Origin of the sequence: Vibrio algicola (assembly GCF_009601765.2) — a bacterium.
In the GTDB taxonomy this organism is placed as follows: domain Bacteria; phylum Pseudomonadota; class Gammaproteobacteria; order Enterobacterales; family Vibrionaceae; genus Vibrio; species Vibrio algicola.
In genome coordinates this window covers 2133844-2190882 of sequence record NZ_CP045699.1, presented here as the reverse complement: position 1 = coordinate 2190882, position 57039 = coordinate 2133844, and the positions used below count along the sequence as shown (strand labels likewise).

Here is a 57039-nt window from a genome sequence, read left to right as displayed (position 1 = left end):
GAGTGGGAGCCACAAGCATGGATATAAATGGGTTTAGACATGTAAAATCATTACCTTTAAAAATCGGGTTGGTGTAACAAACAAAGCTATTTGTATTGTAAGGTTTTTATTTTAATGGTGAAGCCTAATGACGGATTTATAAAAGTGATATCACCTTTCAAGGCATTTTGGTTTTGATAATGGATATCTGCCACCACCTGACCTTTATCATCAATTAATTGGCGCTGCTTACCTTGGCTAGAAGGATCATCAGTTTGAGTTAATCGCCAACCCACTTGCGACAGCGGTTGTTGCCACACCTCAATTGGCCACAAGGTGATCATTAAATTAAACAGCACTTGTTGCGGTTTTGGCAGCGTATTTCCAAGGCCGGTCATCACATGTGAATCAATCTGATTGTCGGCATACTGCAAACTGAGAATACGCGTGCCCCAAGAGGAGAATCCGGCTAATACCAACGTGTTATCCGACACTTGCAGTTGAGTTGGCAACTGATTATTGGAATCTTGATAGGTGACAGAAATTAATTGGCTCGCGGTTAAGTCATAGCCTAATTGGTTTGGGGTTGGTAGCGTCACCCAGACATCTTTTGCGATCTCTACTTTGGCTTGATCTTTGTCGGAAGAGGTAACGCTATTAGCAGTACAAGCGCTTAATAGCAGCAATATAGCCGTTACCAACAAGCCCTTAATATGATATGAATCTATTCGCTTTAGCATGCAGTATTCTTCCTTATGAGCTTATTTTGCTCGCTGATACCTTCATGGCGAGTGGTGCCAATAACCAACAAACAATAATGCCAAACAGTACGGTAATACCAAAACTGTGGATTGCTTGGGTGTCACTCAAGGCTAATAAACCAAATGATAATAATGTGGTTAAGCCAGACAAACTGATCGCCAGTAAGGTGCTATGCAGTGGCTGCGAGTGGCTTATCGTGGTTGAAGCGATCTTAGCTCGACTGTACTCGGCAAAAAATAAGGTGTAGTCGATCCCGATACCTAAAATTAAAATCAACGCCAGCAGGTTAAATAAATTCAATGGCGTGCCAGTTAAAACGGTCACCGCAATTCCAGCACCGCCAGCAATTAAAGGCGGGATCATAATTTTAATACCTTGTTTGACACCATAACGCAGCGCCACCACCATGAAAATAATCGCACTGGCGAGCGCCAATAATTCTGCCACTCGTTCCCGATACAAGCCAAACAAGTGCGAGATATCATCGGTTTTATCCAGATAAGTTAAATTCGATTGGCTATTGGCATAGCGTTGAATAAAGGCGGCATCTTTTAATCCGGTTAAGCGCACCACGGCCGATTGTTGACCTTCAATTTTACCTAACCACATAAAACGCACCGGATCGGAGATCGGTGAGGCCAGAAAATCGTTGACGGTTACGGGCTTAAATTGAGCATCAAACTCAATCTTTTGGCGTAGCTTTAAGCTTTGTTTTAATTTCGCGCCTTGTTGAGCGTAAAGTTGTTGGCTCAATTGATAGTTTTGATGTTGGGTCAGCGCCGAAGGAATATACTGAGTGAGACTTTGATAACCCTGCAGTTTGTCTTGAGTCACAAAACCATCGAGTTGTTTGGAAACTTGTTCAAGTCGTTGCAGTAGGGCTTGTTCATTTTTAGCCTTAACCAATAGCATTTGCTGGCCATTTTCGATACCAGAGATCGCTTTAATGCTATTTTCTTGTTGTTTGAGTTGCACCGGCAAGGCTTGCAGTTGGCGAATATCATCATTGTAAGTCGCTTGTGATAAACCGAGGGCTATCATAATAAACAAAGTTAAAGGCAAGCCAATCCGAACGCTGCGCTTGTGCCATAACTCTAACCACCACGACATGGCTTGAGTGAGCGGAAGTTTGGACACTTTAGAAGGTGTCGAGGCTAAGATCGGATACCAACACACCACCGAGGCATACGCGGCGCATAAACCAACTGCCGAGAACAACGCCAATTGTTGCAACCCTGGGAAGGGCGCGACTAACATACCTAAATAGCCAATCAAACTGGTGATCAAGCCAAAACTGATCGAGATAAAAATATGGCGTAAACCTTGTTGGCTATCCCAATTTTTACCCGCCGCTAATCGGTCGGTTAAATAGTGGAAGGCATAATCAATGGAGACTCCAATTAAGCTCGCGCCAAATACCAAACTAAATAGATGCACTTTGCCAAATACGCTGACCGTCACCACAAAGGCACTGAGCAAACCACAAGCGATCGACAATAAAGCTAAATTGAGCGGAGTTATGCTACGGTAAATAAATAAGATCAACAAGATGATCCCAATTAGCGAGCCAACCCCGATGGTGCTGATTTCGCTTTTGGCACTTTCGGTTCCATGAGCGGCATAAAAGATCACCCCTGTGTGCAGGATCTCAACTTTGCTTGATGCATTTTTCTCGCTCGAAGCAGGAGTGAAGCTTTGCTCTATTTGATGCTGTAGCGCATTAAGGGCTGGCAGTTTTGATTGCAAATCTAACGCGTAAGGTGAGCCTTTTAATTCCGCATTGATCAGGGCGTAGGTTTTACCTTGATATTGGGCGGTTAAAAAGCCATTAGAAAGAACAAAATTGCCAGAGTTTGCTGATAATTGAGTTAAAAAGTCGCGAAATAACAAAAATGGGTCGTTTTGTAATTCTGCGCCGGTAACCCCAGAAAATGGATTGTAGACACTTTGGATCACATGCTGAGTCTGCTTGGCGCTTGAGGTTTGTAATTGTTTTCGTTGGGTCGATGTCAGCATTTGAAAGCGATTTGGATAATAGAACTTGCCCCAAGCTTGTTGAGAGTCTTGACCCATTTTCCCTTGGATATGGCTAAATAACGATAAATCATCCAGCTTTTTAGTCAGTTCTGATGCCGCCGCAATCGCATTGCTTTTATTTTGACTGCCAACTAAAAAGATCACCTTATTGCTCATGCTGGTGGCGATATTATCAAATGCAAACTGAGAGCTTGGGTCTTGCTTATCTTTTGGCAGCAACGCCATGATATTGGTTTCAATTGGGCTACTGGTCCTTGAAAGTTGCCACGTCAGTGCCACACAAAGCAGCAATACCATGACCAGCCAAGAGAGTGCTAATGTTTTGCTTTTATTGCTCCAATGCGCCATTACTGATTTACTCTCTAAGTATAAAGTGTTTAAAAATAAAGGTGATTAAAAACGAAATGCGTCTTGCTCTGTGGGGTTAAGGGCATTGGGTTGATTGGTTTGTTGGCTAAATTGCATATCGGATTTATCACCTCGAACTTCTTGTAATAACACCGAATCAATATAATCGCCGCCTTGAATCGTAATGCTGGCGAACACCTTATTTAATGGCGCCGCTTTAGGGGTGAGCACTAACGTCCAATGCTTATCGTTAGAGCTGAGATCTAACTTGAATTGCTCGGTTAGAGTTTTGGTGTCGCCTTGGAATAAAGATAAAAAGATATGGCTAAAGTAAAACACCATTGGGTTATCTTTTTTGGCTAACACTTGAGCTGGTTGATCGGCCATTTTTTGGCTAAGCTTATCTTGTGTCAGCACTAAAGAGACCGGAAAAGGTTGGCTTTGTTGCCACCATAAACCTTGTTTCTCCGACAGTAAAAATTGACCACTTGACTCTAAAGGCGCATCAAACATCTTCATGCTGCGAGTTTGAGTAAAATCGCCTCGCACAATTGGATGTTGCGCCAGTTTGGTTTGTAATTGATCAAGCGTGATCGCCTGAGCGGGGATCGTCATTAAACTGATCATTAAGATCAGTACAGATTGCAGTAATAAACCGATCTTATTGCGCATGCCAGATCTCCAGTTTGTCGGTAAAGGCTTTGGGAGAGGCGAAACACATTTCTTCGCTCTGCATATCGACTGCTACTTGCATAGTGTAGCCTTTGGTGAGACGAACACCGCTTTCGGCATTATAAATCACATAATCCACTTTTAAACGGTTCTCCCACTCGGTCAGTTTCGCTTCAACTCGTACGCTGAGATCAAATGGGATCGGCTTAATGTATTTCACTCTAACATCAATAATCGGCCACATATAACCAGAGGCTTCCATGGCGCGATAGTTATAACCAATCTTATCGAGCATCACTCGGCGCGCCTCTTCAAAAAAGCGAAAGTAATTACCGTGATACACCACGCCCATAGGATCGGCATCTTGAAAAGAAGGCGTCATGATCACGCTGGCAGAGAGAGTTTTTTCAGTCATAACGTACTCATTATTAGTGATGGGTTCGATTGATGGTTTAATCATTAGTGATGCCAATCTTGGTTAAGCGTCTAACCAAGATTATCCATTCCGAAAAGACGTTTAAACTATCCATGGGCACTTGGAAAAGAGCGTCCATGCACTTTTAACACTTTTCTCTATAGATAACATAGATAGAGCTTTTAATCGGTTCAACTTAATTCCGATGCTATTAATATAACGGCCATTGTTGCTGTTGGATCTTAGCGACAAATTTGCGTAAATCCGCTTCTAAAGGTCGATCTTCTTCGACAAATTCAAACTCAGCTTGTACCGCTTCCATCATCGCTTTAAGCGCAGGGCTAAAATGCTGGTGGTCGAGTTCATTATTGCGTTTGCGCAGTTCAATCGCTTGAGTCGCAGCCAGTAAAGACGCTGAAGTCACTTGTTCGGTTAATTGCAACACGCGTAAACAATCACGAGAAGAAATCGTGCCCATGCTGACTTTATCTTGATTGTGACACTCGGTTGAGCGCGAGAACACACTGGCCGGCATGGTATTTTTTAACGCTTCTGCGGTCCACGCTGAAATGCCAATTTGTACCGCTTTAAAGCCATGATTAATCGGTTTACGCTCACCAGTTGCACCAGTTAAGTTAAAAGGTAAACCGTTATTGAATTTGTAATCCATCAATTGCGCCATTTGACGATCAAGTAAATCAGCAATATTGGCGACCGCAGTTTTTAAGGTATCCATCGCCATGGCAATATGACCACCATAGAAATGGCCACCGTGCAGCACCCGTTCGTTATCACCATCAATAATAGGATTATCGTTAGCGCTGTTAAGTTCGTTTTCGATCATCTGACGCAACCACGGTAGGGTATCTTGTAATACGCCAATCACATGCGGCGCGCAACGTAGAGAATAACGATCTTGCAGACGATCACTGTTGCTTGGTGGGCGCTCTGCTTGTAGATCTGAGCGCAACCATGCCGCAATTTGTTGTTGTCCTTGGTGGGGCTTGACCGCAAATAAGGCTTCATCAAAATGGAAGTCATTACCTTGCATACCGAGCGAAACCATTGCGGTAATTTTAGTTGCCATTTGAGCTAAATATTCCGCGCGTTTAAAAGCTATACACGCCAATGCGGTCATCACCGAAGTGCCGTTCATTAAAGCTAACCCTTCTTTGGGCTTGAGCTTGATCGGTTGAATATTTAACTCGGCAAACACCTCAGCGGTTGGACGTACTTTGCCTTGGTATAACACTTCACGCTCGCCGATCAGTACCGCGGCTAAATAAGAAAGCGGGGTGAGATCGCCACTGGCGCCGACGGATCCTTCTTGTGGGATCATTGGGGTGATCCCTTGATTGATCAAAGTAACGATTTGGTTAAGAAGATCATGGGTCACGCCAGACATGCCTTGAGATAACGAGCACAAACGAGTAGCCAGTACTGCGCGTGCTTGTTGCTGATCTAAATGCTCACCTAAGCCACAGCCGTGAAAACGAGTTAAGTGCAGCGGCAGTTCATCCACCAAGTTCATTGGGATCGCCACGGTGCACGAATCACCATAGCCTGTGGTCACGCCATAGATCACGCCTTCTTCTTTTAATAAACGCTCAAGAAACGCTACGCTGCGGTCTATCTTACAGGTGAAAGCATCGGTCTGGTTCATTTGCGCTTGGCTGCCTTGAGCAATGTTCATCACATCTTCAATGGTCAGACGCTGCGCGCCAAAGGTAATCGTTTGATTATTTAGATTCTGAGTTGTCATGCTGCTCACTCGAGTTAGATTGATTAGGTGAATTAAATGATGAGCGGGTTTTATTTTCCGCTTCGCCACTTAATTGCCAAAAATTAAAAAAGTTATACCACTGCAAAGGCGCTTGTAGCGTGAAGTGCTGTAAGCGATTGGCATACTGTTGTACTAAAGCTTGCATCGCTTGAGTACGTTGTTTGCGGGGTAATTTGATTTGCTGATTAAAAGGTTCGAAATAGACATCAAAATGCGGTCTTTTGCCGGTATGAGTTTCATCTCGTAGGCCAAATAATAAATACACTGGCGCGGCAAGTATGGTGGCCAACAAAAACGGACCTTGGGGAAAGGGGGCTGGTTTGCCTAAGAAATCGGCCCAGACTACCCGTTGTTCTTTGGTGGTCGAAGTACGGTCGCCAACAATCACAATCCATTCGCCTTGTTCGAGTTTTTGCTGTAATAAAATGGCGGTATCCGGCCCCATGCTATTGACTTGAATAAGATGAATTGAAGAGTCAGGATTGACCGCCTTCATCACATTGTTAAAACGCTCTGCATGCTCGGTAAAGACTAAAGCATTTATGGTGACTTTATTGCGCGATTGACCTAATGCGCGGCACAGTTCTAAATTTCCTAAATGCGAGCCTAGAATGACGATGCCTTGTTTGGCGTTGATCACCTGATCAAAATGTTGCTGCCCATGTACGGTGAGATCGCCAGTATTAATATCGCCGCGCCAACCGGCTAATTTATCTAGCATCGTTTGGCCAAAAGAAAGCAAATGTTGATAGCTAGAAACGGGCGTATTTACGGCGAGATCATGTTGCTGTGCATAGGCTTGTACTTGTTGTAAATACTGCTCGGATGCTTGGCGAGCTTGCTTACCAGTACGGTGGTAGTAACGCATCACTAACTTGAGAATAGCGGTAAAAAATCGTCGCCCAAATAGCGAATACACTGCCATCAATAACTTAATCCCAATCACAGTGCCGCGTTCTTTCCTTTTGGCCCAATGTGGCTGAGAAGCGATTGGTTGCGCCTCAGGATTTGTGGCTTGAGAGGGGAAATGACGTTTAATTAATTTCGGTATGCGTGGCAACATGCCAAAGAATAAACGAGTGTGCATTTTGCTGATACGAATATTGTCATGCAAGGCATCAAAGTGAGAAATGCCACCTTCAGGGTAAAACACGCGGGTATCAATAAAGTGAAAATGCATCCCTTCCCAATACAATTTGACTAATATTTCACTGTCAAAATCCATGCGCGAGCCAATCGAATAATGATCAATAACTTTAATCGTGACCGCCAGTGGGTAGGAGCGAAAACCACACATGCTGTCTTTTATTTCCAGCGATAGTGTTTCAATCCATACCCAGATATGAGTGGCATAACGGCCATATAAACGCGATTTTGGCACCGAATCATCATAGACAGGTTTGCCTGAAATCAAATGCAGCGGTTGCTGTTTCGACGCGGCAATTAATCTTGGTATCGCTTCAATATCATGCTGACCATCGGCGTCGATTTGCAGAGCATGACTAAAGCCTTGCTGATGGGCCAGGCGCATACCCGCCATCACCGCGCCACCTTTGCCTTGATTTTTTGCTAGCGTGATCAGTTGAACGTCAGGTTGAGTTTGTAATGCCTCGAGCACCTGTTTGGTGTTGTTATCACTGCCATCATCGACGATAAGAATTGGGAAATTAAACACCTGCAATGATGCCACTACCGCTGCCATCGTTTGGCCGTGGTTATAACAGGGGATCAAAAAGCAGGGTGAAAATGTGCTCATACTGATAATCGTTTCCTTAATCCTTTAAAGTGACACAAGCAATAACCTAAGCATAAATGAAACGTAAAATTAACCTAACAAAATACGACCCGATGAATGGGTAACGAGGCTGCTTTCACTTGTTGATGTATCCGAGTGAACGGTATCAGGCGAAGTATATGAGAAATACAATTTTTGTTTATCACTATGCCAATCTAGCGTAAGCGTCACTTGGCTATCTTTTAAGATTGGCTGTTGGAACTTAATTACTTCCATGCCTTTAAAGTCACTTGGCGTGGCGAGTAATTGTTGAGCAAAATAGATCGCCCAATCGACTTGAGTGACGCCGGGTAATAACGAATAAACCGGAAAATGACCTTTAAAATCTTCAATCTCAGCCTCGACATGTAAATCTAATATGGCGGTAATTTGCGCCGGATGAGTTTGGCTAATTTGCTGGCTGAGGATGCTAGGTTTACGCTTCATTTTGTTTGTCCTTGCTCGGCGCTGAGGTTAAGGTTGGCACGCTAAATAGAGTCTCAATATTACTGATTAAGCGTTTACCTTGGGTATTGAGCGGGATCTCATCGACCACTTTAAAGCGGCGTGGAATGCCCACCGGTTCAATCCATTGATGTAACTCACTGCGCAAATATAGCCAAAACTTCCCTTTGCCTAATTGCGTTAATTTGGCGAGGCCATCAGTGGTTAACGTAATAGCGGCAGCGGTGATCAAGCGTTGCTCGGTTTGCAAGGCAATCACTGCGCTTTCAGCTACCTCGTCAAGTTGATTTAGGCGGCGTTCGATCTCGGTTAATGAGATACGTTTTTCTTCAATCTTAACCACACGATCAGCGCGACCTTTTAAGACAAACTGTTGCGAGTTTAATAATTCACATTGATCGGCGGTTTGATACCAAGATTGACTGTCTACCAGTGGCGATAAAATCCGTAAACATCCTTCCGCGTTAAGCTCTATTTTTATCGCATCAAAAGCTTGCCAAGGTGTGGTATTACTCACTTGTTGGCGATGCGAAATGCCGCCGGTTTCAGTACTGCCAAGTACTTCTCTTGGCCATTGATTATATTGCTCAAAGCAAGTGCGAGCAGCGTCAAAAGCCAATGGACCGCCGGATGAAAAGATAGCGCGATAATTGGATTTCACTTCGCCTTTAGTCACTCGCTTTAATAGCGCTGGGCTGCTGGCTAATACCGTATTGGGTGAGGCGTGCTGTTGCATTTGTTCTGGGTATTGCCAATCGTATGGATAAAAGGCACGACCGGCCGCCAGTGGCCATAACACCCGAAATAATAAACCGTAAATATGCTGGTGGGAGACGGTGCTAGCAATAATAGCGCCGCTGAGTTCTTGCCCCCAAGTTTGCTCCAATTGCGCCAGTTCGGTATCAAGCAGTACTAATGTTTTTTCGATGGCTTTAGGCGCGCCACTAGAGCCTGAAGTGAACAAGGTGATTGGAGTGTCGCCGAGTAATTCAAAGGGGTAAGCTGTTTTTTGTTTGGCGTCACTAAAGGGCAAACTAATGCTGGATTGAAGCAATGGTTCGGCGAACGCATTAATATCAATCACTTCATCATGCAGTAAAGCCTCAAAATGATCGGATAATTCCAACAACGCACCCGATTGTAAATTGCCCGGTAAGATGATGTGCTTTTGAGCATGGCATGCCGCCATAAATGCCACCGCAAACCAGTAACTGTCTTGAGTGCAAATCGCCCATTTTTGTTGTGGGACGCCACGTAAGCGAGAGGTTAATTGCTCCACATGAGATTGAAAATCAGCCCAAACATAATAAGCATCGTTATCGTTTAAGCCTACTGTTACGGCCAATGAAGGCTCACGCGACGCTTGCATTAAACGATAAATAGGCTGAAATAGGCTAGGCGATTGAGTCATGCGGCTTCCGTGTTAAGTCTTTCCATGCACTGTCATTTACAGTGGGGTAAATCAATTAGAGTTTAATTTTAAGCTATGTTTATATCGTTACTGTTGCTGATGTTTTTTTTGAACAAACTGCCGGACTACCCATTCACAAGCAAATAAACTGCCACCACAAATGTAGCTAAGCAGGCCATTGTAAAGCATCCAAATTTCAATCGGTTGAAAGCAAGTGTAAAGTGCGATCGAGCCATTTAAAACAAAGTAACCACACCACACCTTAGTGACAGTGCGGGTATATTGCACCCCACTAGGAGGAAGATCAGGGTCTTGCAGACGAGCAAGACGCTCCACTAAGGTTTGCTTTTGCCATAAGCTACTGCCAAATAATATAAACATTAGGGCACTAACAATGATGGGATAAAAGGTAAACCAGCCCTGTTGTTTAAAAATAGTAGCGAAAATGGTTAAGATGATCCCCGCACCACCGCTTAACCAAGCAATGTATTTTAATTCGGTTAAACGAGTACGATTACCGGCAATAATGCGAATTAAAAACAACACCCCAAGCAAGCCGGCAATAACGCCAATTCCCCAACGATTTAGCCCATAATAAACGGCCAATGGATAAGCCAATAAGACCAATCCAGACAAGGCGGTGAGAAATTTCATCATCTTGTTATCACTCAGCTTTCCTTGAGTAATTCAACCACAGCATCGACCACATCATTGACGCTGCGTACGGCTTTAAACTCGTCAGGCTGAATCTTCTTACCGGTTAATTTTTGTAGATGCACCACTAAATCAACCGCATCAATGCTATCAAGGTCGAGCTCTTGATACAGTTGCGATTCAGGTTTGATGTCATCAGCATCAATTTCAAACAGCTCAACAAAAGCATCCCTTACTTTGTTGAAGACTTCTTCACGATTCATTTCGGTCATAATATTAGTACGCTTATTGTTAGACGATTAGTTAGAAGATGAATGAGTTACACGCTTACTCTTGGCTCGCTGCGACATATTTAGCCAGATTGGCAACCGAAGAAAAATGCTCACGCGTATTGGCATCATCGGCATCAATTACCACGTTATAGCGTTTTTTGATCGCCAGACCAAGCTCAAGTGCATCAATAGAGTCCAAGCCTAAACCTTCACCAAATAAAGGGGCGTCACTGTCGATGTCGCTCACTTGAATATCTTCAAGATTCAATGATTCGATAATTAAGGTTTTTAATTCGTTGTGTAGTTGTTCCACAGTAACCTACCTAAAAGTATTGTTATGAATAGTATTTAATTTTTATTATCAGTATTTTCTGGAAAAAGTGCAGTCGATAAATAGCGATTCAATTGGCGTGCCGCCGTGGTCGGTGAGTCGCTGTTATCAAGAAAAGTATCAATGGCTATCTTACCTTTCACTTGTATATGAAAAAAGGGTTTTACGTCAGGAACTTGATACCACTTCATTTGTTTGGTCAAAAAAGCGGGTGAGACGGTAATATGGATCAAGCGTAAATCGGATTGAGTGCGCACTGCAATTTGCGCCGCGCCGCGTTGTAATGTCGAGGCTTGTCCTGGCGTGGTGCGAGTGCCTTCAGGAAAAACCAATAATACATTACCGTCATTTAAACGCTGATTACATTGCTCTAATAATGTTTCAGGTTCACGATTGGGAATATAGCCGGCGGCTTTGACGATGCCTTGCATAAATGGATTTTGCCAAATACTGGCTTTCACCAAGCAATCACATTGCGGTAAACGTGAGGCAATCAGCACGTAATCAATTAAACTGGGATGATTGGCAATGATTAAACAGTTTTTATCTTGTAAAAGGATGTCGGTACCGTCAAAGCGATAATCAATAGCTCCCGTAAACTTCATGGTTTGACAAAAGAGGGTGAAAGCGTGCTTGATGATCCCTTGCACCCGTATTTCACGTTGCTTAGGGTGGCGAGAGGTTGCGGTCATCACCGGAAACACGATAAACGTCAAAGCCAGAGCGCCAATCCCAAAGATCGTAAAACAACTGCCGGTCGCAATTACTCGCCAGTATTTATTTAATCGTTGAAACAATGTCAATTTAGCATGCGGCATCTTGTTTGGTCGCGTCCTTAGAGATAAAAGATCGTAATGGTTAGAGTTCAGTTAATCGCTAATCTGTGTTGAATCGCAGTGCCATTGCCAACAAATGCGACTGTCATCAATCTGCCATTGTGATTGTGGCAGCGCAAGATTCGCCAGTATTTGTAAGCTTTGAGTCTCAAATATTGGCGGTGATATTGAAGATTTGGTGCGGTTTGGAGTCGAATTTTTGCGCCAACTCAGTTCAACTTGATTGCCGTGGGTTAACACTAAGCCGAAAGCGTAACCGGGGTGAGGTTGTGATTCAAAATGTTGATAAGGCTGTGACAGTGACTCATCAAAATCGATCACCAACACCCGATGAGTTGGGTGCTGGCTTAAATAACTGCTGGCCTCAATTAAAGCATGATGCAAGGTACTTTCACCCGCTGCTAAAGAGGTGGCGGGAATTGGGCTGTGAGTCGCAATAGTAAACAGACCTGCACTGGTATTATGCACCGATTGAGAAAACGCAGTCGGAGAGGCATCTTCACCACTGAGTACTTGTTGTAATAAGGTGGTGGTACGAGCCAATTCGCCATGACGACAAGAAAATATTAAGTAATCGATTGCTTGTTGTTGCGTATCTAAACGCTGTTTTAATGAGATCGCGACCTGCAAAGCCAGCTTGCTTAACGGACTCATACGACGACGCATCATAGCCGGAATGAGATCCGATTTTGGCGTTGGAGTGTCTTGTGGCCAAGCTTGGCTGGTTTGAGATGGTTTTTTAACCGTCATTTTTAACTGCGCCCAGGCTTGCCAAGACTGAGATGAATCGAGCCCACAAGATAACGCTTGCCAATGCTGAATATTGAACGCAATAGTACTCATAAACGGCTGTAATCCATTATTTCGTCGTATGAAGCGTAAAATAACACTTTTTATGATGAAAACGCTATCTTGTGATAGAAATTATTCGCTAGTATTGAGTCACATACGTCATTTTCTTTCATTTTTCAGGACGAACCTTTGAATACTTACCAAACTGATCCTTATACCGCTTTAGAGGCGAAGACCGAAGCGCAAAAACTCGCCTTTGCTCCGATTGTTTTTCATACCGCCCGCACCTTGCGTGATTTAGGTATTTTAACCGCGCTTGATCAAGCTAAAGATGATGGCCTAGCAGCAGCTCAAATTGCCCAACAAACCCAAGTTTCAGAGTATGGCGTAAAAGTATTACTCGATATGGCATTAAGTGCGCGCATTGTCACTTGGCAAGCACCGAATTATGTTATTGCTAAGCTCGGTTACTCCTTATTGCATGACGGAATGACCCGCGCCAATATGGATTTTACCGCCGATGTTTGTTATGCCGGCATGATGCACCTCACTGAAGCGATTAAAGAAGGCACACCTGCTGGGCTGAAAGAGCTGGGTGACTGGACCACCATCTACGAAGGGCTTTCAAGCTTGCCAGAAAAAGCCAAACAGAGCTGGTTTACCTTTGATCATTTTTATTCTGATAACTCATTTCCAGTGCTGCTAAAGAAAATATTTTCGAGTCAGCCAAAGCAAATTTTTGATATCGGTGGCAATACTGGTAAGTGGACATTACAGTGCTGTAAACACTCGCAAGATGTGGCGCTGACCTTGATTGATCTGCCGCAACAGATCGCGCTGGCGAAAGAAAATGTGGCGCAACATGGTTTTTCAGATCGAGTGACGTTTTATCCTGCCAACATGTTAGATAAAAGCCAAGATCTGCCACAAGGTGCTGATGTGTGGTGGATGAGCCAATTTCTTGATTGTTTCTCGCCAATGGAAATTTTAAGCATTTTACGCCGAGTGCGCGCCGCCATGAAGCCAGAAGCCAAAGTGTATATTCTGGAATTATTTTGGGATGCCCAGCGTTACGAAGCCGCATCTTATAGCTTAAATGCCACCTCGCTTTATTTTACTTGTCTGGCTAATGGTAATAGTCGTTTTTACCGTAGCGAAGATTTTTTAGAAATCGTCGCGGAAGCTGGTTTCAATGTTAGCGAGCGTACCGATGATATTGGTTTAGGCCATACCTTATTAGAGCTAGTGGCGAGCTAATACCTAGAGGTGTCACTAGCGGGGCATCGAATTACTTTGACCGGTATTTCGCTTCGATTTATCAAGGCGCGATTAACATAATTCTTCGATAAAAATGTAAAGTGCATGGAAGTATTTTTCTTCGGCAGCTTGCCACATAACAATGGAACAAGAATGACAGCAGGAACAGAAGATGATTAAGCAATGCACTCAAGTCGCTATTATTGGCGCAGGCCCATCCGGTTCAGTTGCCGCTGCACTGTTAAAGCAGCGTGGTGTCGACTGTATCGTTTGGAACGAAGCGTTTTTCCACGTTTTTCGATTGGAGAAAGCTTGCTCCCTGCTTGTATGGAAACCCTCAAAAAAGCCAATATGCTTGATGCGGTTAATGATGCTGGATTCCAATTTAAAAATGGCGCGGCATTTCGTCGCAACGATGCGTTTACCTATTTTGACTTCACCGATAAACATAGCCTTGGCGAAGGTACGACTTTCCAAGTTCAGCGTGGACCGTTTGATCAGTTATTAGCTGATGAAGCAATAAAGCAAGGAGTCGAGATCCGTTTTCAAAATACGGTGACCGCCGTTGATATTGAGGCAGATAAACTGTTGTTATCTGTAACCGATGAAAGTGGTGAAGGCTATCAAATTGAAGCGGAATTTATCTTTGATGCCAGTGGCTATGGTCGAGTGCTACCGCGCTTATTGGATTTAGAATTGCCATCGGATTTTCCTGCACGCAAAGCGGTATTTACGCATGTGGTGGATAATATCGACGACAGCACCGCACAAGCGATAAGCTATGATCGCAATAAAATCACCATCTATGTCCATCCAGATAATAGCGATACTTGGTATTGGTTGATCCCATTTTCAAACGGTGTCTGCTCATTTTGTGTGGTGGCAGCCCCTGAATTTTTTGAGGCTTATCCGCAAGATTCGATTGCCGCATTAGAGCAATTAATTAGCGAAGAACCTCATTTACGCCAGTTATTTGTTAATGCGACGCTGCCTAACTCTGGTGGCGTGATTGACGGTTACTCGGTAGATGTGAAGCATTTAGCTACCTCTAAATATGCGTTATTAGGTAATGCGGGTGAGTTTTTAGATCCGGTATTTTCATCCGGTGTTACGATTGCGATGAAATCGGCAGAGTTAGCCGTGGACGCATTATTGCCACAACTAATAAACGGTGAAACCGTCGATTGGGATAAAGCCTGCTCGGAGCCATTAATGATCGGAGTCGATACTTTCCGCGCTTATGTTGAAGGTTGGTATGACGGCCGCCTGCAAAGCGTGATTTTCACCGAGCACCCAAATCAAGCAGTGAAGCAAAAAATCAGTGCCATTCTGGCCGGTTATGCTTGGGATACCAGCAATCCATTTGTTGAAAAACCGCAAGCTAGACTGACCACACTCGCGGAGTTGTGTTCATAATTAGAGCGTAGCAGATATAAAAACACCCCATTAGTGCAAAACTAATGGGGTGTTTTTTTAGGTTAACGCTTTGCTCGGTACTCAATGTTGATAGGCTATTAAAGTTGATAGGCCATTAAATTTATGCCATCGACATCAGTTAGCATTAGTGATCGAGGTAAATATAGTTCTGCCAACTCTTCATGCGGATCAACACTTTACGCATCACCGCTACATGATGGAAATGCTCAGTATATACCGCGATCTCGGCGTTAACCCCAAGTGGTAAGTTATAACTTGAGAGATCATCGGTAACCTTAAACAGCACCATAGTACGACCTTGGGTGTTTAGCGTGCTGGTGCCAAGTAACGAACCGCTGGCTTGAATTTGACCCTCAGCAATTGCCGGGATCACTTGTACCAGTTTGGCTTTAAAGACTCTTCCAGGAATCGAGCGGAACAACAATTCTGCATCATCACCCACACTTAAGCGTTGTAACGAATTTTGACGAAATGCACCGACAAAATAACGGTCTTGTTTGTTTACAAATGTCAGCATAGGTTTTAGTGGTAATGGCACCGCCATCATACCTGGGTGCAACGCCAATTGAGTAACATAACCTGTGGTGGGCGCGCGAACCGTGGTTTGATCTAAATCGAACTCGGCTTTATCGAGCCTTGCTTGCGCCTCGGCGACATCGGTATTGATGCCATCCACTTGGGATTCAAATGCCAATTTAGCTTCATTGGCACTGGCGATCGCAGCGTTGTAAGCGGCCTGAGCTGCTTTAGAGGCTTGTTGGCGGTCATCAACTTGTTGCACGGTAAAGGCACCACGTTTGTAACCTTTAAGGTAACGTGCAGCTTCACGCTTGGCTTTGTCTCGCTCTGCTTCTGCTTGAGCGGCGATCGACTGGGCTTGCTTGTAAGACGACTCTAACCTAAGAACATTTTGCTGCGCGGCGGCTACCATAGCTTTACGTTGCGTGACCACAGACTTAAACGGGGTGTCATCAATTTTAAATAATACGTCACCTTGTTGTAATAAGGTATTCGGCTTAACCGGAACTTCAGTTACGCGTCCTCTGACATTCGGCACTATAGGGGTTGTCGCATAAATTTGTCCACCGACTTGGGTGAAAGGATGATTGTAATTCATTAATAAAATCAAGGTGCCGATCAACGCAATACCACCGAGTACTGCCGTAGGAACGGTCCATTTATTTAATGGAATACGAAATATTTTAAAGATCGCCACACAAAAAGCGGCGTAAGTCAGAATCAGTAATAAATCCATTATTTAGCCTCTCCATCAGTACTTTTAGGATCGGACTTCTCTACATTTGAGAGTGGGAAGCTCGAGGAGTCGGATTGCGCTGGATCATGATTTAATGGTGCTTGTGATGAAGCATCCTGCGGCGTAACGGATGCGTGTTGCTGAGAAAGGAGTAACGACAGTTGAGTGATTTGTTGTTGTAGCCCCGTGACTTGCTCGGTAAGAACATCGACTCTATGGTGAGCATCTTGTTGCTCTTGCTCTATTTGTTTAAAACCCCAACCGCGATCTTCGCGCCATAATGTTGCCCAAATCCACAGAAACGGCCACAGTACATGTAAAGTAAATAAACTGACCCAACCCGCAACATGAATCGCATCTTGGTGGGGGTGATTACGAGATTTTGAAATTTCGTATGGAATGTCATGCAGTGCAATTAATCCATAGAAAAGGAACAACACTACAAAAATAAGTAGGCCGAGAGCAAAATAGTCTAAAAACATAGGGACTCCTTAAAGTTTTTTGATGATAATCTGACTAGAGAAAATAACATTTTATCTATCGGACTGACTGAAATGAGTATATGTCAATTTAAGGTTAATGTAATGAGTTAATATCGTTACTGTTATAGATCTAGCAATTGAAATGTAAGTATTTTTATTATTACGAGCATGGTGTAATAATAAAAGGATTGTGATAATAAATGGCGATAAACATGATAAAGGCAATTAAGAAAGAATGGTTTTTAGTCGCAATGGTGGTGGCAATGGCGCTGGCGACTGTTATCCCTAATGTCGGTCGTTCTGGCGGATTGTTGCATTTAGACCAAGTGACAGGGATAGGCATTGCAATTGTGTTCTTTTTGCACGGCATTGGTTTATCGCCGCAAGCATTAAAAGATGGCGTCAATAATTGGCAGCTGCACCTGTTTATTCAGTGTACCACCTTTGTCGTTTACCCTTTGTTATGGGTGATCTTTGGTCATGGCATGCAATCGATCATGCCTGCGGCTTTAGCGTTTGGTTTTTGTTTTTTATTTGTACTGCCGAGTACCATTTCATCTTCTGTTGCCATGACCGCGATTGGCAAAGGTAATATGCCGGGCGCCATTTTTAATGCGTCACTATCGAGCATTTTAGGCGTGTTTATTACCCCATTTCTTATCCAGTATTTTATGGGGCTTGCTGGTGGGGCAATCAATATAATGGATTCGATCACGTCAATTTCGAAGTTACTGTTATTACCGATGGTGCTAGGGCAACTTTTGCGTCCGCTATTATTTAGCTTTATTGAAAAGCATAAAAATATTGTAGGAAAACAGGATAAATACGTCATATTGTTAATTGTATTTAACGTTTTTAGTGATTCAATTGCAGAAGGGATCTGGCACAGTTTTTCGGTCGATGATTTACTGCTGTCAGTGGTGATTTGTTTGGTGGTGCTGCTATTTATCGTAAACTTTATGCGTTGGAGTGCGAACAAGATCGGTTTTAACCATGCAGACGAAGTCGCGGCGGTATTTTGTGGCAGTAAAAAAACCTTGGCTGCAGGTATTCCTATGGCTAAAGTGATCTTTGGCGCCGATCCAAGGCTGGGAATGATCTTGCTACCGATTATGATTTATCATCCATTACAGATTTTTTATTGCGCAATTTTAGCCAGCCGTTACCAAAAGCACGCCTTAGCGCTTGAGCAACAAACAAGGACAGAACCATGAACCAAGAATGGATCGCGATACTGCAACAATATTATCAATGGATTATTACCGTAGTGGTATTGATCTTCTATCCGATGTTACGCCGCATTCCTGCTCGAATTTTTTTAGGCAGTATGAAAACGGGGATCAGTCCTCACCGTAAACATCGAGCCACCTTATTACTGAACACTATTACTTCAATAATTATCATTGCGCTGTTATTGATGGCGTGGGGAATAGAGTTGCGTGGTTTGCTGGTGGTCGGTTCATCGATGTTTGCACTACTCGGTGTAGCGTTATTTGCAGGTTGGTCTTTGCTAAGTAACTTAACCAGCTTTCTTATATTATTTGGACAAAATGATTGTCGAGTCGGGCGCTGGGTGCGAGTAATTGATGGTGCCAATTATATTGAAGGCGAAATCACAGAAATGGCATTTATGAGTGTCCAGTTACGAAATATCGACGGTAATGTGGTGCTTTATCCAAACAATCTATTTTTAACGCGACCTGTGATTGTATTAACAACACCGCCACAAGCAAGTTCACCAGCCGATAGCACTAAAACAGACAGCAGCAAAACAGACAGTGCAAAAATAGAACCACTACTAAAAGCAGAGACGGTTACGATTGAAGATCCGAAAGTAGAGAAAAAACGTTGGATGAAACGTTCTCGAAGCCATTCTCATAACAAACCAATGCAATGATAATTTTTTGCTGTTAATCTATTGAATATTAATCATTTTAATTTAGATTGAATTCGGTTTTTATATCGAATTCATTCTAAATAACATGATTTAAAATAGTTTTTTGTGATTTAACTCGTAAAAATAATTTACAAACCTAAAATCATCGACAATAATACGCCGCTTTTCTTTGTTCCGATCATATTTTAACCAGGTAATATTATGTCAACGCCAAATTCTGCAAAACCAGCAAATCCAGCACCATTAGGCCTAATGGCTTTCGGTATGACCACTATTTTATTAAATCTACATAACGTAGGTTTATTCCCATTAAGCTCTGTTATTTTAGCCATGGGCATCTTTTACGGCGGCATCGCGCAAGTTATCGCCGGTATCATGGAATACAAAAACGGCAACACCTTTGGTACCACTGCATTCACCTCTTACGGTATGTTCTGGTTATCATTAGTTGGCTTGATCTTAATGCCAAGCATGGGTCTAGGCGAAGCAACGTCGGAAGCATTCCTTGCCTCTTACCTTGCGATTTGGGGTATCTTCACGACTTTCATGTTTGTAGCCACTTTAGCGCGCTACCCAGTAGCCAAACAAACCGTATTTGGCAGCCTAGCAGTATTGTTCTTCTTACTAGCGGCTGGTGACTTCACCGGCAGTGTGGCGATTGGTCACCTTGCTGGCGTAGTGGGCATCTTCTGTGGCTCAAGCGCGATTTACCTTGCAATGGCCACCGTGATCAACAATGAATTTGGTCGTACGGTATTGCCAATCGGCGAGAAAAAAGTATCAGCATCGGTAGAGTCTATTAAAGCCGCTGCTTAATACTGAATAAAAGCAACACGATGAAAACCTCAGTCATATGGCTGGGGTTTTTTATTGTTTGCGATTTATGAGATAGATTTTATTTTGAGGCTGTAATACTATTGAACCACACCATTAGGTGTTAACAATTTTATTAATTATTCTCAGGGCGGGGCGCAATTCCCCACCGGCGGTATATAGCGCAATACGACGTTATCAGCCCGCGAGCGCTTGATCTCATGATCAAGGTCAGCAGATCTGGTGAGAACCCAGAGCCGACAGTGATAGTCTGGATGGGAGAGGATAAATATACGCGTTGCGTTGAAGTTAATACTTCACGATGACGGGTATGACATTTAGTATTTTACTAAGTGAGTTTGACCTTGCTTGCGCGATTTAAAATGCATGGCACTGTCTTACCCCTTCTGCAATAGCCCTGATTCTGGTACCTACAGGAGCTTTACCATGAATCAGAACCAACCTTCTCTACTTGCCGAATACGGTAACCCAATCGAACGTGTTGAAGCGGCATTAGTGGCACTACAGCAAGGTAATGGCGTATTAGTGCTTGATGATGAAGATCGCGAAAACGAAGGCGATATCATTTATTCAGCAGAAAATCTGACCGATGCACAAATGGCATTAATGATCCGAGAAGGCAGCGGTATTGTGTGTTTATGCTTGTCTGATGAGCAAGCCGAGAAACTGGCATTGCCGCCAATGGTAGTTAATAACAACAGCCAAAACCAAACGGCTTTTACCGTGTCGATTGAAGCTAAGCAAGGCGTGACAACTGGCGTTTCAGCAGCTGATCGCGTCACAACCATTAAAACTGCTATTTTTGCGGATGCCAAGCCTGATGATCTGGCGCGTCCTGGTCATGTGTTCCCATTGCGTGCGCGTAAAGGTGGGGTGCTGAGCCGTCGCGGTCATACCGAAGGCACAACCGATCTGATGCAATTAGCCGGTTTAAATCCTGCGGGCGTATTGTGTGAAGTGACCAATCCAGATGGCACTATGGCACGAGCACCCGAGATTGTCGCTTTTGGTAAATTGCATAATATGCCAGTCTTAACCATTGATGATATAGCGTTATATCGCGAAGCGTTAATGAAGAAGCAAGCGTAACGCTCACCAATAAGTCGAAGCTAGATTAGAAAACTCGAACCGAAAATAACCAGGTTCGAGGTTTTTTTATGCCGCTAGCAAAATACTCTCCATGAATGTGATGTAAGCGTGATTTTTATTTTTCAAACTGGCGTTTAATTACTGGATCGTTAGTAGCACATAAAAAGAGGCAACAAAATGTAAACATCAACACTAAATAAAATCATGATTATTGGTTCAGGTGTACTTGGCGGTCAAATCGCTTTCCAAAGTGCATTTAAAGGCAAAGATGTCATTTTTATGATATTAATGATGAAGCGTTAGATCGCTGTTGTGCTGCGCATGCGAGCTATCATGCGATATACAAAGATCAAGTTGGTGCTACTGAAGCTGAAATTAACGCGGCGATTCAGCGCCTCACTTATACCACTGATCTAGAAGGTTCGGTGGAAGGTGTGGATTTTGTGATTGAAGCTGTGCCAGAAGTACCAGAAATTAAAAATAGCTTTTATGCACAATTAGCGGCATGCCTACCTGAAAAAACCATTATCGCCAGCAATTCTTCAACGCTTTTACCAAGTGATTTTGCTGCCGTGACTGGTCGTCCAGAAAAATTCTGTGCGCTGCATTTTGCCAATTATGTATGGGAATATAACTTTGCCGAAGTGATGGCTCATGCCACTACGAGTGAAGCGACACTAGAACAAGTATTCAAATTCGCGATTGAAATTGGCATGGTGCCAGTACCAGTTGAAAAAGAAAGTAACGGTTACGTGCTAAATGATTGGTTTATGCCTTTATGCCAAGCCAGCTTAACGCTATTGGTTAACGGTGTCGGCTCGGCAGAAAATATCGACCGTTCATACATGCTATTTAATCGTGGCGGTAAAATGGGTCCACTCGCAATGCTGGATATGGTTGGTATGAACACCGCGATCAATATTCTTAATTACTGGGGTAATGTCGGTAACGATCAGCAAATGCTCACCAATGCTGAATACCTAAAAACCCATTACGCCGATAAAGGTCACCTTGGCGTATTAAGCGGCCAAGGCTTCTACACCTATCCAAACCCAGCGTTTGAATCAGACGATTTCTTATCTGTGCCGAACTACGACGTAGTGGCTGAAATGGTGGCAAAAACCAAGCATTAATACTGTTGTCGCTTGCTAAAACCTCAAGCAATACAAACAAAAAAGGCGTAGTAGGAATTAACCTGCTACGCCTTTCTTTAATATGGTGGCCCCTCCCAGACTCGAACTGGGGACCTAACGATTATGAGTCGTGCGCTCTAACCAACTGAGCTAAGGGGCCAAATTTGTGCTGTGATTATAGGGGAATGAGTGAAAGCTGTCTAGACTCTAGGTTGCCCAATTGTGTACGCTTTATAACCACTTAAACCAATATTCTATTCTAGACGCAAAAAAGGTGAGCTAAGCCCACCTTTTTAATTATTCATTACAGCAAATGTGCGTATTCAATAAAGAATATTACTCGTCTAGGAAGCTGCGCAATGTTTCTGAGCGGCTTGGATGACGAAGTTTACGCAGTGCTTTCGCTTCAATCTGACGGATACGTTCGCGTGTTACGTCGAATTGCTTGCCCACTTCTTCTAACGTGTGGTCGGTGTTCATATCGATACCAAAACGCATACGCAGCACTTTCGCTTCACGTGGCGTTAGACCTGCTAGAACATCTTTAGTGGCAAACTTCAAGCTGGTTGAGGTTGCAGAGTCTAAAGGTAGCTCTAGGGTAGTATCTTCAATAAAGTCACCTAAGTGCGAATCTTCGTCATCACCGATAGGTGTTTCCATTGAGATTGGCTCTTTAGCAATTTTCAGTACTTTACGGATCTTGTCTTCCGGCATTTGCATGCGTTCAGCCAATTCTTCTGGTAACGGTTCACGACCCATTTCTTGTAGCATCTGACGAGAGATACGGTTCAATTTGTTAATGGTTTCGATCATGTGTACCGGAATACGAATAGTACGTGCTTGGTCGGCAATTGAACGAGTGATTGCTTGACGGATCCACCAAGTCGCATAAGTTGAGAACTTATAACCACGACGGTATTCAAACTTATCAACTGCTTTCATCAAACCAATGTTACCTTCTTGGATCAGATCCAAGAATTGTAAGCCACGGTTGGTGTATTTCTTCGCGATAGAAATAACCAGACGCAAGTTCGCTTCAACCATTTCTTTCTTGGCGCGACGAGCTTTTGCTTCACCGATAGACATACGACGGCTAATGTCTTTAATGTTTTGTACGCTTAACGACGTTTCATCTTCAATGGTTTTTAGCTTGTAGATGCAGCGACGAAGATCTTCCTCACTTTGACGAATTTTCTCAGAGTAAGGTTTGCCTGACGCTAATACGTCATCTAACCATGCATCGGAAGATTCATTACCAGTAAAGGCTTGGACAAATGCTTTTTTCGGCATTTTTCCGTATTCAACCACGGTACGAATGATCAAGCGTTCTTGAGTTCGTGCACGATCCATTGAGTTTTTCAAACCATTAACAAGGTAATCAAACTGTTTTGGGATCAAACGGAATTGACGGAAAACATCCAAGAATTCTTGTTTGCTGGCGTTAATCGCTTTGCTTTGACGACCGTGTTCATTGATCGACAATTGGAGATTCTGATAAGTATTACGAAGCTCAGTGAAGCGTTCAAGAGCAAGCTCAGGATCGATACCTGTGTCTTCTTCTTCCTCGTCCTCATCTGAATCGCTGTCTTCATCATCTTCGTCATCACTGTCATCATCACTAACAGCAAGCTCAGAACCAACGTGTGTTGCGGTTGGCGCAGCATTGCCATCATCATCAGGATCAACAAAGCCTGAAATGATGTCAGTAAGGCGAAGCTCTTCAGCTTGAACTTTATCGAACTGTTCAAGGATGTAAGAAATAGTGCCAGGGAATTCTGCAACCGAACACTGTACTTGGTTGATGCCATCTTCAATGCGTTTTGCAATGTCGATTTCACCTTCACGAGTCAGTAGTTCCACTGTTCCCATTTCACGCATGTACATACGGACTGGGTCGGTGGTGCGGCCAATTTCACTTTCTACGCTTGAAAGTGCGGCAGCAGCGGCTTCGGCTGCATCTTCATCGGCTACGGCTTCATTCAACATTAGATCGTCCGCATCTGGTGCGGTTTCAACGACTTGGATGCCCATGTCGTTAATCATTTGAATGATGTCTTCTACCTGTTCTGAATCTACGATTTCTTCAGGTAGGTGGTCATTTACTTCGGCGTAGGTCAGATAGCCTTGTTCCTTACCTTTTGCGACAAGTAACTTTAGCTGTGACTGCGGATTTTGATCCATCGACGATATCCAACTTGAGGTCTGAGTGAAGAATATTAGTATGCGAAATGCAAACCGCCAATAATAACAAATTTATTCATTGCTGACCACCGAGCTTTAACAACCCAAAGTTATACCAACTTTAAACGCGGTACGCTTTAAGTTTTGATTGCCTGAGTGTTAATGACTAAGTGGTTGGAGCGAGATAACTAAGGACGTTGAAGAATCAAGTCTTGCAACTCCCGTCTCTCCTCGACTGATAAGCCGGAGCTTCTTTCTCTCGCTTGCAAAGTTTCAATTTGTTTACTGATACATTGAGCTAGTATTTTATCCAATGTATCTAAAAAAACATCTTGTTCATTATCATCATTGAGGGGGATATCCCAATTCATTAATCTTGACAATAATGCTTCAATTTTGGTTTCACGCCAGTTTTCTATTAACTGACCCGACTTGATATGGGGCTTTTCTCGACAAATATCAAGTACGTTGAGCAATAAACTTAATCCGGGTATGTCTATATCTTTAATACTGGTTAGATCCGGTACTAATTCAGCATAGCTCGGTTTTTGCAAAAGCAGAGCAATAACTACCCTCATTGGGGTGCGTTTTATTTCTTTATGTGGTTGAGGCACGCTTTGCTGTTGGCTGGTTTTTGAAATCAACTGTTGCAGTTGTCTTTCGTCCAATAGTCCGAGTTTTTTACCGAGTAAATCTCGTAAGTATAGTCGTAATGTGCCACCAGGGACTTTTTCGATCAAAGGGACCGCTAATGCTGTAAGTTTAGTTTTACCTTCATTGCTACTGGTATCGACTTCCTTCATCAAGGTGCCAAATAAAAATTCAGACAATGAGGTGGCATGAAAAACTTGTTGCTCGAACGCTTCTTTACCGTGCTGGCGAATGTAAGTATCAGGATCTTCACCATCGGGTAAAAACATAAATTTTAGTTGTCGGCCATCATTAAGATAAGGCAGGGCATTTTCCATTGCGCGCCAAGCGGCTTCTCGGCCAGCGCGGTCACCATCATAACAACACACCACAGTCCCGGTTTGACGATACAAGAGTTGCATGTGATCGCCTGTGGTTGACGTGCCCAATGCCGCAACAGCGTAATCGACGCCATATTGCGCCAGTGCCACCACATCCATATAGCCTTCAACCACTAAGATCTGTTCTGGATCTTTGTGACTCTGCAATACGTCGTATAAGCCGTATAGCTCTTTGCCTTTATGGAATACGGGGGTTTCTGGTGAGTTAAGGTATTTGGGTTTTTCATCACCAAGTACACGGCCACCAAAGCCAATAACTCGGCCACGGCGATCATGAATCGGGAACATCACTCGACCACGAAAACGGTCGTAGCGGTTGCCTTTTTCGTTCTCAACCAACATGCCGCCTTCAACCAGCATGTCTTGAATATGGTTTTGTTGGCCAAAGTTTTTGCGCACGCTGTCCCATTCATCGGGCACATAACCAATACCAAACTTTTGAACGATTTCACCCGATAGACCGCGATTTTTTAAATAATCAATCGCCGCTTTATTAGCGCCCAGTTTAAGCTGAGAGCGATAATATTGGCTAATACTGCCCAATAAATCATAAAGATTGCGTTTTTGTTCAGCGTTAACTTTGGGCGTGTTTGATTGGATTTCTTGGCCAGTTGCGCTTTCGCGTGGCACTTCTAAACTCAACTTGCTGGCTAGCTCTTCTATTGCCTCTACGAACTCGAGACGTTCGTATTCCATCAAAAAACCAATCGCATTCCCGCTGACGCCACAACCAAAGCAATGGTAAAACTGCTTGTCTTGGCTGACGTTAAAAGAAGGGGATTTTTCGTTATGGAAAGGGCAGCAGGCGGTGTAGTTCTTCCCTTGCTTTTTTAACTTAACGCGCGGATCTATCACATCGATAATATCGGTGCGAGAAATAACATCGTCGATAAAGTTGCGGGGAATTCTTCCAGCCATAAAGAAGTTTGAGTCCTTAAAATACAAACAAGCCGTGCGATCCCGAAGGAGTGCACGGCTTATTAAAACTTAAGCTTGGGAAATTAAGCTACCTAAGATTAGGCCAGTTTAGAACGAACTAAACCACTTACTTTGCCCATATCTGCACGACCTTGAAGTTGAGGTTTTAATACCCCCATTACGTTACCCATGTCTTGCATGCCCGCAGCACCAGATTCAACAATAGCACTTTCAATCAGTGCAATCACTTCTTCTTCGCTTAACGGTTGAGGCATAAATTCCTCAAGTACGGTAATTTCTGCTTTTTCAGCATCAGCAAGATCTTGACGATTTGCTGCTTCAAATTGCGTAACAGAATCGCGACGTTGTTTAACCATCTTAGTCATTATCGCAATGATGTCTTCATCGGTAAGCGTAATACGCTCATCGACTTCACGTTGCTTAATGGCTGATAGAGCTAAACGAATAGTGCCAAGGCGCGGTTTGTCCTTGGCTTTCATCGCTGATTTTTGCTCTTCTTTGAGTTGTTCAATTAGAGCCATAACTCAGTCCTTAATTGGAATAAGTTATTAGTACAAGCGAACGCGACGAGCGTTTTCGCGAGACAGCTTCTTAGCATGACGCTTTTGAGCTGCTGCTTTAGCGCGTTTACGTACAGTTGTTGGTTTTTCGTAATGCTCACGACGACGCACTTCAGAAAGAACACCTGCTTTTTCGCAAGAGCGCTTGAAACGACGTAATGCTACGTCAAACGGTTCGTTATCACGTACTTTAACTACTGGCATATGCCTTTCACCTCAGGGGTTATTATTTAATGCTGATTCTTACAATCGACCCTAAAAAGTTAGAGTAGATATTAATCAGCCAGATCAAAATGGTGCGGAATTTTAATCCGATCACTACCTATTTGTAAAGCATTATCAAGGTAAGAACTGGTTAATTTTTTTCCGAGGCGGTAAGATTACCCATAATTTAAGAAAAATCAACTATTCGACACCATTGGTCGTGAGAAATTTTATGCGCATTTTAGGAATTGAAACATCGTGTGATGAAACTGGCATCGCTATTTTTGATGAACAACAGGGTTTGTTATCACATCAACTGTACAGCCAAGTAAAATTACACGCCGATTATGGTGGCGTAGTGCCTGAGCTGGCATCGCGAGATCACGTTAAAAAAACCATCCCTTTAATTAAGGCGGCCTTAGCAGAAGCTGGCTTAACCTCAAAAGATATTGATGGCGTGGCTTATACTGCAGGTCCTGGACTAGTCGGGGCGCTATTGGTTGGCGCAACTATAGGCCGCAGTTTGGCTTATGCGTGGGGCGTTCCTGCTGTACCTGTGCATCACATGGAAGGGCACTTACTTGCACCAATGTTAGAAGACAATCCGCCAGAGTTCCCATTTGTGGCATTGTTGGTATCGGGTGGTCACACCATGATGGTCGAAGTGAAAGCGATTGGTGAATACACTATTTTAGGGGAGTCGGTCGATGATGCCGCCGGTGAAGCGTTTGATAAAACCGCTAAGCTGATGGGATTGGATTACCCTGGTGGACCATTATTATCGAAGCTGGCAGAAACGGGCACCAAAGGGCGTTTTCGATTCCCACGCCCAATGACCGATCGTCCGGGCTTGGATTTTAGTTTCTCCGGTTTAAAAACTTTTGCCGCTAATACCATTCGCGCCAATGACGATGATCCGCAAACTCGCGCAGATATCGCTTATGCGTTCCAAGAAGCGGTATGTGACACCTTGGTGATTAAATGTCGCCGCGCGCTAGAACAAACTGGTTTAAAACGTATCGTGATTGCCGGTGGCGTGAGTGCCAACAAGCAATTGCGCTTGTCATTAGAAGCGCTCGCGAAGAAAGTCGGTGGTGGAGTGTATTATCCACGAACTGAATTTTGTACCGATAATGGCGCGATGATCGCGTATGCCGGAATGCAGCGTCTACGCAATGGTGAGATGACTGATTTATCGGTGCAAGCGCAACCTCGCTGGCCGATTGATCAATTAAAACCGATCACTGAGTAATACCCACTCCATTTTGATAAATTATTAAATATCTGGAATGGGTATAACCACAACTTCAGCTCTATCCATAAACTAAAAACGGCAACCTATTGAAGGTTGCCGTTTTTGTTGGGTATGCTTTTGATTCGGGGCTAGATCGTACTCTTCGATTTCACTTTTGGCTCACTGCCATCGATCAGGCGTTTGATATTTTGATAGTGCCGAAAGATAATTAAGCACGACAGCATTGCCACCGGAATAGTGTACTGCGGCTTCACCATCCAAGTGTAAAACGGGATCAACAGCGCGGTGATAATCGCCGCCAGTGATGAGTAACGAGTAAAGAAAAAGGTCATTAACCAAGTGGTGATCACCATGCCGGTTAAATCCAGTCCAATCGGGGCCAGTGTTCCTAATGCCGTCGCCACCCCTTTACCGCCTTTAAAGTGAAAAAATAACGGATAGATATGGCCGATACAAGCCGCTAAGCCAATAAAGCCTAACATTAAAGGTTGAATATTAAGAAAGTAACTGGCCCATACCGGGATCATGCCTTTTAACACATCACATAATAATACAGCAACGGCCGCCCATTTACCGCCGACTCTTAATACATTGGTGGCGCCGGGGTTGTTTGAGCCTTGGGTGCGAGGGTCGGGAAGATGGCAGACACGACAGATCAGCACCGCACTCGAAATGGATCCGAGTAAATAGGCGAGAATGATCATTATGAGTACCACTATGCTCATAGTCTTCCTTGGAGGTAGTGTATTATCTTGAAGTTACTTGGGTATATAATATTATGCTCAGCATCTTACGTGTTTTTATACCGCTTGGGTATCCGATCAGTCACACTCAAGGGGAAAAACCAATCAAAAGGAATCAACATGGCTTTGGATAAAGTATTTATCGACCAACTCGAAGTGATCACCACCATTGGCGCGTACGATTGGGAGCAAGAGATTAAGCAGAAGTTAGTACTTACTATTGAAATGGCGCATGATAATAGAAAACCCGGTTCAAGTGATGATGTAGAAGATGCTTTAGATTATGCCAAAGTGAGTCAGGCGGTGTTGGCGCATATTGAGGGTGGTCGATTCTTGTTGGTAGAGCGAGTAGCAGAAGAAGTGGCGCAATTAATTATGCAAAGCTTTAATGTGCCTTGGGTTAAAATCCACTTAACCAAACCAGGCGCAGTACCACAAGCTAAAGGTGTTGGCGTGATCATTGAACGAGGCCGTCTGTGACCCTAGCTTACATTGGGGTAGGCAGTAATCTTGAGCGGCATCAGCATATCCAAGCAAGCTATCAAGAATTATTAAAAGTAAGTAATCACTTACGCTGTTCTGCTGTGTATGAGTGTCAACCGGTTGGTTTTGATAGTCATGCTTTTTATAATTTGGTCATCGAGATAGAAACCTCTCTGTCTTTGCTTGAACTGCAACAAAGGTTAAAGCAAATCGAGCTAAAATGGGGTCGAGCCAAAGATGCCCAGAAGCTGCAAGATCGTACTCTTGATTTGGATATATTGCTGTTTGGTGAGCAGGTTTCAATCGATAACCCAGTGTTACCGCGAAGCGATATTTTCAACTATGAATTTGTGCTGAAACCATTGTATCAACTAAACCCTTATTTAGTCTTACCTGATGATTGCCGAACGGTTGCGAAGGTATGGCAGCAGTTTGAAAAAAAAGGCAGTTTAACGGTGGTTGAGTTTAAATTTACGCCTTAAGCTCTAATGACAATAAGTTCTAATGGTTCGAAAATGAACATAAAAAAAGCAGAGAATATGATCTCTGCTTTTTTGATTTAGCTGTTATGAATAGCTGGTTAGGGTTATTACAACCACGCCATGCCCAGCAATAACAAACCAAATAGAATGCGGTAAATACCGAAGCCGACAAAGGTAAATTTGGCTAAGAAATTGATAAACCATTTGATCACAAAGTAGGCCACGATAAATGCGGTGATAAAGCCAACTGCTAAGTTGATAAAGTCGCTACTAGTGAAATTTTGATAATGCTTTAATAAGTCATAACCTGATGCCGCCGCTAAAACTGGCAAGCCAAGCAAGAATGAAAATTCAGCACAAGTTTTACGATTCAAGCCAACTAACATCGCGCCAATAATGGTTGAACCCGCGCGGCTTGTGCCGGGAATTAAAGCAAAAATCTGCGCAAAACCAATCCACATAGCTTGCTTCATGGTGACGTCATTTACATCGGTAGTCGGGCATTGTTCTTCTTTATAAAAGCGCTCAACCCAAATAAAGATGATACCACCGATAATAAACATAGTGCCAACAATAGTGACACTAAACAACGCTTTCACAATATCACTCATCAAGAAACCAATAATACCAATCGGTAAAAATGCCACTGCAACTTTGACCCATAACGAGAAATATTTAGGGTGGAATTTTTCTTTATAATTGGCAATGACCGCTAAAATAGCCGCAACTTGGATGATAACTTCAAAGGCTTTATTTGAGGCAGTATCAGGAATGTTTAACCATTGGCTGGCAACAATCATATGTCCGGTCGACGAGATAGGTAAAAATTCCGTGATCCCTTCAATGATACCGAGAATAATAGCGTGAAAAATATGCATATCGAGTTGTGATCCTTATACATTCCATTACATCAATAATGGCGATTTAGCGTTAATGTTAAAAAATTATGCACACTTTGCCTTGCTAACGGTTAACAATCAACCTTGTAACGGGCTTATTTGCGTTATTGACAATAACCTTACTTATATCGTACTTATGACAGTGCTAATTTGATCTGCTCAATACTGGCAATGCGCTGCTTATCCAGCTCTCCTCGAATCGCTTTACCCTGAAAACCTTGGGCAATAATATCACTGACATCAATCGCGTTTGCAGCTTGATAATAAGCTTGTAGGCGCTTGGCTTGAGGATACGGTTGTCGCTCCAAGCCTTTGCGCCCTTGATGGTCCGCTTGGCAGCAAAGTAATACTTGCTTAAAACGTTCAGGTCGTCGCCAAGCATCGAGTTGACTCAGGAGTTTGAGGGCGGTTGAAGCTTTTAGTTCCGCCGCGCGATGAATATTGGAATGATGCTGGCAAACCAGTAGTGCTAGCTCTCGGCATTCATTTGGCACTTTCACGCGCGTGCTGAGGGCTTTGATTAAGTTAAGGCCAGTATGACAATGCATCTTATGACTTGGCCATTCGGACTCAGGAGTGACCCCTTTGCCTAAATCGTGCACTTGAGCAGCAAAACGGACACTGACTTGTGAGCTTAGTAATGCCGCTTGCTCTGCCACCATTAAAGTGTGAATGCCGGTGTCGATTTCTGGGTGCCATTTTTCAGGTTGAGGTACGCCAAATAATGCGTCGATTTCCGGTAAGATCACCTTTAAAGCGTCGCAATCTTTGAGCACTTGTAAGAACACTTGTGGGGCGGATGTTGTTAACGATTTATGCCACTCTTGCCATACACGTTCCGCAGTTAGGTGAGTCAGTTCTCCACTGTCTGCCATGCTTTTCATTAAGGTTAGAGTTTCTGGCGCTACGCGAAACCCTAACGGTGCTAACTTAGCCGCAAAACGAGCCACACGCAGCACTCGCAGAGGATCTTCACTAAAGGCGTCGGAAACGTGGCGCAAGATCTTATTCTCAAGATCGGCTTGGCCACCGTAAGGATCGTACAAGGTACCTTGTGCATCTTCAGCAATGGCATTAATGGTGAGATCGCGCCGAGCCAAATCCTGTTCGAGGGTGACATCGGGGGCGTAAAAGCACTCAAAGCCGTTATAGCCTTGGCCCGATTTACGTTCTGTGCGAGCAAGGGCATATTCTTGTTGGGTTTTGGGGTGTAAAAATACCGGAAAGTCTAACCCGACCGCGCGAAAGCCTTGGCTTAGCATTTGCTCGGGCGAACTGCCGACCACTACCCAATCTTGGTCGTGACTGGCAATGCCAAGCAATTTATCGCGCACCGCCCCGCCTACTAAGAATATCTCCATCATCAATCCTATTTCCATTCGCTAGCAATATGCTATTCATTTACACCTAATATGCCAACATTCTAACAAGAAAGCGAAGTACACCGCATGTGTGTAGCTATAAATAAAGTGGCGATTAGTGTAGTTTAGGACGCATTAGAGAGTGAATCTCCCGACGATTTGAGAGTGTGACATGTACAAGGACTTTTTTGGCCTATCAGAATTACCGTTTACCATAGTGCCGAGCTCGCGTTATATCTTTTTAAGTGCCCGTCATCGAGAGGCGATGAATCACTTGCAAGCCGGTTTAGGTGGTGGCGGCGGGTTTGCGTTATTAACGGGGGAAGTAGGAACCGGTAAAACCACGGTATCCAAAGTCATGTTGACGCAACTGGAAGATAACGTCAAAACCGGATTATTGCTCAATCCAACTTATAGCGGTTCGGATTTATTGGAAGCGATTTGTGATGAGTTCTCAATTGAATATCAAGAATCGGCATCATTAAAGCAATTGACTCAAGCGATTTACCTCTACCTACTTGAGAACCACGGCCAAGGGCTGCAAACCCTATTATTGATTGATGAAGCCCAGCATTTATCGGCAGCAGTGCTTGAGCAGTTACGCTTATTGACTAACCTAGAAAGTGAAAGCCAGAAGCTACTTAAAGTGCTATTAATTGGCCAGCCAGAATTGCAATATAAACTGCAAACGGAAGAGTTGCGCCAATTAGCTCAGCGTATCACCGGTCGTTATCATTTATTGCCTTTGAGCACCCAAGAGGTGGCGCAATATATTCAATTTCGAGTAAAAGTTGCTGGCGGCAGTTACGATATGTTTAGCGCCAAAGCAGTCAAAAAAATAGCCAAGCAAACTTATGGTGTACCTCGACTGATTAATTTAGTGTGTGATAAATGTTTGTTGTATGCCTACTATGGCGGCGAGCCGATGGTGTCGGGGGCGATCGCCGCCAAAGCGTGTGAAGATGTGATGACATTTCAGCGTCCTACGTCTACTCAACTGGCCAATGGATTGGTGCGAATGGGCTCTCAACAAACTCATGCAGGTTTACAGCATCAGGGTTTTCAATTGGCAGCTAAGTCAAAAAAACCTTGGTTGAGTTACAGCATAAGTCTGATACTTGGCGTTGCGGTCGCAGTATCAGCTTGGTTGTATGCCCCGCAATTATTAAATAAAGCCACGGGTTTAACCTCCAAAATAGCCTTATCCAATCAAAGTTCAACCCAACAAAAAAATAACCAAACCGACCCTGTTATTAGCACGAATACCGAACAGGTTGAGCAGCTTATTTCCCCTTATATTCAATTAAGCCATAATCCAATTAGTGCGATGCAGTCATTATTTTCATTATGGGGTTATCAAGTTGATAGTTCTGATGCCAATTGTGACCAAGCGGTTCGAGCCGATTTATATTGCTATCAATCGAAAGGCAGTTTAAATGATCTGGCAGTGATCAATCGCCCGGCAATGTTGACGCTACAAGCCAATTATCGCACCTATTTTGCTATTCTTTACCGAGTAAATAAAAGCCAATCGGAATTGTTGTTAGCTGATAAACGGGTGCGAGTACCCAATCAGTGGTTGGCAAAGAATTGGAACGGAGAGTATCAATTACTTTGGCATAGTAAAATGGCCGATCAAACCTTAAAAATCAATGATCGTGGTTCAAATGTGACTCAGTTAAATAATGAGTTATCTCAGGTTTTAGGTGACTCATTATCACAAACTTCAGTGTTTGATCAGAGGGTGAAAAGTAAAGTTGAAGCCTTTCAAATGTGGCAAGGGATCAATGTCGATGGTATAGCCGGTAAAAAAACTTTGATGCTTCTCGATAGCTATTCCAATACGAATGCACCTCAATTGTTGGTTTCACCGACCAAAGCGGTTTCTCCAAAAATTGGGAGTGAGAGCTAATGTCGCAAATGATGAAGGCACTACAACAATCAGAACAAGCACATCAATCTCAACTGCAACCTAAGCCTGATGTCGCCAGTTATCGTTATGTTCCAGTACAAAAAACAGCGCGCAAATGGTTGATGGTCGCTTTGTTTGTTTTACCTTGTTTGGTGGTGCTGGCTTGGTTGTTGATTAAGCCACTAATAACGCCAAAACCGATTGAAAAAGCACTACCGACAGCGATGGTGCAATCAAAGCCAACTGCCGAGTTATTACCTTTTCCATCGGTGGGGGATTTACGTCCGTTACCTGCTAAAAAAATAAAGCCAAAACCAGCAGTAAGAAAAGTCACTACAGTGGCGAGTAAACCTAAGGAATCAAAATCGCAAGGTCGCGTGATCAAAACCAATCAAGTCAATGCTTCATCAGAGCAAAACCAAGCATGGAATGTCGATGATATTGATATGTCAGGTGTGTCTTCGGATATTGCCGAACGCTTTAAGCAAGCAATGGAAGCTCAAGAAGTCTCAGACGATACGCCAACGTCAATCAGCGAAAAAAGCACCACTCAGACTTATAAAAATCCGAAGTCTTATGCTAGCAAGCCCCAACCTAATCCGACTTTTGATAAGCCGATGGTGAACTTAGTGGGTAATGAAAAACGCTATAAAGGTCGACTGCCTAAAATGAATTTCCAAACGCACATGTATTCTTCTAAATCGAGCAGTCGTTGGCTTAAAGTCAATGGCAAAGATATGCACGAAGGAGATTGGATCATCGACGATACGGTGCAGTTAGAAAAAATTCTACCGGGTAGTTTAGTGGTGCATTTTGATGGGCAGAATATTCAAATTCCCGCTTTATATGAATGGGGTGGTTAGGCAATTTTTCCTACCAAATAATCTAGAAAAAACATAAAAATCGTGGTCTAGTGCCACGATTTTTTTTGCTTGATATTTTTAAATGCGCGCCATTTTCGCAACGTAATCGATTTCTTATTGATAATGGCAGCATTTAGCGCAATGTTTGTTGTGTTTTTGATGGTAGAATTCGCGAGTTTGTTTTTCATATCAAAAGAAGGGTGATGTATGTTACAGGTTTTACAAGGTGCTCAAATGTTGTTTGTCGCATTTGGCGCGCTGGTATTAGTACCGTTATTAACTGGGCTTGATCCCAACGTTGCACTATTTGGTGCCGGTCTGGGTACTTTGATTTTTCAGGTGATCACTAAGCGTAGCGTTCCAATTTTTCTTGCCTCTTCTTTAGCTTTTATCGCTCCGATTATTTATGGTATCCAAATGTGGGGCGTACCAAGTATGCTCGGCGGCCTGATGACAGCCGGTGCGGTTTATGTGTTATTAGGTGCGGTGATCCGCATTCGTGGGGTTGGTTTTATTCATAAATTACTACCACCAGTTGTGGTTGGCCCAGTGATCATGGTGATCGGTTTAGGGCTTGCGCCAGCAGCGGTTAACATGGCAGTCGGTAAAAGTGGTGATGGCGGGGTGCAAATTGTGGCGCATGATGCCGCATTGTGGATCTCGGCAATTTCACTGTTCGTTACCATATTACTAAGCGTATTTGGCAAAGGCTTTTTTAAGTTAGTGCCTATTTTAGGTGGCATTACCTCGGGTTATATCGCCAGTTTATTTTTGGGGGTAGTTGACTTTACCCCAGTACAACAAGCGGCATGGTTGGCACTGCCTAACTTTACCTTCCCTGAGTTTAATATTAACGCCATGTTATTTATGATCCCGGTAGCCATTGCACCGGCAGTCGAGCATGTGGGCGATATTCTGGCGATTTCCAATGTGACCGGTAAAGATTACCTTAAAAAGCCGGGCCTACACCGCACTATGATGGGCGATGGTTTTGCCACTATGGCGGCATCGATGTTTGGCGCGCCACCGAATACCACTTATTCAGAAGTAACTGGCGCGGTAATGCTGACCAAAGCATTTAATCCAGTGATCATGACATGGGCTGCGGTAACGGCGTTAGTGTTGGCGTTTGTGGGTAAACTGGGCGCGATTTTACAAACTATTCCTGTCCCTGTCATGGGCGGTATTATGACCTTATTGTTCGGCTCGATTGCGGTGGTGGGCTTAAACACCTTAATTAAAAACCAAGTCGATCTGCATAAATCACGCAATCTTGTGATCGTGGCGGTGACCTTAGTGTTTGGTATCGGTGGCATGGCATTTGGTATTGGAGAGTTTAGCTTACAGGGTGTGAGCTTAAGCGGTATTGTGGCGATTTTATTGAATCTACTATTACCAAAAGATCTTGGCGAAAACCATGTAGTAGACAGTGCTCAAATGGAAGTGGATAAAGAATAATACCAATTCAAGAAACTTAATGATCTCTCTATATTGTTGGTGATGAAAAATGTCAAAGAACAGGGACGTTCTTTTTCAAGTGCCCAAGGAGGGTTTAAACGTTTTTTCTTAATCAACAATATGAGCGAGAAAGTTAATGTATAGTGTTGTTTGCTATTTAAGAACTCTCAATTTTACGCTATTCCCATCACCTCAATCCTCTCGGCGATCAACTTGCCACACTCTTGTTTTACGACTTTTCTGAGCCACTCTTGTGCGGGTGAATGATGACAGCGATCATGCCAAATCATCGAATAATCAAATGGCTCGAGACGAAACGGCAAGGTCTTAATGATTAAGTTGTAACGCTTAGCCACTAAGTAGGCCAGATCGGCCGGAACGGTGATAATCAAGGGAACGGTATTGATTATCGCAAGAGCGGCTTCTAAATGATAAGAGCGTAAAACCAGTTTGAGCTCGGGTTGTTCAGCTAATGCATCATCAATCAAGGCTTTAACACCGTCACTGATCGCGATCATGGCATGACGAGCGTTTAAGTAATCCTCTAAAGTGAGCGTTTTTTCTGCCAGCGGATGAGACTTTGAGACTAAGCAAAACACACTGACTTTACCAAGCACTTCGCTGTGCAAAGGTGCAACCGCATAAGTTGGGCGACAGATCGCCAGATCGGCCCCTTGGGTGGTCAACTGTTGAGTCAATTGACCATGTTGTAATGGCATCAATTCTAATCTAATGTCGGGCGCTTCTTGGTAGATGCGTGGCAAGGCAAACGGCAAAATAGTCTGAGTGGCATAATCGGTCGCGGCAATAGTGAATTTTTGCTGACAAGCTTGGGGTGCAAAATCTTGCGGTGATAATAAATCGCGTAAATTTTCTAATGGCGTGGCTAAAGAGCGATTAAAATCGAGTGCTTTTTGGGTAGGGATTAACGATTGCCCCTGGCGGGTAAATAACGGATCGTCGAGCAATAAACGTAAGCGAGCTAGAATTCGACTCATGGCAGACTGGCTTAGATTCAAACGCACCGCCGCTTTACTGACGCTGCCTTCTTCGATCAATATGCGTAGCGCAACTAATAGATTTAAGTCGCGGCGATAGATATCTTCAAGTTCCATCTCAATGCTTCCGTTAATGCGAATAAAATTATGACAAGTGCAAATCGAGCGGGGTTTTGCTTTTCTCTCCGCCTATTTCACGGGCAAGTTTTGGCACCAAATAGCCTGAAACTTGCGTCAGTAGTCCAGCCATGATTTCTCGTGCTCGCTTATCACTAACAAAGAAATGCGCCGCGCCTTGGACTTTATCTAACACATGTAAATAATAAGGTAACACGCCAGCTTGGAATAAAGCTCGACTGAGATTAGCTTGCGCTTGCACCTCATCGTTCACCCCTTTTAATAATACACTTTGATTGAGTAACATCACCCCAATCTGCTTGAGTTTATTTAACGAGTGAGTGAGATCGTGATTGATCTCATTCGCATGGTTGATATGAGTCACCATCACCACTTGTAGCCGAGTGTTGTGCAATAGTTGGCATAATCGCTCAGTGATCCTGGCGGGGATCACCACAGGTAAGCGGGTATGAATGCGCAGGGTTTTAATATGCTCAATGGCGCTGATCGCATCAACTAACCATTGCAACTCTTGATCTTTGGCCATCAAAGGATCTCCGCCCGACAAGATCACTTCATCTAGCTCAGGATGGGCGGCAATATAATCTAAGCTGATTTGCCACGCGCTTTTATTGCCTTTGTTATCTTGATAAGGAAAATGGCGACGGAAACAATAACGACAGTTAATCGCACACCCCCCTTTGACTATCATTAATACTCGGCTTTGGTATTTATGCAACAAGCCCGGAATATCGTTATCTTGTTCATCAAGTGGGTCGGTTGAGTAACCTTCATGCACTTCAAATTCTTCACTTAAAGGCAGCACTTGACGCAATAGGGGATCGTGTGGGTTGCCTTTTTCCATTCTATCGACAAAACTTTGTGGTACTCGTTGGGCAAAAAGTTGACGTGCTTTTATGCCTTCAAGCCATGGCGCAGCATCAATTTCAAGTTGAACGAGTAATTGTAATGGATCCGAAATGGCACCATTGAGCTGCGTTAACCATTGATTTGGGTCATTAGAATGCTCTTGTAATGGCTTTTGTGAGCAACAAGACGAGGAATTTAGGCTGTTTTGCTCAACAGACTCGACTTTTCGGGTTATGATATGCGGCATTGAAATTAACTCAAAGATCTGTAAGAGGACATCATGGCTACAGTTAGCACTAATGAATTCAAAGGCGGTTTAAAATTCATGTTGGATAATGAGCCTTGCTCAATCATCGACAACGAATACGTTAAGCCAGGTAAAGGCCAAGCGTTTAACCGCGTAAAACTGCGCAAACTTTTGTCTGGCAAAACGTTAGAGAAAACGTTCAAATCGGGTGAAAGCTTTGAACAGGCTGACGTGGTTGATGTTGAACTCGGTTACCTATACAGCGATGGTGAATTCTACCATTTCATGAACAACGAAACGTTTGAGCAAATCGCAGCTGATGTAAAAGCGGTTGGCGATATGGCGAAATGGTTAGTTGAAAATGACGTTTGTACTCTAACGTTGTGGAATGATACCCCGATCACAGTCACTCCACCAAACTTTGTTGAACTAGCGGTAACAGAAACCGATCCTGGCCTTAAAGGTGATACTCAAGGTACTGGCGGTAAACCAGCGACATTGAGCACTGGCGCCGTGGTTCGTGTACCACTCTTTATCGCCATTGGTGAAGTAGTGAAAGTGGATACTCGTACTGGTGAATATGTTGGTCGTGTTAAGTAATTTTCATCGTACTAAGTTTAATTCACACTCTATGTTTCAGACGACATCCCATACCTGATCCTAAGCGAAGAAGATACGGGATCTCGCTTTTTATCTTACTGATGAATTAAGAGCGAGATTCCGGATAACTCGTCCCTCGTTTCCGGAATGACTAATATTGTTATTAATCATTAATTTAATGATGGGGTAATGATAGCGAGGGGAGATATAAAAAAGCGAGTCACTTCCATTTTGAAGTGACTCGTTTTTTTTTGTTGCTTAGTTGATTATACCCATTCCATAAATGTAATGCTCGTTCAAAATTGAGTACAGAGAAAAGTGTCAAAGGCCATGGATGGCCTTTTCTCAAGCGACCAAGGACGGATCAGCGTCTTTTCGGCGTATTCAAATTGAGCAAATATTAAATGGAATTGATATCAGTTGCTTAGTTGAGTGATTGGTTTTAAATTTAGCGTAAAAATGGCGCTACGGCGAAGTTCTGAGTTTGCGCCATAAGCAAGCCAATAATGATCAACAATAAGCCGGCAACCGTTTTACCTATAAGTGAGACATACTGCATATTAAATCGAGAGCTGCCTTGATAGATCTGAATGATCTTCTTACCAGACAGGGTTAATAAGGCAATAGCTGAAATCGTCAACGCAGTACCTATTCCCATTAAAAAGCTGCTTAATACCCCGAGCCAGTACAATCCCATCACATGCGAAAACAGCAACACCATGATCGCACCCGTACAAGGGCGCATGCCTATCCCCAGAATGATCAATAAGTATTGTTTAAAGTTATTGGCATTATTAATGTCATCGGCTGCCACGAAATGCTGGTGGCCACAACCACAGTTTGCATCGTGCTGATGGGTTGTATCGTAACTCTGCAGATTGAGTGATGAGGTGAGCGGTTGCATCGAATGAGCAGCGTCAGTTATCGGCGTCATTTTTTGTATTGATAATCCGGCAGGCTCGCGATTCTTACGCGCTTTGACAAAGTTTTTAACCCCATTATAAATCATCAATATGCCCAGTAATGCCATGATCAACGAACTAGCATCCATAAAATAAAACGATTTATTGTTCACTTCACGCATCGAGGCATTAAATACCCATAATAATGTCGTGACTAAACAAATCGCGACTAACGCTTGAGTGATAGAGGCGGTCACCGTCAACCATAAGCTGGTTTTTACTTTGGTTGGGTGGGTCGATAAGTAGGTAGTGACGATCACTTTGCCATGGCCTGGGCCGAGCGAGTGCAAAATCCCATAAGCAAAACTTAACCCCGAGAAATATAAAATAGCGTGCAGATTATTTGATTTACTTTCAATCAATAAGTTAGCCAGTACATCATTGATTTCTTTTTGCCAATGCATACTTTGCACCAGCAAGTAAGGCCAGATTTGATAGAGAAAATACAATAAACCAGTGAATAACAATGCCAAGATAAAAAACAGGGCATTAGGATTGGTTTTTCTCGCAGTCAACTTCGCTGTTGATGTTGACGGTTTAATAGTGAGCATGAATATCAGCCTTTATTGACAGTTAAGGTGAATGGTTTGGGCAAATAACTGCCCGAGTGGTATGTCAGGCACTACATCCGGTGGGAGCGAGGCTGCATACATCATTTGTTTTGGACTTGGATTGGCCTTATCAATAGATGCTTGGCAATGTGATTTTAATTGATCCGAAAATTGGATTGATGACGTATTTTTCCATGACATATCAACATAATAGGTCGGTTCATATATTTTCAAGGTTAGGTTTTTACTGCTGATTGGTACCGGTTGAGCTAACTCTAAATCAAACGATAAGATCAACCTTTTCTTATCATAGCGATAGTTTGCTCGCTCCGCTTCTAAATAACGAATAGGTGTCTCACCTTGGTAGAAATAGGTGTAGTAATGCTCATTTAACAGGTTTTTAATCACATTATCGGCCAATGATTGTAAGGTTTTATCTATGTGTGGCGGCGACGTATCGAGTCCGTCAAGGTTATAAGCACTGATGATCGGATCGTAACGCCAACTCATGGAAATTTTATCAATGCTTTTCCCATCACCATGGAATGTGGTTTGCATATCAATCCAAGCGTGCGGGTGCGCATTGGCTGATAGCGGCAGTAAGACGAAAAAGAGAAATAACGAGATAACTTTCATTGGGTGCCTGTTTAGATTGATTGACAAAAAATGATGGGCTTAGAAAGTAGAATAGTACTTGTCACTTGTTGCCACGCCAACCTTTTCGAGAGTTTTTCTCATTCATATTTTGAAACACTTTAATTGTTATGATATAACATAATAAATATTTTTGTTGTTTCTATAAATAAACGAGGTTGAAATGCGCTGTTTTCTATCAAAGATCCAAACATGTATTGTTATATTATTGACTGTTTTTACGCATAATAGTTTCGCTAAATCGGATGTTAGCCCTAAGGTTTTAGCTTCAATCAAGCCGCTTGCTTTGATTAGTAATGAAATTACTCAAGGGGTAACCGAAGCCGATGTGTTGCTGAATAAAACCGCAAGCCCACACGATTATGTTTTAAAACCTTCCGACATGGTGAAGTTAAAGCAAGCCGATTTAGTGATTTGGGTTGGGCCCGTCCTAGAGCATTTTCTCAACAATACCTTAACGGATGCTTCAAATTCATTGGCATTGTCTGCTCAACCTAGTATTGAGTTCCAGCACTTTACCCATGAAGGGCAAATTTCTATTGGCGATTTTGAGGATGGTGATGGCGACTTAAATCCACATATTTGGTTGGGGCCAGATCAAGCGCTGCAAGCGGCAACGGTGATAGCCAACCGTCTGTCACAAATCGATCCTCAGCATAAAGAGCAATATCAAACCAACTTGGTGAAGTTTAAACTTAACTTACAACATACGGTCGACAGCATTCAACAGCAATTGGCCTCAGTGCGCGATCAAGGATATTTTGTTTTCCATGATGGGTATGATTATTTTGAAAACAAATTTGGTTTGGATAATTTAGGTTATTTTACCGTTGATCCTGAGCGCAAGCCTGGCGCTAAAACAGTGGCAAAGATTCATCAAGCGTTACTGAGCCATAAAGCCGTCTGCGTATTTTCTGAGCCGCAATTTACCCCAGCCATCGTGACCACGGTAATCCAGGGTACGCCGGCAAAACATGGCGAGGTTGATCCACTTGGCAGCGATATTAAAATTGAACCTGGTGCCTATTTTAACTTCTTAACCTCAGTCGCCACGGGTTTTAAGTCGTGTTTACAGCAAGGATAAGACGGGGTTCTGTTTTTATCGTATGATAAGCCTCTATCAATCATCATAGGTTTTACAATGAAACGATATGGGCTGTTATTACTGATGTTCTGGGTGTGCTTGCCAGTACAAGCGCACCCTCATTCATGGATTAGCATGAAAACAAAAATAGTGGGTAGTGATGGTTATATCACGAAGCTTTCTATGGCTTGGCAGATGGACCCTATGACATCGGCTTATGCACTCGATGGTGAAGATGTTTCTCCGGCTAAAATCAAAAAAACCTTAGATGCGTTAGCTTATGAAGCGGTCAGTAATATGTACCAACAGCATTATCTGACTCAAATGCTGGTGGGGAATAAATCGATTGATTTTGTCAAAACGAGCAAAGGGCATTATCGATTAGATGGCGCGAAGTTGACCTTGATGTTTGATTTAACCCTGCAACACCCAATCCCATTATCAAGCTCAGATATTCGATTACAAGTGTATGAGCCAACCTATTATGTGGATATGGAGTGGCAGAAGGCATCGGATGTGAGTTTATCGGAGCAGCTAGCAAAGCAATGCAAAACCACGCTAGTGCAACCACATCCGACCGCTAAACAGATTAGTTATGCCGCTTCAATACCAATTGATGTAACAGGCGATCCTGATTTGGGGAATCTATTTGCTCAAACGATCAAGCTTGATTGTCACTAACGAGGGCAATACCTCAAAGATAAAACAAAGCGAGCCACTTACATTGAAGTGGCTCGCTTTTTTTTACCGCTCAATATCGACGATTTAAGCAACGCCAAGTATGTTCCACCAACTTAAGCCAACCGCCATAAAGGCAATCGCACCAACAATGGAAATCACTAAGCCGATTTTCATCCATTCGCTGTCAGTGTGGTAACCGTAACCGAGCAATAATGGGTTACGTGCATGGCTATAAGTCGCCAAGTTACAACCAATATTCATAATACCGGCAATCGCTAATACCGCCATTAAAGGTGATACGTGCAATGATACTAATGCCCCTAAAATTACCGGACCTAACGCCACAACTTTCGCGGTTGCCGAAGCAAAGAAATAAGCGGTAAATAGGAAGAAAGACATCATCGCCAGCAGGAAGATAATGGCACTGGCACCGCCTAAATGGACGGTTAGGAAGTTTGAAACCATATCGCCAACCCAGTTTGTAAAGCCCAGTGTTTTTAAATTATCGGCCATACCCATTAATACCGAGAACCACACTAAGGTATCCCATGCACCTTTCTCGCCTTTAATATCATCCCAGCTTAATACGCCAAAGACCAATAAAGCGGCAAGGCCAATGAAGGCTGCAGTCGTAGCATTTAAATCAAATGCCGCACCGCCAACCCAAAGCACAATTAAACCAATAAAAACGCCAACCAGTTTCCATTCACTTAATGAGACCGAACCCATTTTGCTTAGTTCACCTTTGGCAAATTTAGGTGCTTCAGGTGTTTTCTTAGTTTCTGGGTTAATGGTTTTATAAAGTACAAATGGTAGTAACACCAACAAGAATAAAGCGGGAACCAATAAGTACAGCGCCCAATCGGTAAAGGTTAACGTAATACCTGCCACGCTTGAGGCAATACCGACTAGGGCTAAGTTACCGGCAAAACCAGTTTGAAAACCAATGGCGGAGGCATCGTTCATCGCACTTGATGATGAAATTAAGAATTGACCTAATTTACGATCTTCAGCATTGACGGTTTTAGCGAGTGAATCGGCGATTGGCGACACAATGGCAGAACGCGCAGTGTTACTTGGCGTTGCTGGTGCAATTAAGAAATCGGCGATGCCTAAGCAATAAGCGATGCGTAATGTCGATTGACCAAATTTACTCAGCAGCATCAAGGCAATACGACGGCCTAAACCGGTTTTAGTAAAGGCGCGAGCAATCATAAAGGCGATGACGATCAGCCAAATTAAGCCGTTATTAAAATCGGTCATCGCGTTTTTGATCGCAAGCGCGCCATTCACTTCGCCGCCTGCTTTTAAGGTGGCATAGCAAGCAAGGCTTAATATTGCCAGCGAACCAGTTGGCATCACATTGGCAACAATTGCCGCAATGGTAGCGATGAAAATAATCGCAGTATGATAGGCCGGTTGCGCTAAGCCAGTTGGTGCATCAAATTGCCAAACAATGGCAGAAAGGATCAAAATGACAAAAAATGGGATCGGTTTTACTGCCAACCAGTTGGTTGATTTATCAAAGGGGGTATTCATATTTTTTAATCTCAGTTACAACAAACGACTAAGAGATAATGAAGCTTGGATGATATCACCATATCCAAAATAAAATGGATTGCGTGTCTCGTTGCTTGAAAATCACCGTCAAGGAAACGGTGAAGGGGCTATCTATGATGTTTTCATTCCGTGAAACAAGTATGTCCTATCGGGATAACTTTACACCTGCGTGCGTGATAAACACGACGGCCAATGTTTAAGTCTACCCATACCACAATCTAGTACCTTTTATCTTCGAGTAACGAGGCTTGAGATCCCAAGCCTCGTAATTTTCTTTTATAGTAAGAAAATAAACACGATAGCTAATACGCTAACAATTGCCGCAATAACATAACAAGCAATTTTGCCAATTAAGCCAGTGTGGAATTTTAGGTCGTGCATGCCGTGATGAACACGGTGCATTGCATGCCACATTGGTAGCGCAATAGAGGCGATTAAAAATAATCCGCCAATAAAGCTGCTAGCAAAAGCATGAGCTCTTAAGAAGTTAAAGGTGCCCATATCGAACACACCTAACGGCATTAAGATGCCAAGTACTAAAATCGTTACAGGGGTGATCATGGCGAACCATGTACCGCCAGCGCCAAATAAAGACCACCAAATTGGCTCGTCTGAACGTCTTGGATTTGGATTAATCATGTCTATCTCCTACACCAAAGCCAATACAATCAATGAGATCACAGCAACTGCGCCCCATTGTGCGGCAATAATTACTTTCGGGCTCAGTAGTTTACCTTTTACGCGAATAGGCATTACTTGAGGCATCATGCTAAAGAAGGTGGTCGCATGGAATAAGCTGCCTGCCAGTGCCACGATGTTAATCGCGATCACCAGTGGATTTTGCATAAAGTGCTGCCACTCAACCCAAGATTGTGGGCCTTTCACTAAACTTGCAAGGCCACATAGCATAAACAATGTGAACAAGATTAATGGTAGAACGGTTGCTTCACGAACCATGTAAAAACGGTAGAACGGATGTTTGCTCCACCAAGTACGCTCCATTGCGCGAACATAAGGCTTACGTTTGCTCATCCTAGATCTCCTCAGACTTAAACATAGAGATAACGAAATCCATTGAAGATTCTACTTTGCCTTGGTTTACCGCAGCAGCAGGATCGACATGTTTTGGACAAACCACTGAACAGTAACCAACAAAGGTACAACCCCAAGCGCCATTTTCACTGTTGATCAGTTTCATGCGCTCTGCTTTACCGTTATCACGGTTATCGAGGTTGTAACGATGTGCAAGGGTTAGTGCCGCAGGACCAATGAACTCTGGGTTCAAACCAAATTGAGGACAAGCCGCGTAGCAAAGACCACAGTTGATGCAGTTAGCAAATTGCTTATACTTTTCCATCTGTGCTGGAGTTTGCTTGTTGGTGCCATCTTCAGGTTTACGGTCGTTACCAATAATGTATGGCTTGATCGCTTCCAAGCGCTCGATGAAAGGGCTCATATCAACGATAAGATCTTTCTCGATTGGGAAGTTAGCTAAAGGCTCAATCGTGACGCCATTTGGGTAGTCACGCATAAAGCTTTTACAACCAAGTTTTGGCACGTTATCCACCATGATGCCACACGAACCACAGATCGCCATACGGCAAGACCAGCGGTAAGACAGATTTTTATCAAGGTGATCTTTGATATAACCAATCGCATCTAAGATTGATGTTGTGTCATCACAAGGGACTTCAAATGTTTGTAGGTATGGCGCGTCATCCACTTCTGGATTGTAACGTGACATATGTACTTTTTGCATACGGGTCGCAGTTATTGACATTATTTGGCTTCCTTCGCTGCAGCGGCTTCTTTGGCGGCGGCTTCTTCAGCAGCAGCACCATATAAGCGAGCTTTAGGTTGAGATTTGGTGATTTTTACTGCGCTGTAATCGATCACTGGTGCTGCATCTTCTTGGTAGAAAGAAAGCGTGTGCTTCAAGAAGTTGTCATCATCACGAGTTGTACAACCTTCGTCTAAACGCTGGTGAGCACCACGAGATTCAGTACGACGAATCGCAGATTGAGCCATCGCTTCAGCAACATCTAAGCCGTAACCAATTTCAATCGCGTAAAGCAGGTCGGTGTTAAACACTTGGCCTTTATCTTTAATGCTGATTTTCTTGTAACGAGCTTTAAGTTCAGTCAGCTTGTCGATCGTCGCTTGCATTGATGCTTCTTCACGATAGATACCACAACCGGCTTCCATTGAGTGGCCCATTTCAGTACGAATATCTGACCAGCTTTCATCGCCTTCTTGATTCATCAGTGCCGCGATACGAGCTTCAACCGCTTGCATTTGAGTTTTGATGCCTTCCTCATTCCAGCCTTTGAATTCTTTAGCGCGATCAGCGGCATTTTCACCGGCAACACGACCAAAGACAACAAACTCGGCTAATGAGTTAGACCCTAAACGGTTTGCGCCGTGTAGACCAACTGATGCACATTCGCCTACCGCAAAGAGACCTTTAATTTGAGTCTCACATTGACCATTGGTTTCAATACCGCCCATGGTGTAGTGCACGGTTGGACGAATTGGAATTGGCTCTTTAGCTGGATCAACGTTGACATAAGCTTTAGCAAGTTCACAAATAAACGGTAGACGCTCATTTAAGTACTCTTCACCTAAGTGGCGCAAATCAAGCATCACCACATCACCTAGTGGGTGCTTAATGGTGTTGCCTTTTTGCATTTCGTGCCAGAACGCTTGAGAAACTTTATCACGCGGACCGAGTTCCATGTATTTGTTCTTAGGCTCGCCAATAGGGGTTTCAGGACCCATGCCGTAATCTTGTAGGTAACGGTAGCCGTCTTTATTGACGATGATACCGCCTTCACCACGACAACCTTCCGTCATCAAGATGCCAGTGCCAGGTAGGCCGGTTGGGTGATATTGAACAAATTCCATATCACGTAGTGGTACGCCGTGACGGTAAGCCATTGCCATACCATCGCCGGTTACAATACCGCCATTGGTGTTGGTATGGTAAACACGACCTGCGCCACCTGTAGCAAGAACCACAGACTTTGCTTTAATCGCCACCAATTCACCTTCAGACATGTGAATGGCAACAATACCTTGTGCTTCTTTCGCGTCATTCTCTCCATCAACCAGAAGGTCGACAACAAAGTATTCGTCGAAACGTTTGATATTTGGGTATTTGATAGAGGTTTGGAACAGAGTATGAAGCATGTGGAAGCCAGTTTTATCGGCCGCAAACCAAGTGCGTTCGATTTTCATGCCACCAAAACGGCGTACGTTTACATCGCCATTTTCTTTACGGCTCCAAGGGCAACCCCATTGCTCCATTTGGATCATTTCACGAGTAGAATTCGCAACGAAATATTCAACAACATCCTGTTCACATAGCCAATCACCACCACCAACGGTATCGTTGAAATGGTTGTCTAAGCTGTCTTCTTCCTTGATAACTGCTGCTGAACCGCCTTCGGCAGCAACCGTATGTGAACGCATAGGATACACTTTTGAAATCAGTGCAACTTCAAGTTCAGGGTTTGCTTCTGCTGCCGCAATTGCAGAACGTAAGCCAGCGCCGCCGGCTCCGATTACTGCGATATCTGTGGTTATGACTTTCACAGTTATCCTCCAGAGTTGGTGTGTTCTAATACTGAACACGATTGGAAAAATAGTTTTTGTTTTTGCTAGGAGTAATTGTAGGTAATTCAACAGCAGAATAAATTGATCTGACAAGGTATATGGTGGTAATTCATAATACTAAGTAGGTAATAAGTAGTTAAAAATGTTACATCACGCGTGTTTTCAGATTTTTAATGAGTGGCATCTATTCATTGAATGAAATTGTGTTTGTTTTTAAAGTTTATTGCTTAGTTAGGGGCTGTTGATCTTTCGTGGTTGTTTTGCCTCGATTAAAAGGCTTTTATCTCGAACAAAATTGAATCACAAAAGATCAACCGCCCCTAGTTTTACATTAATTTACAGCTTGATTTGTTGGCTCTGGCTATAAAACCCTCTATGGTGTGCGCACTCATTCCCGAATAAGAATATCTAATGAATCACCTGTCACGCTTTGTCACTTTATGCTTATGTGCCGTCGCTTTATTGTTACCGACAATATCGATGGCACAAGTGAAAGAAGAAAAAGACAAACTGCCGGAAGATCCGACTAAAGTCGTGACGCAAGTGGGGATCAGTTACAGCAGTTCAGTGCATATTATGGGTTCGGTTAATGTCGGTAATACCAAGAAAATTAATGCTAGTATTAGCCCTGATGGTGATGAGTGGCGCTTAGGCGGTTCTTGGTTCTTGGTTATTTGATATTGGCATAGTGAATTTTAATTTTGGCAAACACCAAATGGATCATGGCGCCGAGCAAACCAACTATAGTGCCGGCACTTTTGTTCCGCTAAGTTATTTTAATTTTGAACCCCTTGGCTGGCAGTTATTTGTTATGGGGGGAGCAAATTACAATGATGGTGATGCTGCCTGTGAAGTAAATAAAGATGATTGCGCTGAAACCAGTGATAACTTTGACGATGATTATGTATTAACCCCCAGTCATTCTGCTGGTGGTTATGTCGGCATGAAAGCAATGAAACCTCTAGGTAAAGACTGGACATTAATCGCAGCGACGGCTTATTCTCGCGGTTCGGATGATTACTCTGGTTATGTGTTTGGCGGCGGAGTGGGTTACCATATTACCAAGCATCAATCGCTCAGTTTACATGGTAAGGTGCAGCATAATAGTTATGGCGACGACGATAAAATTGGTATTGGGTATAAGTATCAATTTAATTAAACCTTTCTAACTGAAGAACGGTTGTGCTTTCTTTGTTATGCCACTCGATTTATTATCACGCCTCTATTTCATCAATGAGATTTTGTGATGCACACTTGGCAACCTTCCGCTTCTATTCCTCAGCTTCAACAACGAGCACAAGTCATTCAAAGGATTCGCGCCTTTTTTAGTGAGCGCAATGTGTTAGAAGTGGACACCCCCGCCATGAGTCATGCCACCGTGACTGACGTGCATCTGCATACTTTTAAAACCGAGTTTGTTGGTCCTGATTATGCGCATGGTCAAACGGTGTTTTTGATGACCAGCCCCGAGTTTCACATGAAGCGCTTATTGGCAGCGGGCAGTGGCTGTATTTATCAAATCAACAAAGCCTTTCGCAATGAAGAAAATGGCCGTTATCACAACCCAGAGTTCTCTATGTTAGAGTGGTATCGAGTTGGATTTGATCATCATGATCTGATGGCGGAAATGGACGCATTATTACAAGCGGTTTTAGCCTGTGAAAGGTGTGAGAAAATCACTTACCAACACGCTTTTTTACAAGTACTAAAGGTGTGTCCGCTTGAAGCGTCAATGACTGAATTGAAAGTGGTCGCAGCGCAATTAGGGTTGCAAGATATTGCCGAGCCAGAAGACAATCGAGATACCTTATTACAGTTATTATTCAGTGTCGGAGTTGAAGCGAAAATAGGGCAGAACGTTCCCGTCATGGTGTACGATTTTCCGGCCTCACAAGCGGCACTGGCTAAGATAAATCAACAAGATCCAAGAGTGGCCGATCGCTTTGAAGTGTATTTTAAAGGTATTGAACTGGCTAATGGCTTCCATGAACTGGACGATGCTAAGGAGCAATTAGCCCGTTTTGAACATGACAATCAGCAGCGCATTCAAATGGGGTTAAACCCACAACCGATTGATCACCATTTAATTGCCGCACTTGAAGCTGGTTTGCCGCAATGCGCCGGGGTGGCATTAGGGATTGATCGCTTAATTATGCTGGCGATCGGGGTGGATCATATCGATCAAGTAACCGCGTTTTCTTTTCCAAGGGCTTAAATTAAGATATTGATCGTTAATCGCTTAATTTTGTCAGCTCGGAAGAGGCTATTCGTGAGCTCGCTTTTATTGGTTATAGAATAATAAGCGAGCCCCCTTATCTGTTGTGACTCTCGTATCGAATGATTTGATTTATGACAGATTCACAGCCACTTAAAACCACTCGGCTGAGCAAACTGCGCGATTGCCTCTGCCGGACAATCACAAAACACCCCATCGACACCAATATCCGCTAACCATTGCCAATCTTCAGGCTGATTAACGGTATACACAAATACCGACAAACCTAATTGCTTGGCATGATGAACGTAATCCTCATCCACAATATCCAGATCGAGGTTAATACTTGTCGCCCCCAGATCTTTGGCAAATTGCGATTTATCTATACCCTTTGAGGCACTTAGTGCGCCGAGTAACCATTGTGGTTGTTGTTGTTTTATCTGCTTTAACCAATCGTGCTTAAAGGACGAAATAATTAACTGATCAGCGTCGAAATTGCATTGTTCAAGCGCGAAATCAAGATGGTGATAAAGCAATTCAAGATGTTGAACCCCTTTGAGTTCAATGTTTAATGCACATTTTCCATCAATCAGTTTCAACACTTCGATTAAGGTTGGAATGGTTTCGGTTTTGGCCACTTTCACTTTTTTGAGTTTCTCAGCACTAAGCCAATGCAATTTACAAATATGGTCAGTGGTGCGATTAAGCCATTTGTCGTGGATCACCCAAAATTGACCATCGTGCTCCTGCACATCGATTTCAATTGCTTGGCAACCAACATCTAATGCAGCTTGAATGGCAGACAGTGTGTTTTCTGGATGAGTTGAGCGTGCGCCACGGTGAGCGATGATGAGCATAATAGTTAACCACCATTGTCAGTATTCATAACGGATATCATAAGTATATAAAAAAGGGTGAACATTTATCATACTCACCCTGATTGGTTGTTCTTATATTATGTATTTATTTGGCAATATCGGTATTTTCAGCATTGTTTTCCGCTGCTTCAGACACATTGTTGTGAGCATAAGGCGTACCCAGTACGGTTTTTTCACCTTCTTGCATGCTGTTATCAAAGCGAATTGAGTCTTTAGAAAATAGGTTAATCACGGTTGAGCCTAATTTAAAGCGACCCATTTCCTCACCTTTTTTGATGGTGATAGCTTGTTCGCCTTCGTAGTTCCAACGATGCACCGACGATCCGGTTGGTGGGGTAATGGTGCCACCCCAAATGACTTCAATGCTGCCGACAATCGTTGCGCCAACCAGTACTTGCGCCATTGGGCCAAACTCGGTATCAAAGATACACACTACACGCTCATTACGGGCAAATAAGTTCGGTACATTCGCGGCAGTTAATGGATTGACCGAGAATAAATCCCCTGGGACATAAATCATCTGACGCAGCACACCATCGCATGGCATATGGACGCGATGATAATCACTTGGTGATAGGTATAAAGTGGCAAACTCACCGTCAGTAAATTCTTCTGCTAATGCGGCATCGCCACCTAATAATTCTTGCGCAGAGAAGTCATGGCCTTTAGCTTGAATTAAACGACCATTTTCAATTGGGCCAAATTGACTTGTACGAGCATCGGCAGGGTGAACAATCACATTCTCACCTTCTGCAATTGGGCGCATGCCATCTTTAAGTTCACGAACGAAAAACTCGTTAAAGCTATTAAAATAAGCTGGATCAGAGTGAACAGCTTCATCCATGTTGACTTTGTATTGTTTAATAAACCAACGGATCACTGCGGTGCTTAAACTGCCCATTTTAGCAGAGGCTAATTTGCCCATTAGGCGAGTTAAACCATGTTGCGGGATCCAATATTGCAAAGTTACTTTAATTTTATCTATCACGTTGTTATCCATTCTTATCAGGGCTTTCGGTTTGACTCTATAACAGAGTTAAATGAAAGGGACGATAGTATTATTAAAACTCGACCTCTGTCAGAGTTTTCATTTGACGTTACTTAATGTGAATTTTACAAATCTTTCTTGTTTTTAGAAAAGGTTCGATTGGCTTTATTTTCGCCCATGCTTTCGATAATACGATGGTAGTTATCAAAGCGAATACGATGAATCGTGCCTTTTTCGACTGCATCACGAATGATACAGCCAGGGTCATCATTATGCTTACAGTCGCGGAATTTACAGCCGCCTAAGTAAGGGCGAAACTCAATAAAGGCTTGTGTGACTGCATCAGCCTCTAAGTGCCATAAACCAAATTCACGCACCCCAGGTGAGTCGATTAAATCACCACCTTTAGGGAAATGATATAAACGTGCGGTAGTGGTAGTGTGTTGACCTAAACCGGAGTTCTCCGATACTTCCCCTTCGAGTATTTGCACTTCTGGGATCAGCGCATTGACTAGGCTGGATTTACCCACACCAGATTGACCAACAAAGATATTTAAGCGATCAATTAGAGCAGTTTGTAGCTGGTCTAAACCTTCTTCTGTTTCACGGCTGACGAACAATACCTCATAACCAATCGATTGATAATGACTGAGCGCTTTTTGATATTGTGCCAGCTCACCTGCTGGAATAAGGTCGGTCTTATTTAATACGATTAATGGTGCGATCTGTAAGGTTTCTGCTGCAATCAGGTAGCGATCAATAATGTTTAATGATAGTTCTGGCAAAACAGAAGCAACAATTACCATTTGATTGACATTTGAAGCAACTGGCTTAATTCCATCGTAATAATCAGGACGAACCAGAATAGAGGTTCTTGGTTCTACCGCCTCAACCACGCCTGAAATGCCCGCCATCGATTCTAAACCAGGGCGCCAAATAACGCGATCGCCCGTCACTAAGCTTTCAATGCCACGACGTAAATTACAACGATGGATCTCTCCGCTCTGTGTATCTTCGATATCGGCATGTTGACCAAAGCGAGTGATCACCAATCCTTTTTGCAATTCACCCAACATTTCATCATCCCATTGGATGGAATCTTCGCGTTTGAGGCGTTTGCTTTGATTAGTGCGTACTTGACGTACTTGACCTTTAGTCAGCTTTTTCTTCTTAGCCACAGGTAATATATATTCCGTAATAATTAAGAGGGTTTTGGATTTAACCCTAGCAGGGTATGATACACCTATTATGTCTTAAATAGACAATTCATCGAATAGGAAATGCTATGACACAGTCTCAAAATCCTAAGTTTCATCAAGATAACTTAATTTGGGTTGATCTTGAAATGACTGGATTGGATCCAGAAACGCATAAAATCATCGAAATCGCTTCGATTGTTACCGATAGCGAATTAAATATTTTAGCTGAAGGTCCAATGCTGGCTATCCATCAATCGGAACAAGAATTGGCAAAAATGGATGATTGGTGCACTAACACCCATACTAACAGTGGATTAGTGAAGCGTGTGCAAGAGACTACTGTGACAGAAGATGATGCAATTGCTCAAACTATTGCCTTTTTAGAGCAATGGGTACCAAAAGGGAAATCACCAATTTGTGGTAATAGCATTGGTCAAGACCGTCGTTTTTTATATAAACACATGCCATTGCTGGAAGAATACTTCCATTATCGCTACCTTGATGTCAGCACGATTAAAGAATTAACACGCCGCTGGCAGCCAGAAACTTTAGAGGGTTTCTCTAAAAGTGGCAGTCATTTAGCATTAGATGACATCCGTGAGTCGATTGCTGAATTGAAATATTACCGTTCAACAGTGTTTAAAATCTAACGCTTTTGCAGGCAATAAGAGCAATTTGTTTTATTTTCAATCAATCAAACAATTATTTTCATTTTTTTGCAAACTAGGGCTTGCATCAAAATCAAATGCTCTTATAATTCGCACCCCTAAACGGAGAAACTGTTTAGACCTGCGAATCTCTGAAATAGTGAGAAACGTTATGCGACACTAGCTCAGCTGGTAGAGCGCAACCTTGCCAAGGTTGAGGTCACGAGTTCGAGCCTCGTGTGTCGCTCCAAATTTTAAAACGAAATACGAGAGTGCTTGTGGCAGAGCACATCCTTGCCAAGGTTGAGGTCACGCCTAAGCCTTGAAGATCGGGAGTCTCGTGTGTCGCTTCAAATAAAAAGACTTTTAGTTTATGCGAATTTAATTTCGAAAGCTGGAAGTCTCTAGATTAGAGACTCGATTCTAATCAACTAAAAAAATCGGACGCGGGATGGAGCAGTTTGGTAGCTCGTCGGGCTCATAACCCGAAGGTCGTAGGTTCAAATCCTGCTCCCGCAACCACATTAGTTTTCATTGTTATTTTATAACGATGAGAGCACATAGTTTAACGCGACACTAGCTCAGCTGGTAGAGCGCAACCTTGCCAAGGTTGAGGTCACGAGTTCGAGCCTCGTGTGTCGCTCCAAATAGTAAACGAAACACGAAGCGCTTGTGGCAAAGCGCATCCTTGCCAAGGTTGAGGTCACGCCTAAGCCTTGAAGATCGGGAGCATCGTGTGTCGCTCCAATTTCTTTTAAGAAAGATATTGGAAGGTAAAGTTCTCATTGTACTTAACAATGACATCCGGACGCGGGATGGAGCAGTTTGGTAGCTCGTCGGGCTCATAACCCGAAGGTCGTAGGTTCAAATCCTGCTCCCGCAACCACATTAGTTTTCATTGTTATTTTATAACGATGAGAGCACATAGTTTAACGCGACACTAGCTCAGCTGGTAGAGCGCAACCTTGCCAAGGTTGAGGTCACGAGTTCGAGCCTCGTGTGTCGCTCCAATTTAAAATGAAGTTGAGTTACTCAGTTTCTTTTAAGTGGAAGGTAAAGTTCTCATTGTACTTAACAATGACATCCGGACGCGGGATGGAGCAGTTTGGTAGCTCGTCGGGCTCATAACCCGAAGGTCGTAGGTTCAAATCCTGCTCCCGCAACCACATTAGTTTTCATTGTTATTTTATAACGATGAGAGCACATAGTTTAACGCGACACTAGCTCAGCTGGTAGAGCGCAACCTTGCCAAGGTTGAGGTCACGAGTTCGAGCCTCGTGTGTCGCTCCAATTTAAAATGAAGTTGAGTTACTCAGTTTCTTTTAAGTGGAAGGTAAAGTTCTCATTGTACTTAACAATGACATCCGGACGCGGGATGGAGCAGTTTGGTAGCTCGTCGGGCTCATAACCCGAAGGTCGTAGGTTCAAATCCTGCTCCCGCAACCACATTAAAAGATTTTGTGAAAACGCTATAGCTCGTCGGGCTCAGCACTTCATAAAATCGGCGAAGGACGTAGATTTAAACCCTGCTTCTGGAACCACATTAGTTTTCATTGTTATTTTATAACGATGAGAGCACATAGTTTAACGCGACACTAGCTCAGCTGGTAGAGCGCAACCTTGCCAAGGTTGAGGTCACGAGTTCGAGCCTCGTGTGTCGCTCCAATTTGTAAACGAAACACGACGCGCTTGTGGCAAAGCGCACCCTTGTCAAGGTTGAGGTCACGCCAATACCTTGAAGATCAGGGAGCCTCGTGTGTCGCTCCAATTTGTAAACGAAACACGACATGCTTGTGGCAGAGCGCATCTTTGCCAAGGTTGAGGTCACACCTAAGCCTTGCCTCTTTGCTTAAAGAGAAGCAGGAACCTCGTGTAGCCTAATTAAAAATAAAAAACGATCTCATCTGAGATCGTTTTTTATTCCCTGCAATATAGTGATTTGCATACCGCGAATCGATTTCATCGTTAATCCATAATTAATGGATTATAGCTCTTTTTAGTTTGACTCCTTACCTTGATGTTAGTGTCACTTCTCAAGTTGTCATACTCTCAAAACGATTACCCGCTGTAAGCACCGTTTTTATTGGTGATGAAAAAGCTATCTACAAGTTTATCCACAGATTGATTTTTGTGGATAACTTGGTGTGTAAGTTGTTTTTTAGCCGTTGATATTTCGATATTCATTTGGATCTTTCTGGTTTTTAATAAATTAAAAAGCGAATTAAATCATCATAAGCTATTGTTTTTTATATTAAAAAAAAAGTAACTGTATAAAAGATCAGGTTCAATAAAAGATCTTTATTTAATTTTTACTTGATCTTTATCATGAAATTTGAATGTGTTTAACTTTTCGTTACACCTTGTCACGTTGCCTATCTTGATACTTTTTCCACATTACAATTTTTTTTGAGATCAGTATCACTATCCTCGGCTTGGGTGTTAAGCATCGCGCGGTAAACCTTTCTCAATAATTCTGACTAACCGCTCCAATTTAATGTTTCTTACCGCGACTTCTTTTTTGTTGTCTTGCTGCTCTAAAGCCCAATGGATATGAACATCTAATAGCGCATTTAACCCTAACCTTGCATTTAAGGCGTCATAAATTTTGTTCTGATAAGGGGCATTGCCTAAAGCAATCGCGATATTTCTTAGCCATTGAATATGACCAATTCGGCGAATAGCAGAGCCTTCCATATTTTTTAGGAAAGCCGCTTCGTCCCATGTAAATAATCCGATGAGATTACTGTCATTAAATATAGGGCGTCGATGGAAACTGTCTTGTTCGGTAATATCGCCTTCACGGTTCCACGGGCAAACTAACTGGCAATCATCACAACCATAAATTCGATTACCCATCTTGCTGCGTAACTCTTCTGGGATCACGCCA

At 43.2% G+C, this 57039-nt stretch carries 56 protein-coding genes, 10 tRNA genes, 1 pseudogene and 1 riboswitch (2 of these 68 cut by a window edge); of the genes and pseudogenes, 29 read left to right on the top strand and 38 right to left on the bottom strand.

Features of this window, described 5'->3' with window-relative positions; genetic code table 11:
* From GFB47_RS09990 to GFB47_RS09925, 14 genes are all read right to left on the bottom strand, one after another.
* Window positions 1-41: the beginning of a beta-ketoacyl-[acyl-carrier-protein] synthase family protein gene (locus GFB47_RS09990; RefSeq protein ID WP_153447849.1), read on the bottom strand. It extends 1171 nt beyond the left edge of the window; the window shows 41 of its 1212 coding nt (coding positions 1-41); its start codon is at window positions 39-41; its stop codon lies beyond the left edge, outside the window.
* Between the two features lie 45 nt (window positions 42-86).
* Window positions 87-719 carry a DUF3261 domain-containing protein gene (locus GFB47_RS09985; protein ID WP_153447848.1) on the bottom strand — a complete coding sequence of 211 codons (633 nt, stop codon included), beginning with the start codon at window positions 717-719 and terminating at the stop codon, window positions 87-89.
* A 13-nt stretch (window positions 720-732) separates the two neighbouring features.
* Window positions 733-3126: an MMPL family transporter gene (locus GFB47_RS09980; RefSeq protein ID WP_153447847.1), complete on the bottom strand. Its 2394-nt coding sequence runs from the start codon at window positions 3124-3126 to the stop codon at window positions 733-735.
* 45 nt (window positions 3127-3171) lie between these two features.
* Window positions 3172-3798 (bottom strand): LolA family protein, encoded by a 627-nt coding sequence (locus GFB47_RS09975; RefSeq protein ID WP_153447846.1) that lies wholly within the window; start codon window positions 3796-3798, stop codon window positions 3172-3174.
* On the bottom strand, window positions 3788-4213 hold the full coding sequence (locus tag GFB47_RS09970) for an acyl-CoA thioesterase (RefSeq protein ID WP_153447845.1): 426 nt from the start codon (window positions 4211-4213) through the stop codon (window positions 3788-3790). Before GFB47_RS09970 ends, GFB47_RS09975 begins: the two co-directional genes overlap by 11 nt.
* A 211-nt stretch (window positions 4214-4424) precedes the next feature.
* The gene (locus GFB47_RS09965; protein WP_153447844.1) at window positions 4425-5975 is read right to left on the bottom strand and encodes an HAL/PAL/TAL family ammonia-lyase; all 1551 of its coding nucleotides are present in this window, start codon (window positions 5973-5975) and stop codon (window positions 4425-4427) included.
* The gene (locus GFB47_RS09960; RefSeq protein ID WP_153447843.1) at window positions 5953-7752 is read right to left on the bottom strand and encodes a glycosyltransferase family 2 protein; all 1800 of its coding nucleotides are present in this window, start codon (window positions 7750-7752) and stop codon (window positions 5953-5955) included. The genes GFB47_RS09965 and GFB47_RS09960 overlap by 23 nt, the downstream gene beginning before the upstream one ends.
* 69 nt (window positions 7753-7821) lie before the next feature.
* Window positions 7822-8217, bottom strand: coding sequence for an ApeI family dehydratase (locus tag GFB47_RS09955; RefSeq protein ID WP_153447842.1), 396 nt, complete (start codon window positions 8215-8217; stop codon window positions 7822-7824).
* The gene (locus GFB47_RS09950; protein ID WP_153447841.1) at window positions 8207-9646 is read right to left on the bottom strand and encodes an AMP-binding protein; all 1440 of its coding nucleotides are present in this window, start codon (window positions 9644-9646) and stop codon (window positions 8207-8209) included. Before GFB47_RS09950 ends, GFB47_RS09955 begins: the two co-directional genes overlap by 11 nt.
* Window positions 9647-9733: 87 nt before the next feature.
* The gene (locus GFB47_RS09945; RefSeq protein WP_178306473.1) at window positions 9734-10303 is read right to left on the bottom strand and encodes a COG4648 family protein; all 570 of its coding nucleotides are present in this window, start codon (window positions 10301-10303) and stop codon (window positions 9734-9736) included.
* An 11-nt stretch (window positions 10304-10314) separates the two neighbouring features.
* Window positions 10315-10572 carry an acyl carrier protein gene (locus GFB47_RS09940; protein WP_153447840.1) on the bottom strand — a complete coding sequence of 86 codons (258 nt, stop codon included), beginning with the start codon at window positions 10570-10572 and terminating at the stop codon, window positions 10315-10317.
* Between the two features lie 55 nt (window positions 10573-10627).
* Complete coding sequence (locus GFB47_RS09935; protein WP_153447839.1) at window positions 10628-10885, bottom strand: phosphopantetheine-binding protein; 258 nt, start codon at window positions 10883-10885, stop codon at window positions 10628-10630.
* A gap of 35 nt (window positions 10886-10920) precedes the next feature.
* Entirely contained in the window at window positions 10921-11721 is an 801-nt protein-coding gene (locus GFB47_RS09930) for a lysophospholipid acyltransferase family protein (RefSeq protein ID WP_153447838.1), read from the bottom strand.
* Between the two features lie 51 nt (window positions 11722-11772).
* On the bottom strand, window positions 11773-12582 hold the full coding sequence (locus GFB47_RS09925) for a beta-ketoacyl synthase chain length factor (RefSeq protein WP_153447837.1): 810 nt from the start codon (window positions 12580-12582) through the stop codon (window positions 11773-11775).
* Between the two features lie 138 nt (window positions 12583-12720).
* On the opposite strand from GFB47_RS09925, the gene GFB47_RS09920 reads away from it, so the two are divergent.
* A complete protein-coding gene (locus GFB47_RS09920; protein WP_153447836.1) occupies window positions 12721-13788 on the top strand; it encodes a class I SAM-dependent methyltransferase in 1068 nt (355 codons plus the stop codon).
* Window positions 13789-13960: 172 nt separating this feature from the next.
* Window positions 13961-15204 (top strand): annotated as a pseudogene (locus GFB47_RS09915) (NAD(P)/FAD-dependent oxidoreductase).
* Between the two features lie 145 nt (window positions 15205-15349).
* On the opposite strand, the gene GFB47_RS09910 reads toward GFB47_RS09915, so the two are convergent.
* Entirely contained in the window at window positions 15350-16480 is a 1131-nt protein-coding gene (locus GFB47_RS09910; RefSeq protein WP_153447835.1) for an HlyD family secretion protein, read from the bottom strand.
* A complete protein-coding gene (locus GFB47_RS09905) occupies window positions 16480-16962 on the bottom strand; it encodes a DUF3302 domain-containing protein (RefSeq protein WP_153447834.1) in 483 nt (160 codons plus the stop codon). Before GFB47_RS09905 ends, GFB47_RS09910 begins: the two co-directional genes overlap by 1 nt.
* Before the next feature lie 212 nt (window positions 16963-17174).
* Between GFB47_RS09905 and GFB47_RS09900 the strand changes: the two genes are divergently transcribed.
* The 5 genes from GFB47_RS09900 (at window position 17175) to GFB47_RS09880 (ending at window position 21915) form a co-directional block, all read left to right on the top strand.
* Complete coding sequence (locus tag GFB47_RS09900) at window positions 17175-18176, top strand: bile acid:sodium symporter family protein (RefSeq protein WP_225874266.1); 1002 nt, start codon at window positions 17175-17177, stop codon at window positions 18174-18176.
* Window positions 18173-18859, top strand: coding sequence for a mechanosensitive ion channel domain-containing protein (locus GFB47_RS16775; RefSeq protein WP_153447833.1), 687 nt, complete (start codon window positions 18173-18175; stop codon window positions 18857-18859). The genes GFB47_RS09900 and GFB47_RS16775 overlap by 4 nt, the downstream gene beginning before the upstream one ends.
* 201 nt (window positions 18860-19060) lie before the next feature.
* The gene (locus GFB47_RS09890; RefSeq protein WP_153447832.1) at window positions 19061-19675 is read left to right on the top strand and encodes an acetate uptake transporter; all 615 of its coding nucleotides are present in this window, start codon (window positions 19061-19063) and stop codon (window positions 19673-19675) included.
* 135 nt (window positions 19676-19810) lie between these two features.
* Window positions 19811-19963, top strand: a riboswitch (FMN riboswitch).
* Between the two features lie 156 nt (window positions 19964-20119).
* Window positions 20120-20782 (top strand): 3,4-dihydroxy-2-butanone-4-phosphate synthase, encoded by a 663-nt coding sequence (ribB, locus tag GFB47_RS09885; protein ID WP_153447831.1) that lies wholly within the window; start codon window positions 20120-20122, stop codon window positions 20780-20782.
* A gap of 284 nt (window positions 20783-21066) precedes the next feature.
* A complete protein-coding gene (locus GFB47_RS09880) occupies window positions 21067-21915 on the top strand; it encodes a 3-hydroxyacyl-CoA dehydrogenase NAD-binding domain-containing protein (protein WP_225874313.1) in 849 nt (282 codons plus the stop codon).
* Between the two features lie 83 nt (window positions 21916-21998).
* Here GFB47_RS09880 and GFB47_RS09875 read toward each other — a convergent pair.
* From GFB47_RS09875 to rpsU, 5 genes are all read right to left on the bottom strand, one after another.
* A tRNA-Ile gene (locus GFB47_RS09875) sits at window positions 21999-22075 on the bottom strand.
* Between the two features lie 176 nt (window positions 22076-22251).
* Entirely contained in the window at window positions 22252-24096 is a 1845-nt protein-coding gene (gene rpoD / locus GFB47_RS09870) for an RNA polymerase sigma factor RpoD (protein ID WP_153447830.1), read from the bottom strand.
* A gap of 188 nt (window positions 24097-24284) precedes the next feature.
* Window positions 24285-26045 carry a DNA primase gene (gene dnaG, locus GFB47_RS09865; protein ID WP_153447829.1) on the bottom strand — a complete coding sequence of 587 codons (1761 nt, stop codon included), beginning with the start codon at window positions 26043-26045 and terminating at the stop codon, window positions 24285-24287.
* 98 nt (window positions 26046-26143) lie between these two features.
* On the bottom strand, window positions 26144-26587 hold the full coding sequence (locus GFB47_RS09860) for a GatB/YqeY domain-containing protein (protein WP_153447828.1): 444 nt from the start codon (window positions 26585-26587) through the stop codon (window positions 26144-26146).
* A 27-nt stretch (window positions 26588-26614) separates the two neighbouring features.
* Window positions 26615-26830 carry a 30S ribosomal protein S21 gene (gene rpsU, locus GFB47_RS09855; protein ID WP_153447827.1) on the bottom strand — a complete coding sequence of 72 codons (216 nt, stop codon included), beginning with the start codon at window positions 26828-26830 and terminating at the stop codon, window positions 26615-26617.
* Window positions 26831-27062: 232 nt separating this feature from the next.
* On the opposite strand from rpsU, the gene tsaD reads away from it, so the two are divergent.
* On the top strand, window positions 27063-28082 hold the full coding sequence (gene tsaD, locus GFB47_RS09850) for a tRNA (adenosine(37)-N6)-threonylcarbamoyltransferase complex transferase subunit TsaD (protein ID WP_153447826.1): 1020 nt from the start codon (window positions 27063-27065) through the stop codon (window positions 28080-28082).
* A gap of 131 nt (window positions 28083-28213) precedes the next feature.
* On the opposite strand, the gene plsY is transcribed toward tsaD, so the two are convergent.
* Window positions 28214-28810, bottom strand: a complete 597-nt coding sequence (plsY, locus tag GFB47_RS09845) for a glycerol-3-phosphate 1-O-acyltransferase PlsY (RefSeq protein WP_153447825.1) — start codon at window positions 28808-28810, stop codon at window positions 28214-28216.
* 138 nt (window positions 28811-28948) lie between these two features.
* Between plsY and folB the strand changes: the two genes are divergently transcribed.
* Both folB and folK read left to right on the top strand, forming a co-directional pair.
* On the top strand, window positions 28949-29308 hold the full coding sequence (gene folB, locus GFB47_RS09840; RefSeq protein WP_153447824.1) for a dihydroneopterin aldolase: 360 nt from the start codon (window positions 28949-28951) through the stop codon (window positions 29306-29308).
* Entirely contained in the window at window positions 29305-29793 is a 489-nt protein-coding gene (gene folK / locus GFB47_RS09835) for a 2-amino-4-hydroxy-6-hydroxymethyldihydropteridine diphosphokinase (RefSeq protein ID WP_153447823.1), read from the top strand. Before folB ends, folK begins: the two co-directional genes overlap by 4 nt.
* A gap of 107 nt (window positions 29794-29900) precedes the next feature.
* Here folK and GFB47_RS09830 read toward each other — a convergent pair whose 3' ends face one another.
* Together GFB47_RS09830 and GFB47_RS09825 are read right to left on the bottom strand one after the other, a co-directional pair.
* Window positions 29901-30671: an undecaprenyl-diphosphate phosphatase gene (locus tag GFB47_RS09830; protein WP_153447822.1), complete on the bottom strand. Its 771-nt coding sequence runs from the start codon at window positions 30669-30671 to the stop codon at window positions 29901-29903.
* A gap of 155 nt (window positions 30672-30826) precedes the next feature.
* Complete coding sequence (locus GFB47_RS09825; protein WP_153448210.1) at window positions 30827-32053, bottom strand: multifunctional CCA addition/repair protein; 1227 nt, start codon at window positions 32051-32053, stop codon at window positions 30827-30829.
* A 172-nt stretch (window positions 32054-32225) separates the two neighbouring features.
* On the opposite strand from GFB47_RS09825, the gene GFB47_RS09820 reads away from it, so the two are divergent.
* The 3 genes from GFB47_RS09820 to GFB47_RS09810 all read left to right on the top strand — a co-directional run bounded on the left by GFB47_RS09820 (window position 32226) and on the right by GFB47_RS09810 (window position 36286).
* Window positions 32226-33965: an AAA family ATPase gene (locus tag GFB47_RS09820; RefSeq protein WP_153447821.1), complete on the top strand. Its 1740-nt coding sequence runs from the start codon at window positions 32226-32228 to the stop codon at window positions 33963-33965.
* On the top strand, window positions 33965-34828 hold the full coding sequence (locus tag GFB47_RS09815; RefSeq protein WP_153447820.1) for a general secretion pathway protein GspB: 864 nt from the start codon (window positions 33965-33967) through the stop codon (window positions 34826-34828). The genes GFB47_RS09820 and GFB47_RS09815 overlap by 1 nt, the downstream gene beginning before the upstream one ends.
* A 207-nt stretch (window positions 34829-35035) precedes the next feature.
* Window positions 35036-36286: a uracil-xanthine permease family protein gene (locus tag GFB47_RS09810; RefSeq protein ID WP_153447819.1), complete on the top strand. Its 1251-nt coding sequence runs from the start codon at window positions 35036-35038 to the stop codon at window positions 36284-36286.
* 173 nt (window positions 36287-36459) lie between these two features.
* Here GFB47_RS09810 and GFB47_RS09805 read toward each other — a convergent pair whose 3' ends face one another.
* Together GFB47_RS09805 and epmB are read right to left on the bottom strand one after the other, a co-directional pair.
* Window positions 36460-37401: a LysR family transcriptional regulator gene (locus GFB47_RS09805; RefSeq protein WP_153447818.1), complete on the bottom strand. Its 942-nt coding sequence runs from the start codon at window positions 37399-37401 to the stop codon at window positions 36460-36462.
* A 28-nt stretch (window positions 37402-37429) separates the two neighbouring features.
* Entirely contained in the window at window positions 37430-38518 is a 1089-nt protein-coding gene (epmB, locus tag GFB47_RS09800; protein WP_153447817.1) for an EF-P beta-lysylation protein EpmB, read from the bottom strand.
* A gap of 33 nt (window positions 38519-38551) precedes the next feature.
* Between epmB and efp the strand changes: the two genes are divergently transcribed.
* Window positions 38552-39118, top strand: coding sequence for an elongation factor P (efp, locus tag GFB47_RS09795; protein ID WP_153447816.1), 567 nt, complete (start codon window positions 38552-38554; stop codon window positions 39116-39118).
* Between the two features lie 448 nt (window positions 39119-39566).
* On the opposite strand, the gene GFB47_RS09790 is transcribed toward efp, so the two are convergent.
* Complete coding sequence (locus GFB47_RS09790) at window positions 39567-40631, bottom strand: nickel/cobalt transporter (RefSeq protein WP_153447815.1); 1065 nt, start codon at window positions 40629-40631, stop codon at window positions 39567-39569.
* A gap of 12 nt (window positions 40632-40643) precedes the next feature.
* On the bottom strand, window positions 40644-41267 hold the full coding sequence (locus tag GFB47_RS09785; protein ID WP_153447814.1) for a DUF1007 family protein: 624 nt from the start codon (window positions 41265-41267) through the stop codon (window positions 40644-40646).
* 226 nt (window positions 41268-41493) lie between these two features.
* Between GFB47_RS09785 and znuA the strand changes: the two genes are divergently transcribed.
* Window positions 41494-42369, top strand: coding sequence for a zinc ABC transporter substrate-binding protein ZnuA (gene znuA / locus GFB47_RS09780; protein ID WP_233282229.1), 876 nt, complete (start codon window positions 41494-41496; stop codon window positions 42367-42369).
* 57 nt (window positions 42370-42426) lie between these two features.
* Complete coding sequence (locus tag GFB47_RS09775) at window positions 42427-43050, top strand: DUF1007 family protein (RefSeq protein ID WP_153447812.1); 624 nt, start codon at window positions 42427-42429, stop codon at window positions 43048-43050.
* 84 nt (window positions 43051-43134) lie between these two features.
* On the opposite strand, the gene GFB47_RS09770 is transcribed toward GFB47_RS09775, so the two are convergent.
* The 5 genes from GFB47_RS09770 to frdA form a co-directional block, all read right to left on the bottom strand.
* Window positions 43135-44589, bottom strand: a complete 1455-nt coding sequence (locus GFB47_RS09770; RefSeq protein WP_153447811.1) for a DASS family sodium-coupled anion symporter — start codon at window positions 44587-44589, stop codon at window positions 43135-43137.
* Between the two features lie 297 nt (window positions 44590-44886).
* A complete protein-coding gene (frdD, locus tag GFB47_RS09765) occupies window positions 44887-45249 on the bottom strand; it encodes a fumarate reductase subunit FrdD (protein ID WP_153447810.1) in 363 nt (120 codons plus the stop codon).
* Window positions 45250-45258: 9 nt separating this feature from the next.
* Complete coding sequence (gene frdC / locus GFB47_RS09760) at window positions 45259-45642, bottom strand: fumarate reductase subunit FrdC (RefSeq protein ID WP_153447809.1); 384 nt, start codon at window positions 45640-45642, stop codon at window positions 45259-45261.
* A 1-nt stretch (window position 45643) separates the two neighbouring features.
* Window positions 45644-46384: a succinate dehydrogenase/fumarate reductase iron-sulfur subunit gene (locus GFB47_RS09755; RefSeq protein ID WP_153448209.1), complete on the bottom strand. Its 741-nt coding sequence runs from the start codon at window positions 46382-46384 to the stop codon at window positions 45644-45646.
* 5 nt (window positions 46385-46389) lie between these two features.
* On the bottom strand, window positions 46390-48204 hold the full coding sequence (gene frdA / locus GFB47_RS09750) for a fumarate reductase (quinol) flavoprotein subunit (RefSeq protein WP_153447808.1): 1815 nt from the start codon (window positions 48202-48204) through the stop codon (window positions 46390-46392).
* A 432-nt stretch (window positions 48205-48636) separates the two neighbouring features.
* Between frdA and GFB47_RS09745 the strand changes: the two genes are divergently transcribed.
* The 3 genes from GFB47_RS09745 to epmA all read left to right on the top strand — a co-directional run bounded on the left by GFB47_RS09745 (window position 48637) and on the right by epmA (window position 50440).
* Entirely contained in the window at window positions 48637-48903 is a 267-nt protein-coding gene (locus GFB47_RS09745) for a hypothetical protein (protein WP_153447807.1), read from the top strand.
* A 37-nt stretch (window positions 48904-48940) separates the two neighbouring features.
* Complete coding sequence (locus tag GFB47_RS09740) at window positions 48941-49384, top strand: hypothetical protein (RefSeq protein WP_153447806.1); 444 nt, start codon at window positions 48941-48943, stop codon at window positions 49382-49384.
* 84 nt (window positions 49385-49468) lie between these two features.
* Entirely contained in the window at window positions 49469-50440 is a 972-nt protein-coding gene (epmA, locus tag GFB47_RS09735; protein ID WP_153447805.1) for an elongation factor P--(R)-beta-lysine ligase, read from the top strand.
* A gap of 143 nt (window positions 50441-50583) precedes the next feature.
* Here the strand turns inward: epmA and GFB47_RS09730 are convergent, their stop codons facing one another.
* From GFB47_RS09730 to rsgA, 3 genes are all read right to left on the bottom strand, one after another.
* The gene (locus tag GFB47_RS09730; RefSeq protein ID WP_153447804.1) at window positions 50584-51297 is read right to left on the bottom strand and encodes a glycerophosphodiester phosphodiesterase; all 714 of its coding nucleotides are present in this window, start codon (window positions 51295-51297) and stop codon (window positions 50584-50586) included.
* A gap of 106 nt (window positions 51298-51403) precedes the next feature.
* A complete protein-coding gene (asd, locus tag GFB47_RS09725) occupies window positions 51404-52303 on the bottom strand; it encodes an archaetidylserine decarboxylase (protein ID WP_153448208.1) in 900 nt (299 codons plus the stop codon).
* Between the two features lie 128 nt (window positions 52304-52431).
* Window positions 52432-53484 (bottom strand): small ribosomal subunit biogenesis GTPase RsgA, encoded by a 1053-nt coding sequence (gene rsgA / locus GFB47_RS09720; RefSeq protein WP_153447803.1) that lies wholly within the window; start codon window positions 53482-53484, stop codon window positions 52432-52434.
* A 107-nt stretch (window positions 53485-53591) separates the two neighbouring features.
* On the opposite strand from rsgA, the gene orn reads away from it, so the two are divergent.
* The 10 genes from orn to GFB47_RS09670 all read left to right on the top strand — a co-directional run bounded on the left by orn (window position 53592) and on the right by GFB47_RS09670 (window position 55817).
* Entirely contained in the window at window positions 53592-54155 is a 564-nt protein-coding gene (gene orn, locus GFB47_RS09715) for an oligoribonuclease (protein ID WP_153447802.1), read from the top strand.
* Window positions 54156-54326: 171 nt separating this feature from the next.
* Window positions 54327-54402 (top strand) — tRNA-Gly (locus tag GFB47_RS09710).
* A 195-nt stretch (window positions 54403-54597) separates the two neighbouring features.
* Window positions 54598-54674, top strand: a tRNA-Met gene (locus tag GFB47_RS09705).
* A gap of 48 nt (window positions 54675-54722) precedes the next feature.
* Window positions 54723-54798: transfer RNA gene (locus GFB47_RS09700), tRNA-Gly, on the top strand.
* Between the two features lie 163 nt (window positions 54799-54961).
* Window positions 54962-55038 (top strand) — tRNA-Met (locus GFB47_RS09695).
* A gap of 48 nt (window positions 55039-55086) precedes the next feature.
* Window positions 55087-55162 (top strand) — tRNA-Gly (locus GFB47_RS09690).
* Window positions 55163-55241: 79 nt separating this feature from the next.
* Window positions 55242-55318, top strand: a tRNA-Met gene (locus GFB47_RS09685).
* Between the two features lie 48 nt (window positions 55319-55366).
* Window positions 55367-55442, top strand: a tRNA-Gly gene (locus tag GFB47_RS09680).
* A gap of 79 nt (window positions 55443-55521) precedes the next feature.
* Window positions 55522-55598 (top strand) — tRNA-Met (locus GFB47_RS09675).
* 143 nt (window positions 55599-55741) lie between these two features.
* Window positions 55742-55817: transfer RNA gene (locus GFB47_RS09670), tRNA-Gly, on the top strand.
* Window positions 55818-56210: 393 nt separating this feature from the next.
* On the opposite strand, the gene GFB47_RS16690 is transcribed toward GFB47_RS09670, so the two are convergent.
* Window positions 56211-56336, bottom strand: coding sequence for a hypothetical protein (locus GFB47_RS16690; RefSeq protein ID WP_267904232.1), 126 nt, complete (start codon window positions 56334-56336; stop codon window positions 56211-56213).
* A gap of 255 nt (window positions 56337-56591) precedes the next feature.
* Window positions 56592-57039 carry the end of a tRNA epoxyqueuosine(34) reductase QueG gene (gene queG / locus GFB47_RS09665; protein ID WP_153447801.1) on the bottom strand. Its footprint extends 671 nt past the window's final position, so the window shows 448 of its 1119 coding nt (coding positions 672-1119); its start codon lies beyond the right edge, outside the window; it ends in the stop codon at window positions 56592-56594.

What these genes read in the sequence shown, in the direction of transcription:
- GFB47_RS09985 (WP_153447848.1), bottom strand. Translation starts at nt 719, where the DNA reads ATGCTAAAGCGAATAGATTCATATCATATTAAGGGCTTGTTGGTAACG.
- GFB47_RS09980 (WP_153447847.1), bottom strand. Translation starts at nt 3,126, where the DNA reads ATGGCGCATTGGAGCAATAAAAGCAAAACATTAGCACTCTCTTGGCTG.
- GFB47_RS09975 (WP_153447846.1), bottom strand. Translation starts at nt 3,798, where the DNA reads ATGCGCAATAAGATCGGTTTATTACTGCAATCTGTACTGATCTTAATG.
- GFB47_RS09970 (WP_153447845.1), bottom strand. Translation starts at nt 4,213, where the DNA reads ATGACTGAAAAAACTCTCTCTGCCAGCGTGATCATGACGCCTTCTTTT.
- GFB47_RS09965 (WP_153447844.1), bottom strand. Translation starts at nt 5,975, where the DNA reads ATGACAACTCAGAATCTAAATAATCAAACGATTACCTTTGGCGCGCAG.
- GFB47_RS09960 (WP_153447843.1), bottom strand. Translation starts at nt 7,752, where the DNA reads ATGAGCACATTTTCACCCTGCTTTTTGATCCCCTGTTATAACCACGGC.
- GFB47_RS09955 (WP_153447842.1), bottom strand. Translation starts at nt 8,217, where the DNA reads ATGAAGCGTAAACCTAGCATCCTCAGCCAGCAAATTAGCCAAACTCAT.
- GFB47_RS09950 (WP_153447841.1), bottom strand. Translation starts at nt 9,646, where the DNA reads ATGACTCAATCGCCTAGCCTATTTCAGCCTATTTATCGTTTAATGCAA.
- GFB47_RS09945 (WP_178306473.1), bottom strand. Translation starts at nt 10,303, where the DNA reads ATGATGAAATTTCTCACCGCCTTGTCTGGATTGGTCTTATTGGCTTAT.
- GFB47_RS09940 (WP_153447840.1), bottom strand. Translation starts at nt 10,572, where the DNA reads ATGACCGAAATGAATCGTGAAGAAGTCTTCAACAAAGTAAGGGATGCT.
- GFB47_RS09930 (WP_153447838.1), bottom strand. Translation starts at nt 11,721, where the DNA reads ATGCCGCATGCTAAATTGACATTGTTTCAACGATTAAATAAATACTGG.
- GFB47_RS09925 (WP_153447837.1), bottom strand. Translation starts at nt 12,582, where the DNA reads ATGAGTACTATTGCGTTCAATATTCAGCATTGGCAAGCGTTATCTTGT.
- GFB47_RS09910 (WP_153447835.1), bottom strand. Translation starts at nt 16,480, where the DNA reads ATGGATTTATTACTGATTCTGACTTACGCCGCTTTTTGTGTGGCGATC.
- GFB47_RS09905 (WP_153447834.1), bottom strand. Translation starts at nt 16,962, where the DNA reads ATGTTTTTAGACTATTTTGCTCTCGGCCTACTTATTTTTGTAGTGTTG.
- GFB47_RS09900 (WP_225874266.1), top strand. Translation starts at nt 17,175, where the DNA reads ATGATAAAGGCAATTAAGAAAGAATGGTTTTTAGTCGCAATGGTGGTG.
- GFB47_RS16775 (WP_153447833.1), top strand. Translation starts at nt 18,173, where the DNA reads ATGAACCAAGAATGGATCGCGATACTGCAACAATATTATCAATGGATT.
- GFB47_RS09890 (WP_153447832.1), top strand. Translation starts at nt 19,061, where the DNA reads ATGTCAACGCCAAATTCTGCAAAACCAGCAAATCCAGCACCATTAGGC.
- ribB (WP_153447831.1), top strand. Translation starts at nt 20,120, where the DNA reads ATGAATCAGAACCAACCTTCTCTACTTGCCGAATACGGTAACCCAATC.
- rpoD (WP_153447830.1), bottom strand. Translation starts at nt 24,096, where the DNA reads ATGGATCAAAATCCGCAGTCACAGCTAAAGTTACTTGTCGCAAAAGGT.
- dnaG (WP_153447829.1), bottom strand. Translation starts at nt 26,045, where the DNA reads ATGGCTGGAAGAATTCCCCGCAACTTTATCGACGATGTTATTTCTCGC.
- GFB47_RS09860 (WP_153447828.1), bottom strand. Translation starts at nt 26,587, where the DNA reads ATGGCTCTAATTGAACAACTCAAAGAAGAGCAAAAATCAGCGATGAAA.
- rpsU (WP_153447827.1), bottom strand. Translation starts at nt 26,830, where the DNA reads ATGCCAGTAGTTAAAGTACGTGATAACGAACCGTTTGACGTAGCATTA.
- tsaD (WP_153447826.1), top strand. Translation starts at nt 27,063, where the DNA reads ATGCGCATTTTAGGAATTGAAACATCGTGTGATGAAACTGGCATCGCT.
- plsY (WP_153447825.1), bottom strand. Translation starts at nt 28,810, where the DNA reads ATGAGCATAGTGGTACTCATAATGATCATTCTCGCCTATTTACTCGGA.
- folB (WP_153447824.1), top strand. Translation starts at nt 28,949, where the DNA reads ATGGCTTTGGATAAAGTATTTATCGACCAACTCGAAGTGATCACCACC.
- GFB47_RS09830 (WP_153447822.1), bottom strand. Translation starts at nt 30,671, where the DNA reads ATGCATATTTTTCACGCTATTATTCTCGGTATCATTGAAGGGATCACG.
- GFB47_RS09825 (WP_153448210.1), bottom strand. Translation starts at nt 32,053, where the DNA reads ATGGAGATATTCTTAGTAGGCGGGGCGGTGCGCGATAAATTGCTTGGC.
- GFB47_RS09820 (WP_153447821.1), top strand. Translation starts at nt 32,226, where the DNA reads ATGTACAAGGACTTTTTTGGCCTATCAGAATTACCGTTTACCATAGTG.
- GFB47_RS09815 (WP_153447820.1), top strand. Translation starts at nt 33,965, where the DNA reads ATGTCGCAAATGATGAAGGCACTACAACAATCAGAACAAGCACATCAA.
- GFB47_RS09810 (WP_153447819.1), top strand. Translation starts at nt 35,036, where the DNA reads ATGTTACAGGTTTTACAAGGTGCTCAAATGTTGTTTGTCGCATTTGGC.
- GFB47_RS09805 (WP_153447818.1), bottom strand. Translation starts at nt 37,401, where the DNA reads ATGGAACTTGAAGATATCTATCGCCGCGACTTAAATCTATTAGTTGCG.
- epmB (WP_153447817.1), bottom strand. Translation starts at nt 38,518, where the DNA reads ATGCCGCATATCATAACCCGAAAAGTCGAGTCTGTTGAGCAAAACAGC.
- efp (WP_153447816.1), top strand. Translation starts at nt 38,552, where the DNA reads ATGGCTACAGTTAGCACTAATGAATTCAAAGGCGGTTTAAAATTCATG.
- GFB47_RS09790 (WP_153447815.1), bottom strand. Translation starts at nt 40,631, where the DNA reads ATGCTCACTATTAAACCGTCAACATCAACAGCGAAGTTGACTGCGAGA.
- GFB47_RS09785 (WP_153447814.1), bottom strand. Translation starts at nt 41,267, where the DNA reads ATGAAAGTTATCTCGTTATTTCTCTTTTTCGTCTTACTGCCGCTATCA.
- GFB47_RS09775 (WP_153447812.1), top strand. Translation starts at nt 42,427, where the DNA reads ATGAAACGATATGGGCTGTTATTACTGATGTTCTGGGTGTGCTTGCCA.
- GFB47_RS09770 (WP_153447811.1), bottom strand. Translation starts at nt 44,589, where the DNA reads ATGAATACCCCCTTTGATAAATCAACCAACTGGTTGGCAGTAAAACCG.
- frdD (WP_153447810.1), bottom strand. Translation starts at nt 45,249, where the DNA reads ATGATTAATCCAAATCCAAGACGTTCAGACGAGCCAATTTGGTGGTCT.
- frdC (WP_153447809.1), bottom strand. Translation starts at nt 45,642, where the DNA reads ATGAGCAAACGTAAGCCTTATGTTCGCGCAATGGAGCGTACTTGGTGG.
- GFB47_RS09745 (WP_153447807.1), top strand. Translation starts at nt 48,637, where the DNA reads ATGAATCACCTGTCACGCTTTGTCACTTTATGCTTATGTGCCGTCGCT.
- GFB47_RS09740 (WP_153447806.1), top strand. Translation starts at nt 48,941, where the DNA reads ATGGATCATGGCGCCGAGCAAACCAACTATAGTGCCGGCACTTTTGTT.
- GFB47_RS09730 (WP_153447804.1), bottom strand. Translation starts at nt 51,297, where the DNA reads ATGCTCATCATCGCTCACCGTGGCGCACGCTCAACTCATCCAGAAAAC.
- orn (WP_153447802.1), top strand. Translation starts at nt 53,592, where the DNA reads ATGACACAGTCTCAAAATCCTAAGTTTCATCAAGATAACTTAATTTGG.
- GFB47_RS16690 (WP_267904232.1), bottom strand. Translation starts at nt 56,336, where the DNA reads ATGAATATCGAAATATCAACGGCTAAAAAACAACTTACACACCAAGTT.